The sequence below is a fragment of the Promicromonospora sp. CA-289599 genome (genome assembly GCF_050936155.1).
Lineage (GTDB): Bacteria > Actinomycetota > Actinomycetes > Actinomycetales > Cellulomonadaceae > Promicromonospora.
On the sequence record NZ_JBNJNI010000002.1, the window covers coordinates 1 to 56,242 of the forward strand.

General features: G+C 70.4%; 53 protein-coding genes (1 of these 53 cut by a window edge). 20 read left to right on the forward strand and 33 right to left on the reverse strand.

What is annotated here, in order from left to right; genetic code table 11:
- A partial coding sequence (locus tag ACQEVI_RS27490; RefSeq protein ID WP_432906196.1) for a S8 family serine peptidase occupies positions 1-2,953 on the forward strand: 2,953 nt, incomplete at its 5' end.
- 221 nt (positions 2,954-3,174) lie between these two features.
- On the opposite strand, the gene ACQEVI_RS27495 is transcribed toward ACQEVI_RS27490, so the two are convergent.
- On the reverse strand, positions 3,175-3,390 hold the full coding sequence (locus tag ACQEVI_RS27495) for a hypothetical protein (RefSeq protein ID WP_432905685.1): 216 nt from the start codon (positions 3,388-3,390) through the stop codon (positions 3,175-3,177).
- A gap of 91 nt (positions 3,391-3,481) precedes the next feature.
- Here ACQEVI_RS27495 and ACQEVI_RS27500 point away from each other — a divergent pair, with 91 nt between their 5' ends.
- The 3 genes from ACQEVI_RS27500 (at position 3,482) to ACQEVI_RS27510 (ending at position 6,771) form a co-directional block, all read left to right on the forward strand.
- Positions 3,482-4,753, forward strand: coding sequence for a hemolysin family protein (locus ACQEVI_RS27500; protein ID WP_432905688.1), 1,272 nt, complete (start codon positions 3,482-3,484; stop codon positions 4,751-4,753).
- 69 nt (positions 4,754-4,822) lie between these two features.
- Positions 4,823-5,491: a response regulator transcription factor gene (locus ACQEVI_RS27505; RefSeq protein ID WP_432905691.1), complete on the forward strand. Its 669-nt coding sequence runs from the start codon at positions 4,823-4,825 to the stop codon at positions 5,489-5,491.
- Positions 5,488-6,771, forward strand: coding sequence for an ATP-binding protein (locus ACQEVI_RS27510; RefSeq protein ID WP_432905694.1), 1,284 nt, complete (start codon positions 5,488-5,490; stop codon positions 6,769-6,771). The genes ACQEVI_RS27505 and ACQEVI_RS27510 overlap by 4 nt, the downstream gene beginning before the upstream one ends.
- Here the strand turns inward: ACQEVI_RS27510 and ACQEVI_RS27515 are convergent.
- Entirely contained in the window at positions 6,734-7,264 is a 531-nt protein-coding gene (locus tag ACQEVI_RS27515; protein WP_432905697.1) for an SgcJ/EcaC family oxidoreductase, read from the reverse strand. The two genes, ACQEVI_RS27510 and ACQEVI_RS27515, sit on opposite strands and share 38 nt — an antisense overlap.
- 203 nt (positions 7,265-7,467) lie before the next feature.
- Between ACQEVI_RS27515 and ACQEVI_RS27520 the strand changes: the two genes are divergently transcribed.
- Positions 7,468-8,853, forward strand: coding sequence for an ABC transporter substrate-binding protein (locus ACQEVI_RS27520; protein ID WP_432905700.1), 1,386 nt, complete (start codon positions 7,468-7,470; stop codon positions 8,851-8,853).
- Positions 8,854-8,872: 19 nt separating this feature from the next.
- Here ACQEVI_RS27520 and ACQEVI_RS27525 read toward each other — a convergent pair whose 3' ends face one another.
- A complete protein-coding gene (locus ACQEVI_RS27525; protein ID WP_432905703.1) occupies positions 8,873-9,082 on the reverse strand; it encodes a helix-hairpin-helix domain-containing protein in 210 nt (69 codons plus the stop codon).
- A 9-nt stretch (positions 9,083-9,091) separates the two neighbouring features.
- The gene (locus ACQEVI_RS27530; protein WP_432905706.1) at positions 9,092-9,670 is read right to left on the reverse strand and encodes a TetR/AcrR family transcriptional regulator; all 579 of its coding nucleotides are present in this window, start codon (positions 9,668-9,670) and stop codon (positions 9,092-9,094) included.
- A 140-nt stretch (positions 9,671-9,810) separates the two neighbouring features.
- Between ACQEVI_RS27530 and ACQEVI_RS27535 the strand changes: the two genes are divergently transcribed.
- Together ACQEVI_RS27535 and ACQEVI_RS27540 are read left to right on the forward strand one after the other, a co-directional pair.
- Positions 9,811-10,680, forward strand: a complete 870-nt coding sequence (locus ACQEVI_RS27535; RefSeq protein ID WP_432905709.1) for an alpha/beta hydrolase — start codon at positions 9,811-9,813, stop codon at positions 10,678-10,680.
- 141 nt (positions 10,681-10,821) lie between these two features.
- Complete coding sequence (locus tag ACQEVI_RS27540) at positions 10,822-11,133, forward strand: hypothetical protein (RefSeq protein WP_432905712.1); 312 nt, start codon at positions 10,822-10,824, stop codon at positions 11,131-11,133.
- 66 nt (positions 11,134-11,199) lie between these two features.
- On the opposite strand, the gene ACQEVI_RS27545 is transcribed toward ACQEVI_RS27540, so the two are convergent.
- The 4 genes from ACQEVI_RS27545 to ACQEVI_RS27560 all read right to left on the reverse strand — a co-directional run bounded on the left by ACQEVI_RS27545 (position 11,200) and on the right by ACQEVI_RS27560 (position 16,484).
- Positions 11,200-12,300, reverse strand: coding sequence for a ricin-type beta-trefoil lectin domain protein (locus ACQEVI_RS27545; RefSeq protein ID WP_432905715.1), 1,101 nt, complete (start codon positions 12,298-12,300; stop codon positions 11,200-11,202).
- A 54-nt stretch (positions 12,301-12,354) separates the two neighbouring features.
- On the reverse strand, positions 12,355-13,875 hold the full coding sequence (locus ACQEVI_RS27550; RefSeq protein ID WP_432906199.1) for a non-reducing end alpha-L-arabinofuranosidase family hydrolase: 1,521 nt from the start codon (positions 13,873-13,875) through the stop codon (positions 12,355-12,357).
- Between the two features lie 95 nt (positions 13,876-13,970).
- Entirely contained in the window at positions 13,971-15,491 is a 1,521-nt protein-coding gene (locus tag ACQEVI_RS27555) for a non-reducing end alpha-L-arabinofuranosidase family hydrolase (protein ID WP_432906201.1), read from the reverse strand.
- 285 nt (positions 15,492-15,776) lie between these two features.
- Positions 15,777-16,484: an SDR family NAD(P)-dependent oxidoreductase gene (locus ACQEVI_RS27560; RefSeq protein WP_432906204.1), complete on the reverse strand. Its 708-nt coding sequence runs from the start codon at positions 16,482-16,484 to the stop codon at positions 15,777-15,779.
- Positions 16,485-16,638: 154 nt separating this feature from the next.
- Here ACQEVI_RS27560 and ACQEVI_RS27565 point away from each other — a divergent pair, with 154 nt between their 5' ends.
- Entirely contained in the window at positions 16,639-17,472 is an 834-nt protein-coding gene (locus tag ACQEVI_RS27565) for a helix-turn-helix transcriptional regulator (RefSeq protein ID WP_432906207.1), read from the forward strand.
- A 45-nt stretch (positions 17,473-17,517) separates the two neighbouring features.
- Here ACQEVI_RS27565 and ACQEVI_RS27570 read toward each other — a convergent pair whose 3' ends face one another.
- Together ACQEVI_RS27570 and ACQEVI_RS27575 are read right to left on the reverse strand one after the other, a co-directional pair.
- Complete coding sequence (locus tag ACQEVI_RS27570; RefSeq protein ID WP_432906210.1) at positions 17,518-17,847, reverse strand: L-rhamnose mutarotase; 330 nt, start codon at positions 17,845-17,847, stop codon at positions 17,518-17,520.
- 139 nt (positions 17,848-17,986) lie between these two features.
- A complete protein-coding gene (locus tag ACQEVI_RS27575) occupies positions 17,987-18,715 on the reverse strand; it encodes a FadR/GntR family transcriptional regulator (protein WP_432906212.1) in 729 nt (242 codons plus the stop codon).
- 250 nt (positions 18,716-18,965) lie between these two features.
- Between ACQEVI_RS27575 and ACQEVI_RS27580 the strand changes: the two genes are divergently transcribed.
- A complete protein-coding gene (locus tag ACQEVI_RS27580) occupies positions 18,966-21,596 on the forward strand; it encodes a right-handed parallel beta-helix repeat-containing protein (protein WP_432906215.1) in 2,631 nt (876 codons plus the stop codon).
- Positions 21,597-21,652: 56 nt separating this feature from the next.
- On the opposite strand, the gene ACQEVI_RS27585 is transcribed toward ACQEVI_RS27580, so the two are convergent.
- The 4 genes from ACQEVI_RS27585 to ACQEVI_RS27600 are packed head-to-tail and all read right to left on the reverse strand — an operon-like array spanning position 21,653 to position 26,464.
- Entirely contained in the window at positions 21,653-23,296 is a 1,644-nt protein-coding gene (locus tag ACQEVI_RS27585; protein WP_432906218.1) for a GH39 family glycosyl hydrolase, read from the reverse strand.
- A gap of 46 nt (positions 23,297-23,342) precedes the next feature.
- Entirely contained in the window at positions 23,343-24,254 is a 912-nt protein-coding gene (locus tag ACQEVI_RS27590; RefSeq protein ID WP_432906221.1) for a carbohydrate ABC transporter permease, read from the reverse strand.
- A gap of 16 nt (positions 24,255-24,270) precedes the next feature.
- On the reverse strand, positions 24,271-25,146 hold the full coding sequence (locus tag ACQEVI_RS27595) for a carbohydrate ABC transporter permease (RefSeq protein ID WP_432906223.1): 876 nt from the start codon (positions 25,144-25,146) through the stop codon (positions 24,271-24,273).
- Positions 25,139-26,464 (reverse strand): ABC transporter substrate-binding protein, encoded by a 1,326-nt coding sequence (locus tag ACQEVI_RS27600; protein WP_432906225.1) that lies wholly within the window; start codon positions 26,462-26,464, stop codon positions 25,139-25,141. The genes ACQEVI_RS27595 and ACQEVI_RS27600 overlap by 8 nt, the downstream gene beginning before the upstream one ends.
- A 181-nt stretch (positions 26,465-26,645) precedes the next feature.
- Here ACQEVI_RS27600 and ACQEVI_RS27605 point away from each other — a divergent pair, with 181 nt between their 5' ends.
- On the forward strand, positions 26,646-27,695 hold the full coding sequence (locus ACQEVI_RS27605; RefSeq protein WP_432906228.1) for a LacI family DNA-binding transcriptional regulator: 1,050 nt from the start codon (positions 26,646-26,648) through the stop codon (positions 27,693-27,695).
- Positions 27,696-27,707: 12 nt separating this feature from the next.
- Here ACQEVI_RS27605 and ACQEVI_RS27610 read toward each other — a convergent pair whose 3' ends face one another.
- Positions 27,708-28,643: an expansin EXLX1 family cellulose-binding protein gene (locus tag ACQEVI_RS27610; protein ID WP_432906231.1), complete on the reverse strand. Its 936-nt coding sequence runs from the start codon at positions 28,641-28,643 to the stop codon at positions 27,708-27,710.
- Positions 28,644-28,897: 254 nt separating this feature from the next.
- Here ACQEVI_RS27610 and ACQEVI_RS27615 point away from each other — a divergent pair, with 254 nt between their 5' ends.
- Positions 28,898-29,851: a cold-shock protein gene (locus ACQEVI_RS27615; protein WP_432906234.1), complete on the forward strand. Its 954-nt coding sequence runs from the start codon at positions 28,898-28,900 to the stop codon at positions 29,849-29,851.
- 43 nt (positions 29,852-29,894) lie between these two features.
- On the opposite strand, the gene ACQEVI_RS27620 is transcribed toward ACQEVI_RS27615, so the two are convergent.
- From ACQEVI_RS27620 to ACQEVI_RS27695, 16 genes are all read right to left on the reverse strand, one after another.
- A complete protein-coding gene (locus ACQEVI_RS27620) occupies positions 29,895-30,239 on the reverse strand; it encodes a tudor domain-containing protein (protein WP_432906237.1) in 345 nt (114 codons plus the stop codon).
- Positions 30,240-30,279: 40 nt separating this feature from the next.
- The gene (locus ACQEVI_RS27625; protein ID WP_432906239.1) at positions 30,280-31,446 is read right to left on the reverse strand and encodes an MSMEG_0565 family glycosyltransferase; all 1,167 of its coding nucleotides are present in this window, start codon (positions 31,444-31,446) and stop codon (positions 30,280-30,282) included.
- A 38-nt stretch (positions 31,447-31,484) separates the two neighbouring features.
- Positions 31,485-32,357, reverse strand: a complete 873-nt coding sequence (locus ACQEVI_RS27630; protein ID WP_432906242.1) for a carbon-nitrogen hydrolase family protein — start codon at positions 32,355-32,357, stop codon at positions 31,485-31,487.
- Positions 32,358-32,379: 22 nt separating this feature from the next.
- Positions 32,380-33,714: an MSMEG_0569 family flavin-dependent oxidoreductase gene (locus ACQEVI_RS27635; protein ID WP_432906245.1), complete on the reverse strand. Its 1,335-nt coding sequence runs from the start codon at positions 33,712-33,714 to the stop codon at positions 32,380-32,382.
- Positions 33,711-34,037, reverse strand: a complete 327-nt coding sequence (locus ACQEVI_RS27640; RefSeq protein ID WP_432906248.1) for an MSMEG_0570 family nitrogen starvation response protein — start codon at positions 34,035-34,037, stop codon at positions 33,711-33,713. The genes ACQEVI_RS27635 and ACQEVI_RS27640 overlap by 4 nt, the downstream gene beginning before the upstream one ends.
- Positions 34,030-34,932, reverse strand: coding sequence for a carbon-nitrogen hydrolase family protein (locus ACQEVI_RS27645; protein WP_432906251.1), 903 nt, complete (start codon positions 34,930-34,932; stop codon positions 34,030-34,032). The genes ACQEVI_RS27640 and ACQEVI_RS27645 overlap by 8 nt, the downstream gene beginning before the upstream one ends.
- 47 nt (positions 34,933-34,979) lie before the next feature.
- Positions 34,980-35,501, reverse strand: coding sequence for an MSMEG_0572/Sll0783 family nitrogen starvation response protein (locus ACQEVI_RS27650; protein ID WP_116675504.1), 522 nt, complete (start codon positions 35,499-35,501; stop codon positions 34,980-34,982).
- A gap of 96 nt (positions 35,502-35,597) precedes the next feature.
- Positions 35,598-37,016, reverse strand: coding sequence for an MSMEG_0567/sll0787 family protein (locus ACQEVI_RS27655; protein WP_432906256.1), 1,419 nt, complete (start codon positions 37,014-37,016; stop codon positions 35,598-35,600).
- A gap of 1 nt (position 37,017) precedes the next feature.
- Positions 37,018-38,085: an MSMEG_0568 family radical SAM protein gene (locus ACQEVI_RS27660; RefSeq protein WP_432906259.1), complete on the reverse strand. Its 1,068-nt coding sequence runs from the start codon at positions 38,083-38,085 to the stop codon at positions 37,018-37,020.
- Between the two features lie 224 nt (positions 38,086-38,309).
- On the reverse strand, positions 38,310-39,191 hold the full coding sequence (locus tag ACQEVI_RS27665; protein ID WP_432906262.1) for an amidohydrolase family protein: 882 nt from the start codon (positions 39,189-39,191) through the stop codon (positions 38,310-38,312).
- A complete protein-coding gene (locus ACQEVI_RS27670) occupies positions 39,191-39,643 on the reverse strand; it encodes a VOC family protein (protein WP_432906265.1) in 453 nt (150 codons plus the stop codon). The genes ACQEVI_RS27665 and ACQEVI_RS27670 overlap by 1 nt, the downstream gene beginning before the upstream one ends.
- Positions 39,640-40,713 carry a Gfo/Idh/MocA family protein gene (locus ACQEVI_RS27675; RefSeq protein WP_432906268.1) on the reverse strand — a complete coding sequence of 358 codons (1,074 nt, stop codon included), beginning with the start codon at positions 40,711-40,713 and terminating at the stop codon, positions 39,640-39,642. The genes ACQEVI_RS27670 and ACQEVI_RS27675 overlap by 4 nt, the downstream gene beginning before the upstream one ends.
- Before the next feature lie 58 nt (positions 40,714-40,771).
- Positions 40,772-41,515 carry an SDR family NAD(P)-dependent oxidoreductase gene (locus ACQEVI_RS27680; RefSeq protein WP_432906271.1) on the reverse strand — a complete coding sequence of 248 codons (744 nt, stop codon included), beginning with the start codon at positions 41,513-41,515 and terminating at the stop codon, positions 40,772-40,774.
- A gap of 17 nt (positions 41,516-41,532) precedes the next feature.
- Positions 41,533-42,321, reverse strand: a complete 789-nt coding sequence (locus tag ACQEVI_RS27685) for a carbohydrate ABC transporter permease (RefSeq protein WP_432906274.1) — start codon at positions 42,319-42,321, stop codon at positions 41,533-41,535.
- A 2-nt stretch (positions 42,322-42,323) separates the two neighbouring features.
- On the reverse strand, positions 42,324-43,271 hold the full coding sequence (locus ACQEVI_RS27690; protein ID WP_432906277.1) for a carbohydrate ABC transporter permease: 948 nt from the start codon (positions 43,269-43,271) through the stop codon (positions 42,324-42,326).
- 84 nt (positions 43,272-43,355) lie between these two features.
- Positions 43,356-44,738, reverse strand: a complete 1,383-nt coding sequence (locus ACQEVI_RS27695; RefSeq protein ID WP_432906280.1) for an ABC transporter substrate-binding protein — start codon at positions 44,736-44,738, stop codon at positions 43,356-43,358.
- Between the two features lie 152 nt (positions 44,739-44,890).
- Here ACQEVI_RS27695 and ACQEVI_RS27700 point away from each other — a divergent pair, with 152 nt between their 5' ends.
- Entirely contained in the window at positions 44,891-45,946 is a 1,056-nt protein-coding gene (locus ACQEVI_RS27700) for a LacI family DNA-binding transcriptional regulator (RefSeq protein ID WP_432906283.1), read from the forward strand.
- 35 nt (positions 45,947-45,981) lie between these two features.
- Positions 45,982-47,274, forward strand: coding sequence for an endo-1,4-beta-xylanase (locus ACQEVI_RS27705; protein ID WP_432906286.1), 1,293 nt, complete (start codon positions 45,982-45,984; stop codon positions 47,272-47,274).
- On the opposite strand, the gene ACQEVI_RS27710 is transcribed toward ACQEVI_RS27705, so the two are convergent.
- On the reverse strand, positions 47,249-47,761 hold the full coding sequence (locus ACQEVI_RS27710; protein WP_432906288.1) for a DUF6326 family protein: 513 nt from the start codon (positions 47,759-47,761) through the stop codon (positions 47,249-47,251). The two genes, ACQEVI_RS27705 and ACQEVI_RS27710, sit on opposite strands and share 26 nt — an antisense overlap.
- Positions 47,762-47,933: 172 nt before the next feature.
- Here ACQEVI_RS27710 and ACQEVI_RS27715 point away from each other — a divergent pair, with 172 nt between their 5' ends.
- Positions 47,934-49,073 (forward strand): sensor histidine kinase, encoded by a 1,140-nt coding sequence (locus tag ACQEVI_RS27715; protein WP_432906291.1) that lies wholly within the window; start codon positions 47,934-47,936, stop codon positions 49,071-49,073.
- Positions 49,070-49,726 carry a response regulator gene (locus ACQEVI_RS27720; protein ID WP_432906294.1) on the forward strand — a complete coding sequence of 219 codons (657 nt, stop codon included), beginning with the start codon at positions 49,070-49,072 and terminating at the stop codon, positions 49,724-49,726. The genes ACQEVI_RS27715 and ACQEVI_RS27720 overlap by 4 nt, the downstream gene beginning before the upstream one ends.
- A 197-nt stretch (positions 49,727-49,923) precedes the next feature.
- Here the strand turns inward: ACQEVI_RS27720 and ACQEVI_RS27725 are convergent, their stop codons facing one another.
- Positions 49,924-50,949, reverse strand: coding sequence for a LacI family DNA-binding transcriptional regulator (locus ACQEVI_RS27725; RefSeq protein WP_432906296.1), 1,026 nt, complete (start codon positions 50,947-50,949; stop codon positions 49,924-49,926).
- Positions 50,950-51,047: 98 nt separating this feature from the next.
- Here ACQEVI_RS27725 and ACQEVI_RS27730 point away from each other — a divergent pair, with 98 nt between their 5' ends.
- From ACQEVI_RS27730 to ACQEVI_RS27750, 5 genes are all read left to right on the forward strand, one after another.
- Entirely contained in the window at positions 51,048-51,944 is an 897-nt protein-coding gene (locus ACQEVI_RS27730) for a carbohydrate ABC transporter permease (RefSeq protein WP_432906299.1), read from the forward strand.
- Positions 51,944-52,843: a carbohydrate ABC transporter permease gene (locus tag ACQEVI_RS27735; protein WP_432906302.1), complete on the forward strand. Its 900-nt coding sequence runs from the start codon at positions 51,944-51,946 to the stop codon at positions 52,841-52,843. The genes ACQEVI_RS27730 and ACQEVI_RS27735 overlap by 1 nt, the downstream gene beginning before the upstream one ends.
- Positions 52,844-52,873: 30 nt before the next feature.
- Positions 52,874-54,202 (forward strand): ABC transporter substrate-binding protein, encoded by a 1,329-nt coding sequence (locus ACQEVI_RS27740; RefSeq protein ID WP_432906305.1) that lies wholly within the window; start codon positions 52,874-52,876, stop codon positions 54,200-54,202.
- Between the two features lie 141 nt (positions 54,203-54,343).
- Positions 54,344-55,855: an alpha-N-arabinofuranosidase gene (locus tag ACQEVI_RS27745; protein WP_432906308.1), complete on the forward strand. Its 1,512-nt coding sequence runs from the start codon at positions 54,344-54,346 to the stop codon at positions 55,853-55,855.
- 100 nt (positions 55,856-55,955) lie between these two features.
- On the forward strand, positions 55,956-56,242 hold the 5' portion of the coding sequence (locus tag ACQEVI_RS27750; protein WP_432906311.1) for an alpha/beta hydrolase. The gene runs 1,948 nt beyond the window's last position; 287 of the gene's 2,235 nt are visible here — the first part of the coding sequence; the start codon lies at positions 55,956-55,958; its stop codon lies beyond the right edge, outside the window.

Sequence of the window (56,242 nt, forward strand, 5' to 3'; positions counted from 1 at the left end):
CGACGGCAGCGCCCGGTCGGCGGCGCCGACCGAGCAGGACTGGGCGGCGTCGGGCATCACGCCCGACCGGAGGCTGGAGTCGGTGGGCGCGGTGGCCGACGTCCTGCCGAAGGGCCGCGCGGCGAAGCTGCTCGACGCCCTCGCGCCGGCCGACACCGGCGCATCCGTCAAGAGGGCCGACAGCGGCAGCGTCGGGTACGTCTGGCTGGACCAGCCGGTCCGGGCCTCGGACGCCGACTCCAGCCCGCAGATCGGCGCCCCCGAGGCGTGGGAGGCCGGGTTCACGGGTGAGGGCGTCACGGTCGCCGTGCTCGACTCCGGCATCGACGCGACGCACCCCGACCTGGACGAGGTGGTGGTCGGCGAACGCGACTTCTCCGGCAAGGGCAACGTGGTCGACGGCGACGGCCACGGCACGCACGTCGCGTCGATCCTGGCCGGTTCGGGCGACGCGTCCGACGGCGTGAACAAGGGCGTCGCCCCGGACGCCGACCTGCTGGTCGGCAAGGTGCTGGACGACGACGGCTACGGCGAGCTGTCCGGCGTCATCGAGGGCATGGAGTGGGCGGCCGCGGAGGGCGCCGACGTCGTGAACCTGTCGCTGGGCAGCCTGTTCTTCGACGTCCCGTCCCCGGACGCCGTCGCGGTGGACGAGCTGACCGAGCAGTTCGGCACGCTGTTCGTCGTGGCCGCCGGCAACGACGGCGACCTGGGCGAGGGCACCGTCGGCTCGCCAGGCATCGCCGCGAAGGCCCTCACCGTGGGCGCCGTCGACGACGCGGACGAGGTCACCGTCTACTCCAGCCGTGGCGGCGCTGACGCCGGGCTGCTCAAGCCGGACGTCGTCGCCCCGGGCGACGGGATCGTCGCCGCGCGGGCCGCAGGCACGACGGCGGGCGACGTCGTCGACGACCTGCACGTCGCGCTGAGCGGCACGTCCATGGCCGCCCCACACGTGGCGGGCGCCGCCGCGATGCTCAAGCAGGCCCGGCCGGACCTCTCCGCCACGGCGCTCAAGTCCGCGCTGATGGGTTCGGCGGTGTCGACCGGCGCCGACGTCTGGACCGAGGGCGCCGGGCGGATCACCGTCCCGGGCGCCATCGCACAGCAGGTCACGGCCACGCCGTCGGTCTCGTTCGGCGCCTTCGCCTGGCCGCACGACGGCGAGACGGCCACCGAGACCGTGACCTACACGAACGCGGGGTCCGACGACGTCACGCTCACCGTCGCGAGCGACGTCACCGACTCGGCGGGCACCGACGTGACCGCCGCGCTCACCCTGTCGGCAGGCTCCGTGGTCGTGCCGGCGGGCGGGACCGCGACCGTCGACGTGACCGCTGCCGACGGCCCGGGCGCGATCGGCGCGATCGGCGGCACGCTCGTCGCCACCGGGTCGGACGGCACCACGGTACGCACGCCCGTCGGCTGGGCCAAGGAGCGCGAGTACGTGAACCTCACGGTGCGCGCCGTCGACCGGGCGGGCGAGCCCGTCACGGCCGACACCTGGGGCGCCGCGATCAAGCTGGACCCCGAGAACGGCGGCGTCTTCGGCACCAACCTCTTCTTCGAGGACGGCGTCGCCACGGCACGTGTCATCCCGGGCGTCTACAGCCCGATGGCCTTCGTCGAGACGCTGGACGAGGACGGCGCGGTCACCGACGCACTGTTCCTGTCGAGCGGTGAGGTCGACGCGACGGCCGACGCCGAGGTGCTCCTGGACGGCACGACGGCGCGGGAGGTCACCACATCGACGCACCGGCCGGCCGAGCTGGCGAGCCTGGGCCTCTCCGTGGAGACAGAGGACTCGGCGGAGCTCGCCACCGCGGGGGTCAACGTGATGTACGGGCCAGGGACTGACCTCGCCCTGACCCCGGTGCCCGCGGCGTCGCACGGCGACTACGACACCATCGTCCAGGCGACGCTGCTGCCGCCCACCACCGGGGCCGACAGCAAGGACAAGGCGGCTCCCTACCGCTACGACCTCGCCCACCACAGCGAGGGCGTCGAGGTGCCGGCACTGGTGGGCGACCGCAGCACCACGGTCGCCGTCGACACGAGCTACGGCGCCTCGGTCGGCGACACCCACCTCGCGCGGCGCCACTACTGGGAGCCAGGCACCATCATCGCCGGCGGAGCCGACGAAGCGGTCCCCGTCGGGACGCGGCGCACCGAGTACGTGACGGCCCTGCCGGGCAGGTGGTACCTCGGGTCCGAGATCCAGGAGGACGGCGTGGGCGTGGTGCTCACCGAGGCCGTGCGGCACGTCTGGAGCGAGCCGGGCCGCGCCCGGCAGGGGCTGGCGACGGGTGCGCTCGCGCCGTCGACCACGGCGATCACACCGGTCACGCAGGTGGGCGGGGACATCTGGCTCACGCCGTCGGGCCGGGCCGATGCCGACAACGGCGTCCTGTGGGGTTCCGACATCGTCGAACGCCTGCGTGTCTGGCAGGACGGCGAGCTGATCGACGACGTCCCCGAGCCCTACTCGTTCCCCACCGTGCCCGAGGGCGGGGCCGACTACCGGATGCTGCTGGAGAGCACGCCCGACGACCCCGCGTACCGGCTCGCCACCAGCGTGACCGGTGAGTGGGAGTTCCACGCGCGGCCCGACGACGCCGAGGAGGCCTACCCGCCGCTGCTCGACACCACGTGGGACGTGCGCGGGCTCGACCCGTCGGGCTCCGCACCGGCGACCACACGGGTGCGAGTCGGTGTGGGCTACCAGGACGGCGCGTACGACACGTCGACGGTCGAGGGCGCCCGCCTGTGGTGGTCGTCCGACGACGGCACCACCTGGCACCGGGCCAAGGTGACCCGGACCGGTGACGACACGTTCGTCGCGGCGGTCAGGGCACCGGCCGGCGCCGAGCACGTCTCGCTCAAGGTCAAGGCGTGGGACGCGGCGGGCGCGTCGGTGACCAAGACGGTCGTCAGGGCATACGCCGTCGACTGACACCCCCGTTGAGTGCTGGATATTCGCCCTGTCGTGAGCGATCACGGGGCGAATATCCAGCACTCAACGTTGGGAGCCTCAGCAGCTGCCCTGTCGCGCCGTCGACGTTGACCTCGCCGAAGTGCTGGAAGCCCTCCAGCGGCGAGGTGTTGGCGCGCGGCGGGGAGCTGACGAACTCCCAGAACGGGTCGAACCCCTCGAACGCGGCCCGCTCGGGCGCGTTAGGCGAACTGCCCGCGGTACTCGGCCAGGGTCTCGGCGACCTTGGCCTTCTCCGGGGTGACGACGTTGCGCCAGACCCACGGTGTCGCCGCTGTGCAGGAGGAAGCCGGTCGGCCCGTGTCCACACCACCGCGCCGGAAGACGTCCGGGTAGCCGCGGCCCGACCACCGGGTGAACCGGCAGTGGCACGGCGCGTCAGGACCCCGGTTTGACACACGAGTTCTCGGACCATGTACTCGTCGCCATGGATGACGCACACAGTCCCCGTGCCCACCGCCCGAGCCGGGTGCGCGAGGGCGGCGTCTGATGGACCAGGACACGTGGGTCAACATCGCGCTCGTGCTGCTGTTCATCCTGATCGGAGGCGTCTTCGCCGGCACGGAGCTTGCCCTGGTCTCCCTGCGCGGGAGCCAGATCAGTCGCCTGGAGGCCATGGGCGGGCGTGGTGCCCGGGTGGCCGCGGTCGCGAGGGACCCCAACCGGTTCCTCGCCGCCGTCCAGATCGGTGTGACGGTCGCGGGGTTCTTCTCCGCCGCATACGGTGCCTCGACGCTGGCACCGGACTTCGCACCCGTCCTCATGGGTCTCGGGATGCCCGACGACCTCGCGCAGACCCTCTCGCTGATCGTGCTGACACTGGTGATCGCCTACCTCTCGCTCGTGCTCGGCGAGCTGGTCCCGAAGAGGTTCGCGCTCCAACGCTCCCAGAGCATCGCGCTGGCCGTCGGGCCCCCGCTGGACCGGTTCGCGAGCCTGATGCGTCCGGTGGTGTGGCTGCTGTCGGTGTCCACCAACGCGGTGGTGCGGCTGCTCGGAGGTGACCCGCGGGCCACCTCCGAGGAGATGACCGAGGAGGAGCTGCGGGACGTCGTCGAGACCCACGAAGGGCTGCCCGAGGAGGAGCGCCGCATCCTGCGCGACGTCTTCGACGCCGCCGACCGGTCGGTCAGCGAGGTGATGCGCCCCCGCGGCGAGGTGGCCTTCATCGCCGGCGACATGCCGGTGTCCGAGGTGCTCGAGATCGTCCAGGCGAGCCCGTACTCGCGTTATCCGGTCATCGGCACGGATTTCGACGACGTCGTCGGCGTCCTGCATGTCAAGGACCTGTTCGGGGTTCCGGGCACGACGCCGGTGCGCGCGCTGATGCGCACCATGCTCTTCCTCCCGACCACCACGCAGCTGGTCCCAGCGCTGTCGCAGATGCGGCGCGAGAGGCGTCATCTGGCCGTGGTGGTGGACGAGTACGGCGGTACCTACGGGATCGTCACGCTCGAGGACCTCGTGGAGGAGATGGTCGGTGACATCCGCGACGAGCACGACACGCACGAGGTCGGGCAGCTCGCGTCGAACGACGGGATCACTCGTGTGGAAGCCGGCATCACCATCGAGGAGTTCGCCGAGCGGACCGGTGTCGAGCTGGCCGACGGGCCCTACGAGACCGTGGCGGGCTACGTCATCAGCCGCCTGGGCCGGGTCGCCGAGGTCGGCGACACCGTCGAGGTCGACGGGCTCGACCTGATCGTCACCGCGGTCCGGGGACGGCGCCTGACCCAGCTGGAGGTCGTCCGACGAGCTTGACGCACGTCGCCCGGCCGCCCCGGGCCGCGAGACGTCGGCAGAGGTTCCACCGAGGAATAGTGTTCGTGCGTGCACGTGCTCCTGGTGGAAGACGACGAGTCGCTGGCGATGTCGTTGCAACGTGGGCTGGTCCGGTACGGGTACGAGGTCGAGTGGGTGGCGAGCGGCGCCGCGGCGCTGCGGGCCGACCCGGGCGACGTCGTCCTGCTGGATCTCGGACTGCCGGACGCCGACGGGCTGGACGTGTGCAGGGAGCTGCGAGCACGCGGCGACGTTCCCGTCATCGTCATCAGCGCGCGCAGCGACGAGGTCGACCGGGTGGCGGGCCTGGAGCTCGGGGCTGACGACTACGTCTCCAAACCGTTCGGGGTGCGTGAGGTGATCGCCCGGATCAGGGCGGTGATGCGGCGGGTGAACCCCGGTGGGGGCGCGGCCGGCGTCGGCCACTACGGGCGGGTGACCATCGACCGCAGAGCGGCACGGGCGTTCCTCGACGGGATAGAGGTACCGCTGGCACGCAAGGAGTACGAGCTCCTCGCCTTCCTGACCGAGCAGCCGGGCGCCCTCCTGACCCGGGAACGGATCATGGAGGTGGTCTGGGACGTGAACTGGTTCGGTCCCACGAAGACCCTCGACGTGCACACCTCGGCGCTGCGGCGGAAGTTCGCGGGGGCGCTGACCATCGAGGCCGTACGCGGGGTCGGCTACCGCCTGGTCGTCGAGGGCGCCGAGCCATGACCCGGCGGCTGATCGTCAGCTACGTGATCCTGATCGCGATAGCGCTCCTGGCCTTCAAGCTGCCGGTCTCGGTCCCCGTCGGCAACCACCTGCGGGACGACACCGAGTCCGCCGTCCAGCGAGACGCCATGGCGATGGCGCTGCTGCTGGCGGACGGCGACCGGGACGCGCGCGACGCACTGGCCGAGACGGTGTCGGCGTACGAGCGGGACACACCCGGCGGCGTGGCCGTGCTCGATTCGTGGCACGGCCGCGACGCCACCGCCGAGTGGACCGACGTCGAGCTGGTCGTGACCGTCCCGGCGACACCGAACGGCGCCGTGCGGATCAGCTACCCGACCAGCGCGCTCGACGAACGGGTCCTGGACGTCTGGCAGCTGCGGGCCCTGCTCGCCGTCGGGATCCTCGCGGTGACGGCGCTGCTCGGGGCGCTGGCGGTGCGTCTGCTGACCAAGCCGCTGGGCGACCTGCAGACGATGGCCGGCAGGCTCAGCGACGGCGACCTCGCCGCCCGCACCGCCGTCGCGGGCCCACCGGAGACGCAGACGCTGGCGCTGGCCCTGAACTCCGCCGCCGAGCGCCTGGAGACCCTGGTCGCGGCCCAGCGGGTGTTCGTGGCCGACGCCTCCCACCAGCTCCGGACGCCGCTGACGGTGCTCCAGCTCTCGCTGGAGAACATCGTCGACGGCGTCGACGACGCGAGCGTCCGGGAGGACGTCGACCGGGCGAGCCGGGAGGTGACCCGGATCAACGGCCTGGTCAACGGGCTTCTCGTGCTGGCCCGGGCCGAGGCCCGGACCAGTGGCACACAACCGGTACCCCTGGCGGAGCTGGTCGAGCAGCGGCTCGACCTCTGGCACCTCGAGGGCGACGAACGCGACGTCGCGTTCCGGCTGACCGGAGCCTGGGCCGCCGGGCCGGTGGTCCTGGCGAGCCCCGGGCAGATCGAGCAGGTCCTGGACAACGTGCTCTCGAACGCGCTGAGCGTCTCGCCCGACGGGGCGACGATCACCCTCGACGTGCGGGTCGGTACCGACGACGTCGTGCTCGAGGTCCGCGACGAGGGTCCGGGCATGACCTCCGCCGAGAAGGCCCGCGCGTTCGACCGGTTCTGGCGCGGGCCGGGTCATACGGGCAGGTCCGGCTCCGGGCTCGGTCTGGCGATCGTCAGACAGCTCGTCGCCGACGCCGGTGGGGCCGTCGTGCTCGACGACGCCCCCACCGGCGGCCTGAACGTACGGATCAGCTGGCGGCAGGCAACAGCGACGAGTGGTGGCTGATGATCAGCCACTCGCCGTGCACCTTTTCGTACACGAAGGTGTAGCGCGCGTCCGCGAAGGTCTGCGTACCGTCGTCGGCGGTGAAGGTGAAGGTGTAGAGGCCGGTGTCGATCGCCGTGTTCTTGTCGAGCACCTCGATGACGGACTGGGTCCGCTCCCCGCTCGGGTTCTTGGCGAGGAAGTGCTCGAAGTAGTCCACGAGCCCGGCGCGGTCCGTCCGGACCACGGGCGAGAGCGTGGGCAGCAGCACCGCGTCGGGGGCGTAGAGGTCGGCCACCTTCTCCGGGTCGCCGGTCTCGACAGCGGCGTTCCACCGGTCGAAGAGCGCGTCGATCTCGGCCTTGGTCGGCGTGCCGTGGTGGGTCGCCACCTGCGCGTGGCCGGCGGTCTGCGCGGTCTGCGGCGCAGCGGCCACGGCGGTGGCTACGGCCGGTCCACCAAATGCGGCGGCGGCCAGCACGGCCCCCGCGCCGATGACCCAAAGCTTCTTCATGGATGTCTCCCTGGCATAACGGACGTACCGGAAGCCATCACTGTCGCAAGCCGTGGGTTAGCGGAGAGTGAGCGCCGATCAAGCCGGTGGACAGGGAACGAGAACCCGCGCGGCGCACCCGGCCGGGGCGGCTCCTACGGGTTGCCGCCCCAGCTCACGGGCCGGATGCTTGACCCGCCGACCGAAAGGGGTTACCCCGCCACATGTCCGCACCACCAGCCATCCGCCGCTGGGCCGTGGCAGCGCTCACCAGTGCGTGCGTCCTGGCCCTGGCGCTGACCGCGTGCGGCGCCCCCCGCACGATCGCAGGGGGCAGCGCCGACCGTGCGGGACTGTCCCACGATGCGCACGACGCTGTCCTCCGCGAGGGCGGCGACCTGCTGGTCTGGGCATGGGAGCCCACACTGGACAAGGTCGTCGAGGACTTCGAGGCGAAGTACCCCAACGTGAACGTCGAGATGGCGAACGTCGGCACGGGCAACGACCACTACGTCGCACTGCAGAACGCGATCAGCGCGGGCTCGGGCGTACCCGACGTCACGCAGATGGAGTACTACGCCCTGCCGCAGTTCTCCATCGCCGGCTCGCTGGCAGACCTGAGCGAGTTCGGTGCGGGTGACCTGAGCAGGTCCTTCTCGGCCGGTCCGTGGGGTGCCGTGACCGCTACCGGCAGTGCGACGGGCGACGAGGCCGTGTACGGCCTGCCGATGGACTCCGGCCCGATGGCCCTGTTCTACAACGCGCGGGTCTTCCAGGAGGCCGGCGTGACGGTGCCCACGACGTGGGAGGAGTTCGTCGCGGCCGCGGAGGCCATCCACGCGCACGACCCGGACGCGTACATCACGTCGGACAGCGGCGACGCGGGGTTCACGACGTCGATGATCTGGCAGGCCGGCGGCCACCCGTTCCAGGTGGACGGCACGAACGTCACGGTGGACCTCGCCGACGAGGGTAGCGCGCGGTTCGCGCGCATGTGGCAGCGGCTCATCGACCGTGGCCTGCTGGCCGACGTCCCCGCCTGGTCGGACGTCTGGTTCCAGGCCCTGGGCACCGGTGAGATCGCCGCGCTCGTGACGGGCGCCTGGATGCCCGCGAACCTCGCGACCGGTGCAGGCGCGGCGTCGGGCGACTGGCGCGTCGCGCGGATCCCCCAGTGGACCAAGGGGGCCTACCAGACCGCCGAGAACGGTGGCTCAGCGCTGGCGATCCCGGAAGGGAGCCAGAACAAGGAGCTGGCGTACGCCTTCCTCAAGTACGCGAACATCGGTGACGGCGTCACCACCCGCCTGGAGGCCGGCGCCTTCCCCGCCACCATGCGAGACCTGACCGATCCCGCCTTCCTCGCCGAGGAGCCGGAGTTCTTCGGTGGGCAGCAGATCAACAGGGTCCTCGCCGACTCGGCCGCCCACGTCGCGCCCGGGTGGCAGTACCTGCCCTATCAGGTGCACGCCAACAGCGTCTTCCCCGACACCGTCGGCCAGGCCTACACCGGCTCGCACACCCTCGCGGACGGGCACGAGGCCTGGCAGGAGTCGGTCATCCGTTACGGCAACGAGCAAGGGTTCAGCGTCACCGGCCCGGACGAATAGGTAGCCGCCCCCGACCCCGTCACGGACGCGTGCCACGCGCCTCGGCGAGGAGGCGCACCGCCTTGGGCCCGACGCCGTGGATGGGGAGGAGCACGTCGAGGTTCTCGGGGAGATCTTCCATCGTCCGGTATCCCTCGGCCAGCAGGGCACCCGTCGCCGGCCGCCCGATCTTCACGCCGTCGAACACGGGTCCCATGTCGGTCTGGTCCGGGTCCGCCTGATCCGTCATGAGCCCACGCTACTGCCCGTGACTCTCGCCGGCGGATGCACCCAGCGAGGTGATGAAGTGCTCGGCCGCGGCGTCGATCTCGGCGGTCGGAGTCAGTAGCCGCTGCAGCAGCAGTCCTCGCAGGCACGAGGTGGCGATGATGCTCTGCCGTTCTGCCTGGGTCGGCGTGGCGCCGTCGCGAAGGGCGGCCGCTCCGAGGATGCGCGCCAGGTCGTCGATGTCCGCGACGAACTCGTGGAACACGTCCTGCTCGTAGACGGCGAGTCCGACCAGGTGGAAGAAGGCGCGGATCCGGTCCTCGTGCGCCGGGTCCGAGTAGAAGCTCCAGATGGTCCTGCACAGGGCTTCGAACCCGAGCTCGTCGCCGGCCGCGGCGATGACGAGGTTGTCGCGGCGGCGCGCCTCCGACAGCACGGCACGCAGCAGACCTGGCCGCGAACCGAAATGATAGGTGAGCAGCGTGTGGTGCACACCGAGCCGCTCGGCGACCTGGCGCATCGAGAGGTTCGCACCCGGACCGTTCTCACCGAACTCGTCGAACAGCGCTTCCAGCAGCCGCTCCCGACCTTCTCCGACCGGCGATCTCACGGTACCTCCCGTTGACGAACTCACCACTGTTGAGTAGCGTACCGGACAGTGAATTCACCACTGTTGAGGACGGTGCGCCGGGCCGTGGAGAGGATCGTCCTCGTGGTGAGGGCCGGCGGCACCATGAGAGGAGAAGCTCGATGAGCGAGATACTGCACGGCTGCCTGCCGGACACGGAGTACTTCGAGGCCACCGCACGGTCGGGGCACAGCTACGGCGTCTGGGTGACCACACCGCCTGGCTATGCGGACTCCACAGATCCACTGCCGCTGATCTACGTGGTGGACGGCAACTGGACCGTTGGTCTCACCGCTCCCCTGATCGTCGCCCAGGCGGACCCGTTCCTGACGATCGGCCCCTACATCCAGGTCACCATCGGCTACGCCGGCGCGGAGGCAGCGGCCTGGGAGCATCTGCGCAACCGCGACCTGGTCCCGCCGGGGGAACCTGTCAGCGCGGAGATGGTGGCCACCGTCGAGTGGGCACGTGACACCGGGAAGATGACCACGGCGCAGATGGAGGCCTACCTCGCGGAGCTGTCGGACACGCACGCGGATGTCTTCCTCGACTTCCTCACCGCCGAGCTCCACCCCCGGCTGCGGTCGAAGCTGCGTGTCAGCGACTCCGGGCACGGCCTGTTCGGCTACTCCTACGGGGGCCTCTTCGCCCTCTACGCCTGGCTGCGGGAGGCGGCACCGTTCACGACCTTTGGCGCAGGCAGCCCCGGTGTGGTGAGTGCCGACAGCCGGATCTTCGACCTGGTCGAAGCCCTCCCCGAGCCGGGCGAGGACTCCGCTCCCCCGCGCCTGCACATCACGCTGAACGAGGCCGAAGCGCTCGGAGATATCCCGATCTACCGCGGAATGGCGCGCAACGTCCTCGCGGTACTGGACCAGCTGCACACCAAGGGCCGGTCGGAGCAGGTCTCGAACACGATGCTGCACGAGACACATGTCACGGGGCTTCAGGCATCGTTCCTCAGCTATCTGAAGGCGTGCCACGCGCGGTAGCCGGATCGTTCCGGTGTCGGGCCGGCCGCGCCGGTGACCTGCTGGGCGGCATCGCACCTGCTCCGTCTGGGCACAGTTGCCACGAATTCACCCTGCGATCCACGAGACCCACGCCACCGGCCCGGCGTAGCGTGGCGAGCTGTGGACGATGACGAGCTCGTGGCTGCCATGATGCAACCCCTGGAGATCGACTTCCAGGTCACCGACCATTTCGACGAGTGGGACACAGAGGGCATCGCGCAGTTCCGTCGCTGCGGACGCCGGGCGATCCGGAAGCTCGGCTACAAGGCGCACACGTTCCAGACCGACCCGGCGAAGCGTGACGACCGCCGCGTGATCGTGTACGCCATGATCACGAACCGCACCGAGGACGACGAGGCGCGCCTTGCCGAACGCAGCTGGTTCCTGATCCAGAACATGCCGTCCTCGTTCGAGGAACGGACGGACCCGTAGCGTCCCGGGCCACGCTCACGACGCCGGAGCGTACGACGGCGTCGTGAGCGCGACCGGGTCGGCTGTCTAGCTACCGACCGTCCATCGCTGGTTGGCCTGTCCGGCGCCGCAGGTCCAGAGCTGGACCTTCGTGCCGTTGCTGGTGCCGAAGCCCGAGGCGTCCAGGCACAGGCCGGACTCCACGCCGGTGATGGTGCCGTCGGCGTTGACGTTCCACTGCTGGTTGGCCTGTCCGTTGCAGTCCCAGATGACCACCTGGGTGCCGTTGCTGGTGCCGTGCCCGTAGGCGTCCAGGCACTTGTCGCCGTACACCTTGAGCTCCTTGCCGGCGGTGTCGGTCCACCGCTGGTTGGAGCCTCCCCAGCAGTCCCACAGCTGCACGTCGGTGCCGTTGGTGGTGCCGACCCCGGTGACCTCGAGGCAGCGGTCGGACTGCGCGCCCACGATCTCCGTGCCGCTCGGGGCGCCGATGCTGCCGGGTACTGCTCGCAGTGCGTCGTACCAGACTGCGGCCATCTTGTCGTAGCCTGCGGCGGTCGGGTGGACGCCGTCCTCCAGGTCGGCGGCCGTCAGGGCGCTGTGCATGTCGACCAGGTGCACCTTCTTGCCTGCGTTCACCTTGCTCTGCACGATGCCGGGGATCGCCGCGTTGAACCTGTTGACCGCCGCGTCCCCCTCGCTCCAGCCGAGCGGAATGATCTGCGCGACGAACACCTCGGCGTCCGGCGCCGTCGTGGTGATGCGGTCGATCAGCGCGGACAGCCGGTCCGGTGCGCCGGAGCTGTTGTCCTGGAGGACGTCGTTGGTACCGATGTGCAGCAGCACGGTCTGCGGCTGGTACGTGTTCAGCCAGCCGACGACGTTCGCGTCGATCTGGTCGATGCGCCACCCGGGGTGGCCTTCGTGATCGTGGTCGCCGAGACTCGCCGGTCCGTTGACCTGCGACCCGACGAAGTCCACGGTGTACCCGCCGTTGGCCAGGCGCTGCCAGAGGCCGATCCGGGACCCGCCCGGTGTCTGTGTGCCCTCGGTGATCGAGTCACCCAGCGGCATGACCCGCACCCCGCCGTTGGACTCCGCGCTGGCGGGTCCGGTCGGTGTCGTCACCATGGCCAGGACAACGCCCAGCGCCACGGCCGCTCCGAGCCACCTTGCTCTTGTTCGCATCATCTACTCCTCAGGCTCTGTTCGGGATTGGCTCTGTTCGGGATCGCAATGAGCTCAGTCGCGCCGCAGGGTCAGCAGACCCGGCCGGTAGGGCAGCGTGCCGTACTCCCCGCCGTCGGTGCCGGGGTCACGCCCCTGATAGAGGAACTGCAGGTTGCAGGGATCGATGGTCTTGGTCTGGTCGGGGTTGGTGCGCAACAGGTCGCCGTGGCTGATGTCCCTGGTCCAGGTCGCGCCGCTGTTGGCGCTGCCCGCGAAGGGGCTGTTCACGGTCTCGGCCCCGGCCTGCGGTGTCCATGTGCCGTCGAGGCTGGTGGCCGTGAACGAGCGGAAGTAACGGCCGAAGCCCGTGTAGTTCTGGGCCTCGACGATCATGAGGTACTGGTTCTGCCCCTGGACCTTGTAGACCTCGACCGCCTCGAACAGGTTGAGCGGCGTGTCGCTCATGATCTTCGTGAACGAACCGAAGGTGCCCGGGAACCCGCCGATGGGCATGCTGGCGCGGTAGATGCCGCCTTCGTCGTCGGCGAAGAACATGTACATGTTGGTGTCGTCGCCGATGAGCGTGACGTCGAGGGGGCCTCCCTTCGGGAGGGTGGCCGTGAACAGGTCCTGCTGCGCGGACCAGCCATCGGGGTCGGTCGGGTCGCTCGAGGTGCGGTAGGAGAAGCTGTACGGCCAGCCCCCGTTGTAGGCGAGCACCCAGATGTTCTTCGGGGCGAAGTAGAACAGCGTCGGTGCGATGGCATCGAAGGGCACCGCGTTCTGGCCGGCCGTGGCCATGTCGGACCAGTTCGTGAAGGGGCTGAAGGTCATCAGTCCCCAGTTGCCGTCGGGATAGGGCAGCGCGCCGTGCGTCGTGGCATAGACGATCTTCTGGCCGTCGTGCTCGACGGCGGTGAAGTCCTTGAGGGCGGCCCACCCCGCCTTCGGCTGTGCCAGGGGGCCCGTCGAGCTCCAGCGGTACGTCGACGGAAGCGTGCACTGGCTGCCCCCGCCGTCGACGCGGACGAGCTGCCACTGCTGGTTGGTCCCGCCCCAGTCGCCGTACTGCACGACGTTCGCGCCGTCGTTCGTCGCCGCGTTCTGGACCTCGACCGCCTTGTCGCTGTTCCGGTTGACCAACCGCACGTAGCCGCCGTCGGAGTCGGCCAGCCGGAACTGCTGGTTCGCGCCGCCGTGGTCGGCCCACTGGTGGATCGCGGCGCCGTCGGCCGTGGACCAGTCGGACACGTCGAGCACCTTGCCCGAGTGCCGCGCCTTGATCCGGTAGTAGCCGTCCCCGGCGTCCACGAACTGGAACTGCTGGTTCTCGGCGTTCGTACGGGTCCACTGGTGGAGCAGGGCTCCGTCAGCGGTCGACACACCACTGACGTCCAGGGCCTTGCCGCTGGCGCGGTTCACCAGCACGTACCAGGCGCCGGGGTCGACAGTGGCGGCGGCGGCCGTCTCGGTGACCGCGAAGATGCCGCCACCGGTCAGCACCGCCGCCACGGTGGCGGCGAGGAACCGCTTCAACCACCGTCGCGGCCGCGGCGGCGGCGCGATAGTTCGAGTACTGGAAAGCGCAGACATGGTCCTCCTTGACCAAAGTGCCGGACTGTTCACCTGAGAAGCGATCCGGGCGGGCTCGGCCTTGCGCCGAGCCCGCCCGGATCACTGTGTGTCGCTCAGTCGCGCTGCAGGGTCAGCAGACCCGGCCGGTAAGGCAGGCGGCCGTAGTCCCCGCCGTCAGAGCTGGGGTCGCGCCCCTGGTAGAGGAACTGCAGGTTGCAGGGGTCGATGGTCTTGGTCTGGTCGGGGTTGTTACGCACCAGATCGCCGTGGCTGATGTCCCGGGTCCAGGACGTCGCGCCGCTGTTGGCGCTCCCGGCGAACGGGCTGCTCTGGGTCTCGGCCTGGGGCTGTGGCGTCCACTCGCCGTCGAGGCTGGTGGCCGTGAACGAGCGGAAGAAGCGACCGTTCGACCCCATGGCCTCGACGATCATGAGGTACTGGTTCTGACCCTGGACCTTGTAGACCTCGACCGCCTCGAACAGGTTGTCCCTCGTGTCGGTCATGATCCGGGTGTAGTTCGAGCCGAAGCTGCCCGGGAAGTCATCGAGGGCCATGCTGGACCGGTAGATGTTGCCCTCGTCGTCGGCGAAGAACATGTACATGTTCTCGTCGTCGGCGATGAGCGTCTGGTCGATAGGCGCCCCGACGGGAAGGGTCGCCGTGAAGAGCTCGTGGTGCTCGCCCCAGCCGTTGGGGTCGGTCGGGTCGCTCGAGGTGCGGTAGGAGAAGCTGTACGGCCAGCCCCACTGGTAGGCGAGCACCCAGGTGTTCTTCGGGGCGAAGTAGAGCAGCGTCGGCGCGACGGCGTTGAAGGGCAGTGCGCGCTGGGTGGCGGCGCCCATGTCGGACCAGTTCGTGAAGGGGCTGAAGACCGTAGAGCCCCAGCTGCCGTTGGGAGGCGCTACCGCGTTGTGCGTGGTCCCGTAGACGAGGTACTGGCCGTTGTGGCGAACGGCGGTGAAGTCCTTGAGCGAGACCTGCCCGTTCTGCGGTTGTGCCAGCGGGCCCGTCGAGGTCCAGCGGTACGTCGACGGAAGCGTGCACTGGCCGCTCCCGCCGTCGACGCGGACGAGCTGCCACTGCTGGTTGCTGCCGCCCCAGTCGCTGTACTGCACGACGGCGCCGCCGTCGTTCGTCGCCGCGTTCTGGACCTCGACGGCCTTGTCGCTGTTGCGGTTGATCAACCGGACGTAGCCGCCGTCGGAGTCGGCCAGCCGGAACTGCTGGTTGACGCCGCCGTGGTCGGTCCACTGGTGGATCGCGGCGCCGTCGGCCGTGGACCAGTCGGACACGTCGAGCACCTTGCCCGAGTGCCGCGCCTTGATCCGGTAGTAGCCGTCGCCGGCGTCCACGAACTGGAACTGCTGGTTGTTCGCGTTCGTGCGGGTCCACTGGTGGAGCTGGGCTCCGTCGGCGGTGGACACACCGCTGACGTCCAGGGCCTTGCCGCTGGTGCGGTTCAGCAGCACGTACCAGGCGGTGGGGTCGACGGTGGCGGCAGCAGCCGGGCCGGTGACGGCGACGACGCCCGCACCCGCCAGCACAGCGGCCACACCAGCGGCGACGACCCGCACCAACCAGCGACGTAGCCGCGACGGCGGCACGACCGTTCGAGAACTGGAAACAGCAGACATGATCCTCCTTGACCAAGACCTGGCGGCTCACCGAAACATGAACCGCGACGCATACCCGGGCGCATGCGGTGGGATGTTAGCGCTCACAACTGAGATGACACGGCCGCGTGTGATCCAAGCACCGACGAAGAGGCTTGCCCGTAAAGCCTGGTTTCGACGGCTTGACCAAATGTGAGCGATAACACGTCATACGTCAAGTGTCAGATGTCTTTCGCGGCCACGTGTCGGCAGGCCCACCCGGCCACAGCTCCACCAGTCCCACCCGGCCGGTGGCGAGTGCCCGACCTACCAGGCGATCGGCCCGTGGGCGGACAGGAACGCACCGGTCGGGCCGTCGGGGCCGACCTGCGCCATCCGCACGATGATCTCGGCGCCCTCCTCGACGGTCTGCGTACCGGTGCGGCCGTTGAGGTCGGTGGCGGTGAAGCCGGGCTCGACCATGTTGATCCGCATCTGCGGGAACGCCTTCGCGAACTGGATCATCATGGCGTTGACGGTCGTCTTCGAGGCGGGGTACGCGACACCCGGGTACCCCCAGCTGGGCTGGCCAGGGTCGGCGAGCCCTGCCAGCGAGCCGAGTCCGCTGCTCACGGTCACGATGACCGGGGCCGGCGACCGCTCCAGCAGGGGCAGGAACGCGTGCGTGACGCGCAGGGTCCCGAACACGTTGGTGTCGAAGATGCGACGCAGGCTGTCGGCGGTCTCGTCGGCCGGGCGCGGCACGCCGTTGTCGGCGGTGCGCGCCTCGACACCCGCGTTGTTGACGAGCACGTCGAGCCCGCCTTCGGCGGCGATCTGCGCGGCTGCCGCCTCGACCGAGGCGTCGTCGGTCACGTCGATGACGACGAGGCGCGCGCCCAGCTCTTCGGCGGCGCGGCGTCCGCGCTCCTTGTCCCGTGCGCCCACGTAGACGGTGTGGCCCGCGGCGACGAGCTGACGGGCGGCCTCATAGCCGAGGCCCTTGTTGGCCCCTGTGATCAGTGTGGTGGTCATGTCTCGACCGTGCGCCTCTCCGGAGCGCGCAACCAGCCGTCTCGTTTTCCTGGGACCGCCAGGGCCAGCCTGGCGGCATCGTCACGCCGGCCTGGCCCACCGACCTGGCCCACCGACCTGGCCCGCCGCGACGGACGGGCGCAGACTTGTCCCCATGACCGAGACCGAGTTCGGTGCGGCGGTACGACGCTGGCGCAACCGGGCCGCCCCCGACACCGCGGGGCTGCCACCAGGATCCCGCCGTCGCACCCCGGGCCTGCGCCGCGAGGAGGTCGCTCAGCTCGCCGGGATCTCGGCCGACTACCTGACCCGCCTGGAACAGGGCCGGGCGGCGTCCCCCTCGGTGCAGGTCGTCGAGACGCTCGCCCGCGCGCTCCGCCTCACCTCCGCGGAACGGGCCCACCTCTTCCGGCTCGCCGGCTACCTCCCACCCGGCTCCGGGACGGTGCCCGCGTACCTCACCCCGGGTGTACGCCGGATGCTCGACCGGCTCGCCGACGTCCCGGTCGCGGTCTACGACGCCGCATGGACGCTGATCACGGCGAACGCGCCCTACGACGCCCTCATGGGAGACACCTCGGGATGGCGCGACAACGAGCGCAACGGCGTCTGGCGCAACTTCACCGGCCTGCCCAGCCGTGCCCTGCACACGCCCGAGGAGCAGATCGTCTTCGAGGAGACGCTGGTCGCCGACCTCCACCTCGTGGCCGGGCGCTATCCGGACGACCCGGCGCTGCTCCGCCTGATCGAGGACCTCCGCGTGGCGAGCCCGCGATTCGCGGAGCTCTGGCAGCGTGGCGACGTCGAACCGCAGCGGGGCACGACCAAGGTCATCGACCACCCGCAGGCCGGCCGCCTCACCCTGGACTGCGACGTGCTGTCCGTCGCCGGCGCCGACCTGCACCTCATGGTCTACACCGCCGAACCAGGTACGCCCGACGCCGACCGGCTCGCGCTCGCGCTCGGCACGCGATCGCTCGTCAGCTGAAGCCGTCGTCAGGACCGACCAGCGCGTTCGTCGACGCAGACCGCGTCATGGCAGGTGCCACACCTCCTGCATGTCCCGCCACCGCTCGCCCGGCGCCGCGTCCCGGCCGAACGCCGTCTGGCACGGGTCGGTGTGCCTCCACCACTCCTGGGTCACCGGGTCCTGCGCGATCCGGGCCATGTCGGCCTCGTGGTCGGCGCCGGTGTACTCGTAGTAGGCGAACAGCGTGTTCTCCAGCACGAAGATCGTGTAGTTGTGCACGTTGCACGCCTGGAGGGTCGCCTCGACCTGCGACCAGACGTCGGCGTGCAGGCGCAGGTACTCCTCCCGCAGCTCCGGGACGATGTTCACGACGAGGCCGTGTCTCTCCACCATGTTCGTACTCACTCCTTTGGTCCCGCCGGCGGTCATGCCCGCCACCAGGAATCGTTGCGAGAAGAGGAAGATCAGCAGCGGTGAGCAGGCTCCGGCCACCCGTGATCTTCATGAGCGCAACTCATCATACGAATCATGTCTATCCCTTGGGGCGGCGGCGGGCCCAGCTCCGTGAGATGTGCGCGCGCATCAGCTCCGCGGACGCGTCCGCGTCACCGCTCAGGAGCGCCTCGAAGATGTGGCGGTGCTCCTCGTGCGTCAGCTCGTTGTGACCCGTCGGCGGCGCGCCGGTGTACTGGGCCACGAGGCGAGCCTTGCCCTGGATGCTGGAGATGATCGCCCGCGCGAACTCGTTGCCGGAGATCCGGTGCACCAGGGAGTGGAAGGCGATGTCCTCCTCGGCGTACTTCTCGGGGTCGTCGAGCGCGGCGTTCAGCGCGTCGAACTGGCGGGACAGTACCGCGCGGGCGTCGTCGTCGATCTGACGGGCCGCCGAGGACGCCATCAGGCCCTCCAGCACGGTCCGGATCCCGATGAGCTGGTCCATGAACAGCAGGCTGTCGTCGCGCTGGAAGATCGCCTCCAGGACCATGGTGTCGAGCAGCGACCAGGACTCCCGGTCGAGCACTACCGTGCCCCAGCCCTGACGCACGGCGACCAGCCCCTTCTCCGCCAGCGCCGTGAGCGCCTCGCGGATCACGGTGCGGCTCACCGTGAACGTCTCGCACAGCACCGCGGCGGAAGGCAGCGCGGTTCCCGGCGCGTACTTCTCGGTGACGACGTCGTGCACCAGTGCCCGGATCACTGCCTCGGCGAGCGCCGGCCGGTTTCGGGTCACCTGCGTACTGGTCGATGCCTGCCGAACCACGTGCGCCTCCTCCTCCGACGCGCGATCTGGGGGGCCGCACGATCGCTCATCCGATCGCCCATCGTATCGCCCGGGCATCTCTCCGGGGCATCCCACCCGGCCCGGTCGACCATTGCGCATACATCATATGTGTGACTAATCTCGCGGCGGGTAACGAAGCCTGGTCGTCTCAGCAGAAAGCGATGGAACGATGACACCGAAGTCACGCACAGTTCCGGGATCCCGGGATCGATCGAGGAGAGCGGGAGCCATGGCCGCCCTGAGCGCCGTAGCGGTGATCGTCTCCGCGCTGGTTCCCGCCTCCGCGGCGCAGGCCGCACCCCAGGTCGCACAGCAGGGCAGAGACCGCACGTACTTCGCCGCGGCGGACGGCCTGGACCGCGGTCGGTGCGACGTACGGCACGCCTGCTCGCTCGAGCACGCGCAGGAGGTGGTCCGGCATGAGGCCCGCAAGGGCAGGGACGTCACCGTCCTGCTCGAGGACGGGACCTACCGGGTCTCCGAGCCCCTCGTGTTCGGCGCGCGGGACGGCGGCCGCGACGGTCACACCGTGCGGTGGACGGCGACGCCCGGCGCCCGGCCGGTGATCTCCGGCGCCGCCCCGATCTCCGGGTGGTCGGTCCACGACGAGGAGGCCGGCGTCTACGTCGCGGACACGCCGCCCGGCGTCGACAGCCGCCAGCTCTACGTGAACGGGATCATCGCGCAGCGCGCCTCCCTGCCGCTGGCCAACTCCGATGTGACGCCCACCCCGACCGGCCTGACCATCGACAACCAGCAGCTCGGCTACCTCAGCGGCCTGCCGGACCAGGGGCGGATCGAGTTCCAGTCCCTCGGCGACTTCACCAACCGCTACTCCCCCGTCGAGACGATCGACGGCTCGACGATCACCATGGCGCAGCCCGCGTGGGACAACAACACCTGGGGCTGGGACACCGTCCAGAACTCGTTCCTGGCGGGGCCGACGTGGTCGCTGGAGAACTCCCTCGCGTTCCTCGACCAGGTCGGCGAGTGGTACCTCGACCCGTCCGCGGGGAAGCTGTACTACAAGCCCGGTGACGGCGTCGACCCCGACGACCTGGACGTCGAGCTCCCGCAGGTGGAGTCGCTGGTGAGCATCAGCGGCACGTACGACGAGCCGGTGACGGGCCTCGCCTTCGACGGCATCGAGTTCACCGGCACCTCGTGGCTGGGCCCGTCCACCCACGGCTACGCGACCCAGCAGAACGGCGCGTTCATCAAGGACGCCTACGACTACCGCCCGGACGATGCCTTCACGAGCTGTTCCCGCGGCTGCGAGATGTTCGAACGAGCCCGCTTCGACGCCTGGTACCAGGAGCCGGCGGCGGTGCAGGTCTCCGCGGCCCAGGACGTCTCCCTGACCAACAACCGCTTCACGAACCTCGGGCAGACGGCGCTCGGCATCGGCAACGACGCCAACGCGATGCTCTCCGGCGTCGGCCTCGGCGCGAGCGGCATCGACGTGCTCGGTAACGTCTTCAACGAGGTCGGCGGCCACGGGATCGCCGTCGGCGGGGTGCGGGAGGACGCGCACCACCCGAGCGACCCGCGGATGATCAACAAGGACATCCGCATCGAGAACAACACGGTCAACCGGGTAGCCGTCGAGTACAAGGACAACTCGGGCATCCTCAGCACGTACGCGACGAACGTCCAGATCGTGCACAACGAGGTCGCCAACGTCGCCTACGACGGCATCGACACCGGCTACGGCTGGGGCATCAACGACGCGGGCGGCTCCGCGGAGTACGTCCGCCGCGGCTACTACAACTGGCATCCCCTGTACACGACCCCGACGACGCTCAAGGACAACCTCGTCGCGGGCAACCTCGTGCACCACACCAAGGCGCGGTTCGCCGACGGCGGGTCGCTGTACAACCTCTCGGCCAGCCCGGGCACCGTGGTGGAACGCAACTACCTGTTCAACGTCTCCGGCGTCGGCCTCTACCTCGACGAGGGGACGCGCTACACCACCTACCGGCAGAACGTGCTCCAGGGCACCAACCCGTGGATCTTCACCAACGCCTACAGCGACGGCAACAACACGAGCGACAACATGATCCGCGAGAACTGGCTGAACTCGGGCGGGGCCCAGATCCCGAACGCCGAGGAACGGAACAACCAGCTCGTCGACAACGTCACGGTCGCGGGCACGAACTGGCCGCAGGGGGCGCTGGACGTCATGTGCGAGGCCGGCGTCGCGCCGCAGTACCGCACGACGCTGAACGCCAACCTGTTCGGCCTCGCGCAGTGCCCGGTGGAGGCGCCGGTCGGTGACGCGTACCGAACGACGGCGGTGTCCGCGGCCGAGAGCTACTTCGGGCAGCAGTCCGGGCAGCAGGGCGCCGCCTTCGGCGTCGCGGCGGCGGGCGCGGACGTATGGGGCGGGGGTGGCCAGCGGGACGACGCGTTCGGAGCGCTCTACCGGACGGGCTCCTTCACTGCCGGGTCTAGCGTGTCCGTCCGCGTGGACACGATCAACGACACCGACGCCTGGGCCAAGAGCGGGGTCATGGTCCGCAACGACATGACCGCGCCCGGGGCGTCGTCCGGGTACGCGATAGCGGCCGTGACGCCGCGCAACGGCGTCGTCTTCCAGTGGGACGCGAACGGCGACGGCTACCTCGACAGCGCGAGCCAGGTACGGGTCGACACGCACCGCGCGGTGTGGGTCAGGCTGGACCGCGTGGACGGTCAGGTGTCGGCGTCCTACTCCTACGACGGCGTCAGCTACCGGCATGTCGGGTCGCCGGTGACGCTCCCGGGCGCGGCCGAGATCCAGGACGGCGGCGTCTTCTCGACGTCGCACGACGCGACCACGGCGGCGATCAACGTGTTCAGCGCCCTGACCCAGCCATAGCGTCCTGCCGAGGTAGAGCGCATGTCCGGACAGGCGCTCTACCTCGGCAGCAGGGGTCAGCTGGGGGGTTGGGTTATTGAGAGGACCGCCCACGGCGGCAGGTTCAGGTCGATGTCCAGCACGCCGGCCGCCGAGACCGTGAGGGTCGTCGTGCGCAGCGCGTCGGCAGTGGTGCGCAGCTCGGCCGTCTGGGCCGGGGTGAGGTTGAGCGGCTCCCCCATGCGGTGCCAGGCCTCCGCGACGTTGCCGTGCTCCCAGTCGACCGACTCGACCCGGAAGACCGTGCCCGGGGCGAGGCCCTCGACGGTATGGCGGATCCTGCGGCCCGGCCCCATCTGGGCGAGCCTGCGCGTGGCCTCGTAGGTGGTCTCGGAGCCGACCGCCCTGGTGCCCATGTCGTCGGGGTAGTTGAGGAAGACCGCGGACACGGCGCCCGTCGTCGTGTCCCGGGTGATCACCCCGTGCGGAGTGGACGCCAGCACCGTGTCGCCGAGCCGGGACAGCATCGAGAAGGCGTGGAACGTCGGCTTGTGCAGACCCTGCTCGTTGACCAGGCCGAACCCGCCGTGGAACGGGCCGATGCCGGCGCCGCCCTCCTCGAACACGTCGGTGAAGGTCCAGTAGGCGATCGAGTCGGCCAGCGCGGCGCACCGCAGGTAGGCCCGGGTGATGTAGGTGGCGGCGAACAGCGTGTCGTGGATGGTGTCACGGCTCGACGGCGAGCTCGACCACTCCGTGATGTGCAGCTCGGCCCCGGGGAAAGGGCTGCCTGCGATGATCTTGCGGAGCGCGACCAGGTCGTCGTAGGTCGCGTCCACGTGGCGCCGGATGTGGCGCGCCTGCCCGGAGGCGCCGAACGCCACGTCCGTCGGGTACAGGTGGGTGGACAGGAAGTCGAGCGGGACGTCGCGGCGCGCGCACCAGTCGATGAACTCCTCGATCCACACGGGACGCCAGTCGAGCGCGTCGACGTCGTCCGCCTCCGCCGCCACGTGCTCGACGGAGCGGTCCTCCCACTCCCCCTTGTAGCGCTCGTCGGGGACGAACACGCTCGTGGACGGCCCGCCCACCTTGAGCTCCCCGTCGATCGCCTTGATCGCCAGGGCCGTGGCCTCGTACAGCTCGAAGTACTGCGTCCGGGTGCCCGTCCAGAAGTACGGCACCAGGTTCGGTTCGTTCCACACCTCGAACCGCCACCGGCGCACCTCGTCCAGGCCGTAGCGCTCGACCCAGTGCGTCACCGTGGAGGTGACCAGGTCGACCCAGCGCGCCATGTCCTTGGGCGGGCTGCAGTGCGCCTTCCACCAGAACAGCGTCTCGGTCTCCGTGGCCAACTCGCGCGGCATGAAGCCCAGCTCCACGAACGGGCGCGCGCCCGTCTCGAGGATGAAGTCGAACACCTTGTCGACGTAGGCGAACGTCAGCACCGGCTCGTCGAGCGGGGTCTGCGGGCCGAAACCCCCGCCGTCGCTGGCGCGGTAGACGAACATGTCGTCGTGGAACAGCCCGTGGAAGCGCACGAACCGCGCCCCGAGCTCCGTGACGGCCTCGCGGAAGTGCCCCTGCCAGTCCGCTCGGAGCGCCTCGTTCGCGCGGCCGGCGCCGACGCACTCGTTCCATACGTGTCGCAGCGGTACCTCGGCCGGCGCCGCGCCGTCGACCCGCAGCTCCGTCAGTTCCGTCGGTTCCGTCCAAGTCATCTGGTTCTCCACCATGTTCTCTCTGTCCTCTCTCACGGGTGTCGGGTCAGCCCTTGACGGCGCCGAGGCTCAGCCCGGACTGCCAGAAGCGCTGCAGGCAGATGAACGCCACGATCAGCGGGATGATCGTAAGCAGCGACGACGTCAGGACCAGGTTCTGGAGCAGCTCCCCGTTGCCCGCGGTGGAGGCCAGCTTGTTCCACTGGTTGATGCCCACGGTCAGCGGGTACCAGTCGGGGTCCTTGAGCATGATCAACGGCAGGAAGTAGTTGTTCCAGATCGACACGAACGAGAAGAGCAGCACCGTCACCGTCGCCGGGACGAGCATCGGCAGGGCGATCTGCCAGAACGTCCGGAACTCGCCCGCGCCGTCGATCTTCGCCGCCTCCAGCAGGCCGGTGGGTACCGCCTCCGCGGCGAACACCCACATGAGGTAGAGCCCGAACGGGTTGAGGAACGACGGGATCAGCACCGCCCACGGCGTGTTGGTGAGGCCGAGCTGCGCGAAGAGCAGGAACTGCGGGATGGCCAGCGCGATGCCCGGGACCGAGATGGCGCCCAGCACCACGAACAGGAAGACCCGCTTGCCCGTGAACTCCAGCTTCGCGAGCGCGTAGCCGCCGAGCGCGGCAAGGAACGTCGAGACCAGTGCCCCGGCGACGACGTACAGGAGGGTGTTGAGCAGCCAGCGCCCGAAGATGCCGCCGTCATAGGTGAAGACCTCGGCGATGTTGTCGAACAGCGCGAACCGCGTGCCGAACGAGAAGCCGAAGCTGGTGACGAAGTCCGCCTGCGACTTGGTGGAGTTGATCGCCAGCCAGACCAGCGGCACCAGGCAGTAGAGGGTGAACAGCCCCGTCAGGAAGGTCAGGGTGCCGCTCTTGCGGGGGTTGGTGAGGGTGTACAGCTGTCGGCGTGCCGTGCGGCCGGGACGCCGGACGTCAGCGGTGGTCGTCATGGGAGGTCTCCGGCTGCTACTGGTCGAGGGCATCTCTCATCCCCCGGATCTGGACCGCGTACGCGATGGCGATGGTGAACGCGGCCATCACCAGGGCGAGAGCGGCGGCGTAACCCTGCTGCGAGCCCGTGAACGCGAGGTTGAACGCGTAGAGGTTGGGCGTGTAGTAGCTGGTGATGCCGCTGTTGGCGACCATCGACGGGAGGATCTGGGGCTCGTTGAAGATCTGGAACGTGCCGATGATCGAGAAGATGATCGTGATCACGAGCGAGCCACGCAGCGCGGGCAGCTTGATCGCCCGGATCACCCGGAACTCCCCCGCGCCGTCGATCGCCGCCGCCTCGTACAGCTCGTGCGGGACCGCCTTGAGCACGCTGTCGAAGATCAGCATGTTGTACCCGGTGAAGGCCCAGGTGACCATGATCCCGATGGCGATGAGCGTCGTACTCGGCCGGAACGGGTCGAGGTCGGTACCGAGCCAGCCGTTGATGCTGCCGAACAGCCCGTAGCGGACGCCGAGCATGAAGCCCCACATCAGCGTCGAGACGATGGCCGGCACGGCGTAGGGCAGGAAGATCGCCACCCGCATGAACCGCATGCCCCGAAGGCGCATCGAGTCCATCGCCAGCGCCAGCAGCAGGGCGAGCACCAGCATGATCGGCACCTGGATCAGCGTGAACCAGACGACGCGGGAGACGCCGTCCCAGAACTGCGGGTCCACGAACAGCTTGCTGTAGTTGTCCAGGCCGACGAAGGACCTGCCGCCCACCATCTGGTCCTGGAAGAGGCTGAGGTACGCGGCGTAGGTGATCGGCACGATGAACACCAGGGCGAACAGGATGCCGAACGGGGCGACGAACGCCCAGCCGATCTGCCGCCTGCGACTAGTCAACGGTGAACCCCTGCTCGTTGCCGTACTCGATGGATCGCTCCTGCCAGGTCTGCAGGACCTCCGTGAGCGAGCCCTCGCCCGAGGTGTAGAACGGCGTGGCGATGTCGGCGTAGGCGCTGCGGGCCCACTCGAAGAACGGCGGGTACTGCCAGCCGACGGCGGCGATGTTCGAGGCCTCCGCGAGGACCTCACCGGTCTTCTGGTCGCCGAAGTAGGGGTTCTCCACGTCCTGGAACTCCGGGCTGTCCAGCACGGACTTGTTGGGGACGAACGCACCGGCGTCGACCCGGGGCTGCAGGCCCTCACCGTGCGTGAAGTACTCGAGGAAGGTGAAGGCCGCCTCCTTGTTGGCCGCTGCCTCCGGGATGCCGAAGGCCGAGCCGCCGTTCTCGGCGCCGACCTTCTCGCCCTCCTCCCACTGGGGCATGAGGGAGACCCGGAAGTCGCCCTTGGCGTCCGGAGCCCGCTCGGGCAGGGTCGAGGTGAGCCAGCCGCCCATGTTCTGCGAGGCGAGCGTGCCGTCGTTGAGCGCGCGGTTCCAGTCGTCGGACCAGGCGCTGATCTTGGTGTTGACCAGGTCCTCGTCGAGCATCTTCTGCCAGAAGGCGACCGCCTTCTGGGTGCCGTCGTCGGAGAAGTCGATGTGCACGGTGGTGCCGTCGACCTCGAACGGGCGTCCGCCGGCCTGCCAGATCAGGGAGAGCAGGAAGAACAGGTCGTTCGTGTCCTGGGTGATGTAGTAGTCGTCGCCCAGCGCGCGGATCTTCTTGGCGGCCTCGTAGTACTCGTCCCAGGTCGCGGGCGCCTCCTTGATCCCCGCCTCGGCGAAGGTCGCCTCGTTCCAGAACATGACGGCGGGGCCGTAGTCCGAGGGCAGGGCGTAGACACCGTCGTCGATGGTGACGTTGTTCCAGGCCGAGGGCACGTAGTCGGCCTCCAGCTCGGTCGCGCCCAGCGGGCCCAGGTCGGCGAGCTTGCCGGGGATCGCGAAGTACGGGACCGCGAAGTACTCGAACATCACCAGGTCGGGGACGCCCGACCCGGCCTGGATCGCGTTGTCGAGCGCCTGGTACTCGTCGGAGGACGAGCCGGCGTTCACGACCTCGACCTTGATGCCGGGGTTGGCCTTCTCGAACTCCGGGACCGCGAGCTCGACCGTGCCGTCCCAGCTCCACACCGTCAGCGTCACCGGGTCGTCAGCGGTGCCACCGCCGCCGTCGGCCCCGCTCGACGTGCCTGCCGCCCCTGAGCACGCGGCGAGCGCACCGGCCGTCACGAGCGCGACGCCGACCGCCCATGCCTTGGTAAGAAGCCTCATCACCCTGTCCCTCCTCGTTGAGAGTGCCGCGAAATACTTTCGCAACTTTATCGATCAAGCAGGGACTGTAGCGACGGTCCTCCGGACGCGTCAACAGTCGAGGACATGTGCGTTGCTGAGCAGATTGACGCCACGCCCGACTGTCGGTAGGGTTCGAAACAGTTTCGAGAAAGGGAACATCATGGTCGGCAGGCCTTCGACCGGGCGCCCGACGCTCGCCGACGTCGCGCGAGAGGCGGGCGTCTCCCCCGGCACCGCGTCCAAGGCGCTCAACGGTCGCCTCGACATCGCCGAGGACACCCGCAAGCGGGTGCTGGAGGCGGTCGCCGCGCTCGGCTACCGGCCCACCACCGCGCAGTGGGAACCGACGCGCACCCGCACCATCGCGGCGGTGACCGACGTGGTGACCTCGCCGTACATCTCGAACGTGCTCCAGGGCCTCCTCGCGGCGGCCGCGGGTGCCAGGACCGACGTCCTGGTGCGGCTGGCGCCCGACCGCGCGGTGCGTGCCACCAAGGCCGCCGCCCGGGCGTGGGTGGCCGAGCAGAAGGAGTCCGGGGTCGTGGGCATCGTCGGCATCACGCTGGCGGAGCCCAATGCCGTGCTCCAGGCCGCGAAAGAGGTGTACATGCCGTTCGTGATGATCGATCCGGTCAGCCTGGACGACCCGCGGATCGTCAGCGTCGGGTCGGCCAACTGGGCCGGCGCGCGCACCGCCACGGAGCATCTCCTGGAGCTGGGCCACCAGCGCATCGGATGGATCGGCGGACCCACCGCCTCGGCGGCCGCCCGCGAACGCTTCCACGGCTACCGGGCGGCGCTGGACTCCGCGGGGATCAGCCTGGACCGGTCCCTGGTACGCAGCGACCCCTTCTCGATCGAGACCGGGCTCGAGCACGGCCGCGAGCTGCTCTCGCTGCCCCAGCCCCCGACGGCGGTCGTCACCGGTGACGACGAGATCGCCGTCGGTGTGCTCGCTGCGGCGCGCGAGCTGCGGGTCGCCGTGCCTGAGCAGCTCAGCGTCGTCGGCTTCGACGACACGCCACAGGCCAGCTGGACGACGCCGCAGCTCACCTCGGTGCACCAGCCGCTGGCGGGGATGGGTCAGATGGCCGTCGAGACGGTGCTCGCCATGGCGGACGGCGTCCAGCCCGCGTCACGCCACATCCAGCTCGCCACCAGCCTCACCGTCCGCGACTCGACCGCCCCGCCCCCGGGGACGACGAGGTAGTGGCAGCCGGACTCAGTGCTGGGCGAACTGGACCCCAGTCGGCTGCACGACGTCCGCGCGCACCGGGAGCCCTCTGACGGTCAGCTGTTCGCCGTAGATGTCCGTGATCCTGATGTCACCGCCGCACCCGCTGCCGTTCTCGGAGAGGAAGTAGTTGTACCCGGTACGGGGCAACGCCCGCCAGCCGTCCCCGGCGTCAACCTCCAGCTTCGCGACCGGGTTCCGGTGGTCGATCGCCTGGATGCCGCACCACCACTGGCTCGACCCGTCCTTGTACCGGATGGAGATCGTGTCCGCCGTATCAGGGCTCAGCAGGCTCCAGGTGACCGGGATCCGGCCGAGCTGTGGATCGGCGAGCTCGGCGAAGGCCTGCTTGCTGAGGTCGAGCTGCCCGGGCGCGCAGGGCAGGGGGCACACGTTGGTGACGCGCGCCGTGACGGCGTTGCCGTTCGCCGCGCGGACGAGCACGGTGGCGCCGCACGCCCTGGAGTTCTCGTAGTCGGTCTCGTTCATCGCCACGACCATCATGTCGTCGCTCGGGCCGAAGCTGCAGGCGCCGTTGCCGTCCGCGGCCTCGTAGTGGGTGGCGTCGCCCTCGTACGTGGTCCCGGGATTGATCCGTCCTGCGGACGCGGCGGTGGTCGACGGCGGCGGCGGGGTCGCGCTGGGCGATGCCCGATGCGTCCGGGCGAAGGCACCGGACCTCGGACTCGGGGACGCGGTCGGAGTCGGGCTGACCGAGGGGGTCGGGGTGGCGGTGGGGGTGCTCACCGGCGAGCCGCCGGCGGCTGCGACGGCCGCGGTCCGCGCGACGTCGGCCGCACCGCCGGAGAGCGACCCGATGACCGGGTAGGCGAGAACGGCCACGACAGCCACCGCCGCCACGGCGCCCCACATGAACCAAGATCTGCGCCCGCCCTGCCGCGCGCCGTGCCTCGCTGTCTTCATGGTTGTCCGTTCGAAGGATCGAGGCAGTGATACGCAGGTCGGTGACCACAAGCCGCGCAAAGGTTACCAACGCCACAACCCTTCCGAAAGGCCCAATGTGAGCGCTAACGCGACGCGATCGTGCCCGCTGGCATCGGTGTCGAGGGCGCCTCACCGTCGAGCCCCACACCGTGTCGGAGCCAGGGACGAGAGCCCGACCGAGTTCCGTCAGGGACACTGGAGCACAGCAATGTCTGCCAAGTTGAGGAGTCTTAGTGCCCCAGGGAACTGTCCGATGGTTCGACGCCGACCGAGGGTTCGGCTTCATCGACCTCGGGAACGAGGCCGAGGACCTGTTCGTCCACGCGTCCGAGATCGTCGGCGACGACGGACCGAAGCTTCTCCGCGAGGGGCAGGCCGTCGAGTTCGAGGTGGGCGAGGGTGAGCGTGGCCCGCAGGCACGCCGCGTCCGCGTCACGGGTGACCAGGCCGCCGACGCGCCCGTGGGCGTGCTGGGCACCGTCAGCTGGTACGAGCCGGCCAAGGGATACGGCTTCGTCACGCCCGACGACGGCCGCGGCGAGATCTTCGTGCACAGCTCGGCCATCGTCGGGGGCGGTGTGATCTCGGAGGGGCAGCGGGTGGCGTTCCTCGTCGTCGACGGGGAGAAGGGGCCGCAGGCCGACCACCTGCTGCCGCTCGGGGCGCAGGCCGCACAGGCCGCGCAGGCTGCGAGGCCGGTGTCCGACGGCGCGGACGGCACGGTGTCCTGGTACGACGACGCCAAGGGCTTCGGGTTCATCGCTCCCGACTCGGGCGACGAGGACGTCTTCGTCCACGTCCGTGCGCTCGGCCCGGGAATGACCGAGCTCGCCGAGGGTGCCCGCGTGACGTTCGACGTCGTCGACGGCGACAAGGGGCCGAACGCCCGCAACGTGCGGCTCGTACGCGGCTCCGGCAACGGCAACGCACGAACGGCCACGGACCGCGGTCGGCCGAGCCGGACCGCGGCGTCGGGCGGGCCCGTACGCGGCGGTGAGGGCACCGTCGCGCGCTACGACGCCGACCGCGGTTTCGGCTTCATCACACCCGACGCCGGGGGCGCGGACCTGTTCGTGCACGTGTCGGTCGTGCGGGGCGACGAGGTCCTGGAAGAGGGTGACCGGGTCCGGTTCAAGGTACGTCAGAGCGACCGTGGGCCGCAGGCCGACAGCGTCGAGCTGCTGTGAGCTGAGGCCGCCCGACCTGCTTGCTCGCACGGAGCAAGCAGGTCTACCCGGCTGACCAGAGAGCGGGAACCAGCTCGGCGTGGTCCCGGAAGACGATCTCCCAGTGGTCGAGGTACTCCACGGCCCACTCGTCGTCGTCGACGCGCGCGGTGATCATGCCGATGCCCCACCGCCCCGGCCGCCAGCGTGCGGCGAACACCGCGGTTCCGGCCGGGTACGGATCCTCGTGCTGCAGGAAGTCCTGCACCAGCTCCTCGGGGAGCCGCGGACGGCCGGGCGCGGCGTCGACCCACCGTTGCGTGGGCTCGAGCATGGCCCACGCGCGGGCGAGCTCGCCGACGTAGTTCACGCCGGCACTTTCGGAGGCCGACCAGGGTGGGAGCGTCATGGTGCAACGGTTCCACCGCGCCTGCCGGCTCGCCTCTTATCTAGCCCCGATGAGCGGGTGAAGAGCGCCGGCGAGCTCGCTCACGATCCGTGAGATCGATCTGCTGGCCATCGTCACCCCCGGCACGTACGACGTGCTCGTAGAACCGTTCGTGTGCCGCCGCGGCGGCCGTCCAGCTGTGCCGGGCGGCGAGCTCGCGGCCCGCGGCCCCGTCCTGGCCTGCGCCGTCGAGGGCAGCGGCGAGCGCCGCGGCGATCTGCGGCACGTCGGACGCGTAGACGACGGCGTCGCCGAAGACCTCGCGGGTGACGGGCAGGTCGCGGGCCACCACGGGCACGCCCGCCGCGAGTGCCTCCATGGCGGCGAGTCCGAATCCTTCCTTGGTGGACACGAAGCCGAGGACGGCGGCCGCGGCGACGAGGGCGGGGACGTCGTCGTCGGCGAGGGTGCCCAGCACGATGGGGTCGATGCCGAGCTCGGCGCACCGCTGGTCGAAGCGGGCGCGGTAGGGGCGGTAGTCGAAGAGGGTCTCGCCGCCGCCGAGGACGAGGCGCAGGTCCGGGTGGTCGGCGCACAGCAGGGCGAAGGCTTCGAGGAGGTCGATGCTGCCCTTGCGGGGTTCGATGCCGCCGAGGGCGAGCACGTAGTCGCCCAGCTCGGTGCGCCAGCGGGTACGGGCATCGGCTCCGTCGGGTCCGGCGGCGCGGGCGAAGCGGGCGGAGTCGACGCCGTTCGGGATGACGGTGGGGCGCAGGCCGTAGCCGTCGTGCACCTCCTGCGCGACGGCGCGCGAGACGCACAGCCGGGCGATCGGGTCGGTGATCGCCCGCTCGTGGCACTCGACCAGGCGGGGCGTCGTGAACTCGTCGAGATGGTGGACCGTGCGTACGCAGGGGCCGACGGCGTTGGCGGAGATGCAGTCCTGCGCGTGGACCACGTCGTAGCCGGAGGGGTCGAACGCGGCGGTCATGGTCTGGATCGAGCGCTCGATGCGGTCGCCGACGCTCTCGTCGTCGCGGGCGGCGAACGGCACGACACGCACCTCGACCGCTGGGTCGACCGGCCGGAAGAACGCGTCGTCGCCGCCCCGGCCCAGCGTCCAGACCGTGACCTGGTGGCCGCGGGCGGCGAGCGCCTCGGCGAGGGCGAGGGTGTGCACGACCCCGCCGCGCGGTTTGGTCGAGTAGGTGGTCTGGGCGATGCGCACGGTCTTCCGTCCTCCTGGGTTCGGCCGACCGGGTCGGGTCAGCCGGGGCTTCGGCTCGGCGTCGGGCGCGCGGTGAGGGTGTAGGCGCTCTCGACGCGGTCGCGCAGGTGGTTCATGGTGCGGCGGGCGCGGGCGACGTCGGCCGCCACGTCGGCGGTGGCGATCGCCAGCCCGCCCTTGGCCCAGGTCTTGGCGACGATCTCGCCGGCCGGGTCGACGACCTTGGCCTGGCCGAGGAACCGCAGCCCGCCGAGCACCCCGGTCTGGTTGGCGGAGACGAGGTAGATCTGGTTCTCCGCCGCCCGGGCACAGTCGTACAGGTCGAAGAGGTGGGCCTGACGGTCGTTGCGCAGCCGGTCGGAGCGGTCGGTGACGCTCGCGGGCCAGGCGCTGAGGCAGGCGATGATCTCCGCGCCGTCGAGCGCGAGCGAGCGCGCCGACTCGGGGAAGGTCTTGTCGAAGTCGATGAGCATGCCGAGGCGGCCCACGGGGGTGTCGAAGGCGTCGAACCCGGTTCCCGGCCGGTATGCCTCGGACTCGCCGAGCGGCAGGTGCACCTTGCGGTGCACCCCGAGCACTCCGTCGCCGTGCACGCAGACGGCGGTGTTGTACCGGACCTCGGCGCCGTCGGCGTGCGCCCGCTCGGCGATGCCGAAGCAGACGACCATGTCGCCCGCCATCTGCTGGACGGCCGCGACCTCCGGCCCGTCGAGGTCCACGGCCGCCGGCAGGCCCTGGTCGGTGGGGTGGTACATGTCGTGCAGGTACCCGCCGATCGTGGCGTCCGGGAGCACGAGCAGGTCGACGCCGCGTTCGCGGGCCTGGTCGATGATGCCGGGCAGCTTGGCGAGAGTGCGGTCGATGTCGCGTCCGAAGTGCGCCGCGACCGCACCCATGGTGGTCGTAGACATGCGCTACAGCGTAGGTTGTCCGTCATCCCGCTGCGGCCGACGACGACGCGGGCGCGGGCTCGGTGAGCGTGTGGGCGGCGGGCCCGTCCCACGAGCCGCCGGCCCGCCAGTCCCGTACCGCGGCGGCCACGTGCCCCGTGTCCTGCGCGATGCCGAGGAACCGGCCCGATCCCCAGGTGTGCAGCCAGGGCAGTCCGACGAACGACAGCCCGGGCACGGGGCTCAGTCCGCGCACGTGCCGGGGGTGCCCCTCGGGGTCGAGCACCGCGGGTGCGAGGTCGCCGAGCCAGGTCCAGTCGGCTCGGAACCCGACCGACCACACCACCGCGGCGAGGCCCGCGAGGTCGAGCCGTTCGAGCTCGGCGCCGGGGCGCCACACCGGGACGTATCGCTCCTCGGGCGGGGCGTCTATCCCCTGGGTCTCGATCCACCGGTCGATGTCGTCCTTGATGGACTCGGCCACCGAGTCGGCGTGGTCGAGGTCGCGGGCGAGCGTCGGGGAGAACGTCAGCGCGCGGCCGGAGCCGTCGTCGACCACTCCGGTGGCGCGGCCGTACAGCCGCATGCCCCGGCGGGCGAAGTCGCGCAGGTCGAGGTCCCGGCCGCCGTCACGCCCGGTGACGTAGTGGTTGGTCGACTCGCGCTTGGCCAGGCCGCGGGCAGCGACGGGCACGTCGTACACGCCCATCTCGGCCAGCCACGTCATGCAGTCCTTGCCCCGGTAGCGGCGGGCCACACGGGGTGCCCGCCCCGCCGCCAGGTGTACCTCGCGCCCCGCGAGGAGGAGGTCCTCGGCGATCTGCGTCCCGGACTGGCCGGTGCCGACCACGAGCACCGGACCGGGCGGGAGCTCGTCCGCGCTGCGGTAGTCGTACGACTGCACCTGCACGACGTGCTCGGGCAGGGCGGCCGCCCAGGACGGCACCACGGGGACGTGGTAGCCGCCGACGGCCGCCGTGACCGCGTTCGCCGTCACGGTTCCCGCCGTCGTGGTGACGACGAAGCCGCCGCCCGGCCGCGGGGCGAGGCCTGTGACCGTGACGCCCTCGGCGACCGGCGCGTCGAAGGTGTCCGCGTACCGGCGCACCCATTCGTACACCTCGTCGCGGCGCATGAATCCGTCCGGGTCGGGGCCGTCGTAGGGGTAACCGGGCAGCCGGCAGTGCCAGTTGGGTGTGACCAGGGTGAACGCGTCCCAGCGCCCGTCGCGCCACTCGTGCGCGACGCTGTCGCGCTCGACCACGAGGTGGTCGACGCCGGCGGCGACCAGGTGGTGGCTCACCGAGAGCCCCGCCTGGCCGCCGCCGACGACGAGCACCTCGTGGTGGGCGCCGTCCACGACCCGCGCCGCCCTCATGCCGTGCCTCCCGGCCGGGCGGCGCCGTCCGGCAGCGGCAGGGGCGGCTCCATGCTGAGCACCTCCACCTCACCGTCGGCGTCGAAGAACCTCGCCGCCTGCCGGATCTCGGCCTCCTGCTGCAGGGCCGACGCGCACCCCATGCCGTACCGGGCCCGCACGCGGTCGCTCGCCTGCTGGAGCGCGCGGCTGGAGCGGTCCACGAAGTCGGCCACGCGGTAGCGGCCCCCGACCTCGAGGTGGTCGTGCATCACGAGGCTCGGTGAGTAGCAGCTCGCCGTGGACCCGTCGGGCCAGCGCACGTCGAACGTCATCTCAGGCATGAGCTGCCGCCTTCCAGGCCGAGGACTCGGGGGTGTCCTGCGCCGTGACGGCCGCGTAGACGTCCGGTCGCCGGTCGCGCAGGTGGAACATGCCGCCCCGCATCGCGCGGAACGTGCTCTCGACGTCGATCTGCGCGACGGCGAGACCCGCGTCCAGCAGGGTCGTGGCCAGCACGTTCCCGCCCGGGTCGACGACCTTGGCGTTGCCGACGTAGCGCAGCGACCCGAAGGTGCCTGCCTGGTTGGACGCGATCCAGAACACCTGATTGTCGAGCGCGCGAGCGGCGTCGAACAGGTTGAACCGGTAGGTCCACCGGTCCTGCTGCAGGTCCTCGGCGGTCGCGGTGCGAGCCGCCGGCCAGGCCGACAGGCTCACCACGATCTCCGCGCCGTCCAGGGCGAGCGCCCGCGCGGCCTCCGGGAAGGCCTTGTCGTAGCAGATCTGCAGGCCGACGCGCCCCACCGGGGTGTCGAACGCCCGGTAGGTGTCCCCGGCGGCGTACGACATGTTCTCGCCCAGCGGCTGGTGCACCTTGCGGTAGGACCCGTAGATCCGCTCGCCGTCCAGGCAGACGGCCGCGTTGTAGCGGGTCTCGCCGTCGTCGTCGAGCTCGCAGAAGCCGATGCACACCACCGTCTTCCCCGCGAGCTCCTGGACCCGCCGGATCTCCGGCCCGTCCAGCTGGACCGCCGGCGGCAGCGAGCGCTGCGTGGTCCGCACCGTGTCCCCGTGGTTGCCCAGCGAGGACAGGTAGCCCCCGATGGACGCCTCGGGGAACACGACGAGCTGCGCGCCGGCGGCACGGGCCTCGCCCAGGAGCTTCTCGATGAGCGCGTAGTTCTGCTCGAGGTCGCGAGTGAAGTTCGCCGACACGGCGGCGACGGTGATGGTCACGGCTGCTGCTCCTCCTGTTGCTGGTTGGCCGCTGACAGGTGGGTCGGTTACAAGTTGTAGGTGGAGTTGATGATCGCGCCCTTGCGCGCGTAGTGGATCACCGCGTCCTGCACGTCCAGCGGGTGGGCCGGGATCACCCCCGCGATGAGGTCCTCCTCGCGCGCACCGTGCAGCGACAGGCCGAACCGGCAGCAGAACACCGTGCCGCCCTCGGCGATGAACGTCTTGAGCGCCTCGTTGATGTTCTGCTCGCCCGGGAACGCGCTGTCGCCCGTGGTCGGGAACCCGCGGGTGTCCAGGGCGTTGATCGCGCCGGGCCCGTAGAAGTAGACGGCGGACTCGAAGCCCTTCCGCAGCGCGCGGGTGGCCTGGAGGATCGCGACGAAGCTCACCGACGACTCGTGCGCGATGCCGTGCACCAGCGTCAGGTACGACTGACCCGGCTCGGCCTGGTAGTCGGGGAAGATCTTGGTCGAGCCGTACAGGTTGCTGCCCTTCGGCAGCGACGGGTGCGGGATCTCCGCGAGCGACGCGTCGATGTTGGCCTGGATCTGCTCGTCGTACGACATGGTCCTTGCTCCTTGGATAGTGGATGGTGCGCTCGTTCGGCACTGCGGGTGGTGCGGTCTGGGGGCGCGGGCGCAGGTCCCGCGCGGGTGTTCCGGTCAGGCGTGCCCGAGGCCGGTCGCGGCGCCGGGCACCGCGACGGTGGTCACGCCGTCGGGCCAGCGCAGTCGGACGCCGGGCTCGGTGGTCAGCTCGCCGCACTCGGCGGTGGTCGCCAGGGGCGTCGTCATGCGCCCGGTTCCGGGTGGGTCGGCGGTGAGCATCGCGAACCCCGGGAAGCAAGTCAGCCACTCCCCCGTCACCGCGCCGGACGGCGTGGGCACGGCGGCGACGTCGATGGTCGCGCCGGTGCCCGACGCCTCGGCGAGCATCGCCGTCGTGCCGACCATCCCGGCCATGCTCACGTCCTTGGCCGCGGCCGGGCGGGCCGCCCAGACCGTGCCCGCCAGGTGCCGCAGCTCGGCCGCGGACCGGGACGACGTGGAGTCCCACTGCCTGCCCTCGAACCCCCGGCGCCAGCGCCCCGAGAGATCGGCGGTCAGGGACAGGGCATGCCCGGGACGCCCGCCGCCACCGGGCACGGGGTGGCCGGTGCGCCCGAGCGCCGTCACCGACAGGGAGGCGGGCACCCCGAGCTGGGTGTGCCCGCCGAGCACCGGCACGCCCCAGGCCTGCGACCCGCTGTGCAGGCCGTTGAGGATCCGGCGCGCGAACGACGCCGTCGGCGCGCCGACCGCGTCGGTCAGCCCGATGGGGAGGGCGCCCATCGCGGTCAGGTCGTTGATGTTCACCAGCACCGCGCACCAGCCGGCCCACTCGGGGTCGCGCTCGACGAGGCCGGGCAGGATGGCGTCGCACGCGGCGACCAGGTCCGTGCCCGGCACGGGAGCGCCGTCGTCACCCACGAACCCGGCGCCACCCAGCGCGGCAGGACCCGTGTGCTCGCGCAGCGGTCCGACGAGGCCGGCTAGCGCGGACTTGGTCGCCGTGACGAGGTCGGCGACCCGGTTCATCGGCCGGCGCATGAGCACGTGCGGCTCGCCGTGGACGTCCTCGGTACCCCAGGCCTGCCAGCCGAGGCGCTCGAACAGCACCTGGTTGCGGCGCTGGACCGTGGCCTCGAAGCGCAGCACGCCCAGCTCCGCCACCCGGTCGCACGCCGCCCGGACCAGCGCGGCGCCGATCCCGCCGGCCCTGCGCGCCCCGGGGGCGACGACGAGCCGGCTACCGGTCCACCAGCCGATGTCCCGGCCGACGGCGTCGAGCGCCGCGAGCGCCGGCGCGATCCGCACGCCGCCGAGCACGCGGTCCTCGGCGTCGACCGCGACGAGCACCTCCGTGCGCTCGTCGTCGTCGAGCCGGTCGAGGTCGTGGCCGGTGAACAGGCCCTGCTCCACGACGAACGCGTCCCGGCGCAGTGCTCGGTAGGCGGTCAGGTGGCGCCGCTCGGCCGGGCGTACGGTCCAGGGCGCCACGGACGGCAGCGACCTGCCGGTGAGGGTGGGGACGTCGAGCATGTCAGCCTCCCACCGTCGCGAGCGCGCTGCAGGCGCCGCACGCCGCGCAGCCCGCGGCCTGGTCGGATCCCCGCATCCCCGCGGCGGCGAGCAGCCGCCCGACCCGCCGGGTGACGTCCGCGACCACCGCGCGGTGCGGTGCCGGGACGTGGTCGACGTCGGTCGCCAGCGTGCCGGCGAGCGGCCGGAACGGGACGACGAACGGATAGACGCCCATGTCGATGAGCTCACCGGCGGACTCGACCAGCTCGTCCGGGTCCTCGCCGAGGCCCACGAGCAGGTAGGTCGATACCTGGTTCCGGCCGAACACGCGCACCGCCTCACGCCAGGCCGCGCGGTACTCGTCGAGCGAGACGGTCGCCTTGCCCGGCATCCAGCGCCGGCGTACGGCGTCGTCCATCGACTCGACGTGGATCCCGATGGACCGCGCGCCCGCCTCGTACAGGTCGGTGATGGCCCGCAGGTCCGCGGGGGGCTCGCACTGCACCTGGACCTGCAGCTCGGGTACCGCGTCCTTCACCGCGCGGACGCAGCGCGCCAGGTGCTTCGCACCCCGGTCCCAGCCGTTGGAGGTACCGGTGGTCATGACCATCTGGGAGACGCCGTCCAGCTCCCGCGCCGCCCGGGCGACCTCGGCGAGCACGGCCGGCGTCTTGACGGCGATCGTGGTGCCGGAGCGCAGGGACGACTCGATGGAGCAGAACCGGCAGCGCTCGCTCTCGTCGTAGCGGACGCACGTCTGGACCACGGTCGTGGCCAGCACGTCCTTCCCGTGCAGCTTGGCGATCTTGTCGTAGGGGGTGCCGTCCGCGGTGGTCCGGTCATAGAATCGCGGGCGGACGACCGGTTCGACATCCATCCCGAGGTCGGCGCCGTCGAGGGTCAGCCGACCCTGCGAGACGACGTACGGGCTGTCGGGGTTGAGCGGGATCGCGGCGCCCGCACCACCGATGACGAAGTGTCCGTCGTCGCTCGGCCCGGCACCGCCTGCGCGGCGGACCGGAGCGTCGCTGCGTACCCCGAGCAGCGAGATGCTCACCCGGGTCGAGAGGTTGTCCGTCGGCGTCATGGCCACTAGTAGATGGGCCTGTCTTTACCGACTGGTTTCAACCGGAATACGAACGTGTGACTTGTTGTTACAACTTCGTGCCATTACGGGGCAGTCATGACGGCGAGGAGCTGCGCGCGCTGTGCAGGGACTCGAACCCGCCGCTGTCCGCCTGACCACCGCCGCGGAGCCCGCTCGTCTCGTGCCGCCGGTCCGCTCGGCGGCACGAGTGCACGCGGGACACGCTAGATCCCGAAGACGCGCTCCGCCGTGCCGGCAATGACCGCCTGCCGCTCGCCGGCCGTCAGGTCCGCGATCGCGTACCGGAACGCCTGGACCACATCGGTGTAGCTGGAGTACAGCCGCTCGACCGGCCAGTTCGACCCGAGGAAGACCCGGTCGGCGCCGAACGCCTCGATCGGCGCCAGCACCCACGGGCGCCGGGACGCCGGCGTCCAGCCGGGCTCGACCATGCCGAGCGACGACACCTTGCAGAACGTGTTGGGCTCCGCCGCGAGCGCTCGCAGCATGGTCCGCCAGGCCTCGAACGTCTCCGGGGTGCGGTCCGGCGGCATGCCGGCCTGGTCGAGCACGAAGCCCGTCCCGGGGTGGGAACGCACGAGGTCGAGCGCCGCCGCGACGTTCTCCGGCCCGACGGTGTGGAAGAACAGCCCGCCGGTCCGACCGAGCTCGGCGTACCCGCGGCGGAACGCGGGATCGGCGAACCGGGCGGCCGGCCCCATCTCCCGCACGCCCCGGAAGACGCGGTGGGCGCGGTGCCGGGCGAGCTGCTCGGCGGCGTCAGGTGCGGTGAGATCACAGGTGACGACGGCGGCGTCGGGCCAGCCGGTCTCGTCGGCGAGCCGCTGGAGCCAGGCCGTCTCGGTGACGGGGTCGCGGGCACCGAACGCCGCGCTCATGTGCACCACCTTGGTCAGCCCCGCGAGCCGTCCCTCTGCCCGCAGCTCGGGTACGGAGAAGCGGGCCGTGCGGACGGCGACGAGGTCCCCGAAGGGGAACTCGTCGCCGTCCAGCCAGCCGTACCCGAGGTCGTGGTCGCGCCGGTCCCACAGGTGCACGTGGGTGTCGACGAACGGGGTGTCGTCGTCCGCGGGGCTGCCGACCATCAGGCGTGCGGCTTGATGTTGAGGTTGACCCCCAGCGCGGCCTCGGTGTCCAGCACCGTCCAGGAGCCGCCCGGGTAGTACGCCTCGACGCGTTTGGCGAACCCTGCCGCCTCCAGGTCGCCGACGACGGCGTCGCGCGCGTCGCCGACCGCGAACCCGAGGTGGTGCACACCCTCGCCGTGCGCCGTGAGGAACTCGCGGAACGTGGACGGGTTGGCGTCGGGCTCGTTGAGCTCGATGACCACCTGGCCGCCGGGGACCGTGATGACGGCGAGCCGCAGCCGGTACCCGGCCGGCTGCCCGCGGTAGGTCTCGTCGGGGTTGGGCTCCAGCGTCACCACCTCCGGCCGCTCGATGTCGAACAGGGCGCACCACCGGTCGAGCGAGGCCTCGATGTCCTCGACCGCGAGCGCCACCTGGATCAGCCCGCCGACGGGCACCGGCGCGCTCATGCCCACGGCTCGTCCGCGACGACGACGTCCCGGTGGATACGCGCCGACTCCTCGATCGCGAGGCCGAGGGCGTGGTCCTGGCAGGCCGCGGCGAGCGAGTAGGGCCCTTCGGCCTCCCCGCGGGCCCAGGCGCCGACGGCGACCAGGTTGTCGGCGACCGCCAGGTCGTCCTCGGACAGGCGGGTGCCCACCCAGGCGTTGCGCCAGACGACCTTGCCGTTGAAGGACGCGTGGACGACCTCGTTGCCCTCGAGGTTCATGTCGATGCCGGTGCGGCGGTACTCGATGCGGGAGGTGACCGGGTCGTGGCCGTCCCACGAGGTCACGGTGTCGTCGACCAGCTCGCCGAGCTTGCCGCGCACGACGACGCGGCGCGCCAGCAGCGGGTTCCACCACTGCATGTTCATGAAGTCGTAGACGCCGACCCTGCCGTCGCCGAAGTCGAGCGTCGCGTAGGTGGAGGTCTGCACCTCGGGCTGCGGGTCGGTGTTCCACCCGTCGAAACCGAGCGGCAGCGCCATCCGGGTCTCGAAGGTGCGCCCGGACACGACGGCCCGCTCGGTGCCGACGTCGAGGAACGCGCGGATGAGCGACGTCGCGTGGTAGAGATGCGTCGAGGCGATCTCGACGGCCTGCGGCGTACCGATGACGCCGTCGGCGATGACCGCCAGGCGGGCGGCGTGTCCGGGCATGAGCACGTACTGCTCGGCCACCTGGACGAGGGACTCGTCCTTGATGGTGGTCCACAGGTCGCGCAGGCCGGCCAGGTCCGGCGCGGGCGGGGTCTCGGCGAGCACGCGCACGCCGCGGGCGGTCAGCTCCTTGAGGATGCCGGGCATGGCGGGCCAGGAGACGTCGGCGATCACGAACTCCGGCTCGTGGGCGAGGAGCTCGTCCAGCGAGGTGACGCCGGGTACGCCGTACCGGGCCTGGATCGTGTCGGCCTTGGCCTGGTCGCGTGCCAGGACGGCGACCGGCTGGAGCCGGGCGGGGTCGGCGGCGGCGACACGCAGGTGGAACTGCGCGCGCCACCCCGTGCCGATGACGGCGAGACGTACGGGGTTGCTCATGGGTGCTGTCCTCTCGGTCATACGTCAGTACTTGTGGTTCCGGCGGTGTCAGGCGGGGTCAGACCTGGCTCATGCCGCCGTCGACGGTGAGCTCGATCCCGGCGACGTAGCTGGACTCGTCGCTCGCCAGGAAGCACACCGCGGCGGCGACCTCCTCGGGGAGCCCGACCCGGCGCAGCGGGATCTGCGCGACGACGGCCGCCTCGACGTCGTCCGACCCGCCGGTGAACGCGTCGAACCCGGCCGTACGGGTGGGTCCGGGGCTCACCGCGTTCGCGCGGATCCCCCGGTGGCCGAGCTCGGCCGTGAGGGTGCGCGCCAGGGAGCGCACCGCGGCCTTGCTCGCGTTGTAGACGGCGTGGCCGGGACCGCCGTTGGTGCCCGCGATCGACGACGTGAGCACGATCGACGCGCCGTCCGCCAGGTGCGCGGCCAGTGCCTGCACCGTCAGGACCGTGCCGCGGAACGTCAGCCCCGCGACGGCGTCGAACTTCTCGGGCGTCAGCCCGCTCACCGGCGTCGCCTCGACGTCGCGGCCCGCGTTGACGTGCAGCACGTCGATCTTGCGCCCGAGCCGGGCGACGGCGTCCGCCAGCCGGGCGAGGTCCTCGACGCTGCCCGCGTCGCCGACCACGCCGACGGCTCGCGGCCCCAGCCGGGCCACCGCGGCCTCGACCGAGGCGGCCGAGCGCGACGTGACGACGACCGTCGCGCCCTCGGCGACGAAGCGGGTCGCGACCGCCAGGCCGATGCCCGCCGTCCCCGCCGTGACGACGGCGAGCCGTCCTTCGAGCAAGCCCACGGGACTCTCCTTGGTGATCACTTGAGCGCGCCCGCCGCGAGGCCGCGCTCGAAGTACTTCTGCAGCGCGAGGTAGGCGACGAGCATGGGGACGGCGGCGATGACCGCCGCGGCGAGCACCCCGGTCTGGTCGTTCGTGTACTGGCTGACGAAGTACGACGGGAGCAGCGTCAGGACCTGCCGGCCGGGGTCGTTGAGCATGAGCATCGGCAGCAGGTACGCGTTCCACGCCGCGATGAGCGTGAGCACCACGATGGCGGCGGCGATGGGCCGGGTGAGCGGCAGGACGACGCGCCAGAAGACCTGCCAGATGTTGGCGCCGTCGACGCGGGCGGCGTCCATGATCTCGGACGGGATGCCGTCGTAGAAGTTGCGGGCCAGCAGCGTCGTGAACGGGATCTGCAGCGCGGCGACGGGCAGGATGACCGCGACGAGCTGGTTGTACATGTCGAAGGTCGAGGCCGTGACGAACAGCGGGGTGAGCAGCACGGCCTCGGGCATGGTCAGCGCCAGGAGCAGCGCCCAGAACCAGATCTCCTTGCCCGCGATGCGCAGCTTGGAGAACCCGAACGCCGCGAGCATCGTGCAGGCGTAGACGATCAGGATCGCGAACACCGAGATGAGCACCGAGTTGAGCAGGTAGGTGGGCAGGACGCCGGTCTCCCAGACCTTGACGTAGTTGCCGAGGCCCCGGCCGCCGAGCGACCCCTGGACCATCGCCACCAGCGGGAGCAGGAACGGCAGCGCCATCAGCGTCACGACGAGCTGGATGACGATCTTCGAGGTGAGCGAACGTGTCACGAGCATGGTCAGGCCTTTCCCTCGTGCCGGTTGCGCAGCGACATGAAGACGCCGCAGGCGAGTGCGAGGACGAGGAGCGCGACGGAGATCGCGGCGGCGTAGCCGAACCGCTTCTCGGACAGCATCGTGTGGTAGATGTACGTGCCCAGGAACTCGGTCGCGTAGTTGGGGCCGCCCTTGGTGATGAGGTACGGCCAGTCGAACGTCTTGAGCGCCCCGATCAGACCGAGGGTCGCGAGGGCCACCGTGGTGCCCTTGCACATGGGCCACACGACCGACCACAGGGTGCGCAGGTTCCCGGCGCCGTCCATGCGGGCCGCCTCGAGGATCTCGGTGTCGATCTGGCTCATGGCGGCGTAGAAGAGGATGAAGGTCAGGCCGGTCCACTGCCAGATCGTGGCGATCATGACGACGCCCATCGCGGTCGTGCCGCCGGCCAGCCAGGTCTGCGTGAGGCCGTCGAGCCCGACGGCCCGCAGGAGGGTGTTGAGCTGGCCGTCCGCGTCGAAGATCTGGCGGAAGACGGGCGCCATGGTCGCGGGCGCCAGGACGGTCGGCACGAAGACGACGACCTTGTACACCCCGCGCAGATACACCTGGGAGTGCATGAGCGCCGCGAACGTGAAGCCGAGCGCCGTCTGCACGGTGAAGGTGACGACGTAGAAGACGGCGGTGTGCGTCAGGGCCTTCCAGAAGACGGGGTCGCCGAACATCTCCGCGAAGTTCGCGAGCCCCAGGAACGTGGGCTCCGTGAGGATGAAGCCGTTCCAGTCCAGGGCGGAGACGTAGCCGGTGTAGCCGATCGAGAAGTAGATCAGGCCGACCACGACGACGATCGCGGGCAGGATCCACGGCAGGCCGTTCGCCGTCGGTCTCAGCCCCCGGCGTCGCCGCGCCACCGCGGGCGCACCTCCGGTGGGTGTCGCGGCGTCAGGCAGCGTTGCACTGATGCTCATTGCTTGTCCTTCGGGTCTTGGGTGGCTCGTGCCTGATGAAGGGGTGGACCGGCCGCAAGGGGTCGACCGGCCCACCCCGGTCGGTCACTCCGCGGCGGCGACGCCCTGGAGGGTCTGCAGGGCGTCCGGGATCGACGTGTCCCCGCCGGCGACGCCCACCAGGGCGTCACGGAAGGCGGTGTTGAGCTCGGCGCTGACGGTGGCGAAGCGCGGCTGTGTCGAGGCGGCGGCCGTCTCGGTGTACGCCGACAGGACGTCGGCCTGCGCCTCCGGGTCCACGAGGTCGATCTGGTCCCAGTCGGGCGTGATGCCCGCCAGCGCGGGGATGTTGTTCAGCGTGTCCGCGACCGACTGCTGACCTGTCTGCGACGTCGCGAGCCAGGTGACGAACGTGGTCGCCGCCGCCTGGTTGTCCGAGCGACCGGAGACCGCCAGGCCGTAGTCGGCGTCGCCGAACATGTTGCCGACGTTGCCGGTGCCCGCGAGGTCGGGGAAGTCGACGGGGACGAGGGTGATCGGCTCCGGGTCCGACACACCCGCTGCCTCCATGGCCGTGACCATCGAGTCCTTGACGGCGTACTGCGTGTACCAGGAGCCCATCATGATCATGGCGTACTTGCCCTGCATGAACTCGTTGTTCGCGTCGGGGTACTGCTGCAGGCCGACGGCGCCCTCCTGCATGATCCCCTCGTCGAACAGCGACTTCCAGGCCTCCATCGCCCGCGTGAACTTCTGGCCGGAGTCGCCCTCGGTGAACGACGCCTCCCCCACCGTCGCCTTCTGATAGAGCCCGGGCTCGATGTTCTCGACGATGGCCTCGAACGTGTCCATGTCGAACGCCCACTGGCCGGCGCCCTGGACGAAGCAGCCCTCGCCCGCCGCCTCGAGCGTGTCGCACACCTGCTTCCAGCTGGCGAGGTCCGTCGGGGGCTCGAGGTCGTACTTCTCGAAGATGCCCTGGTTGATCCAGAGGTTCCCGGAGTAGACGGCGCCGGCGGAGAGCCCTACCAGCTTGTCGTCGACGGTGAGGCCGCTGACGCCCAGCTCGGAGACCTTGCTGGACCAGTCCGGCCCCAGCGCCTCCTCGACGGCGGGCTTGAGGTCGATCGCCCCCGGCCCGAAGGTGTCGACGCCGCCGTTCGCCGAACCCGGGGCGACGTTGAACACGTCCGGCCCGTCCGACGACGTGATGGCCGGCGAGAGCACCGAGTCGTAGCTGTCGATCGGCTTCGAGACGAACTCGACCTCGATGTCGGGGTACTCTTCGTTGAACGCCGCGATGAGCTTCTCGGCGTTGATGGCGTCCGGGGTCCAGCCCCACCAGGTGATGCTGCCCGCGGTCGCGTCCCCGGTCGTCGCGCCGCCCTGGCTGCCCGGAGCGCACGCCGCCAGGAGCAGGCTCGCCGTGGCCACCGCTGCGACAGCCCCGACCCTGCGGGCCGACAACGTCTTCTTCGACGTCTGCATCTCTGCGTCCTTTCCTCGTCCTCGGGACCGATGCGGCACTTCCGAGGTGCGAAAGTTTCTTTAATGCTTTCGCTTTCCGGTACGATAGGGTGCGGTCACGACGACGTCAACACCCGTCGTCAGCACGGTTCGGCGACGAGGAGGGGCGCGAGATGACAGGGACGGCCACGAGGCCCGAGGCCGGCGCGGGACGCAGGGAGCGCCGCGGCGGAGTCACCATCGCCGAGGTCGCCGAGGCGGCCGGGGTCTCCACCCCCACCGTCTCCAAGGTGCTCAACGGCCGCCCGGGGGTGTCCGCGGCCACCCGCCGCCAGGTCGAGCAGGTGCTCGCCGAGCGCGGCTACGAGCAGCGCCGCCCGCACCCGGGCGCCGGCAGCGGCCTGGTCGACTTCGTGATCGAGACCCTCGACACCCAGTGGGCCACGACCCTGCTGCGCGGCGCGCAGACCGAGGCCGCCCGGCTCGGCCTCGACCTGGTGCTCACGACCAGCAGCGGCGACTCGTTCGGTACCGCGGCATGGGTGAACCACCTCGCGGAGCGCGGCTCGGAGGGCGTGGTCCTCGTGGCGGCGCACGTGCACGACTCCGTCGAGGCCGAGCTCTCCCGCCTGCGCATGCCCGTCGTCCTGGTCGACCCGGTCGGGGCCGCCGCCCCGGCGCTGCCCACGGTGGCCGCCACGAACTGGGCCGGCGGGCGGGACGCCACGGAGCACCTCATCGCGCTGGGCCACACGCGCATCGCGGTGATCACCGGGCCGATGGACGAGGAGTCGCACCGCGACCGCCTCGACGGCTACCGCAGCGCGCTGCAGCGGCACGGGCTCCCCGTCGACGACTCGCTGATCCGCCACGGCGACTCGCTGGTCACCGGCGGCCGCACGCACGGGCGGGACCTGCTGGACCGCCCGGACCGCCCCACCGCCGTCGTCTCCGGCTCGGACGAGCAGGCCTACGGCGTCTACCTCGCCGCCGAGGAGCTGGGGCTCACGGTCCCGGAGGACCTGTCCGTGGTCGGGTTCGACGACGTCGAGCTGTGCCAGTGGATCACGCCCCACCTGACGACGGTGCGCCAGCCGCTGCTCGAGATGGGCCGCGAGGCAGCCCGGATCGTGATCGAGATGTCCCGCAACGAGCTGCGGCCCGCCCCGCGCACCGAGCTCGCGACCTCGCTCGTCGAACGCCACTCCACGGCCGCCCCGCGGCGCTGACGCATTCGGCGCTGAAACACCCAAGGAAAGTTTCCATGTCCCAGACCGTCGAGATCTCCGCCGATCCCCGCTTCGCGCACCGGCACACCCACGCCACCGTCACGGTCCTGGACGCCGCGGGACAGCCGCTGACCGGCCGCGACGTCCAGGTCGAGCAGACCCGGCACGCGTTCCTGTTCGGCAACATCGGCTTCGACTTCGTCGGCCTGGCCAACGGCCTGGACACGACGCCGCTCTACTCCCCGTTCGGCGGCGCCTCGGTCGAGACCGCGCGCACGCTCGCGCCGCTGTGGTTCGACCTGTTCAACCAGGTGACGCTGCCGTTCTACTGGCGCGGGTTCGAGCCGGAACGCGGCGCGCCCGATACCGACCGGCTGCGGCGCACCGCCGCCTGGTTCGCCGAGCGCGGCGTCGCCGTCAAGGGGCATCCCCTCCTCTGGCACACGATGGCGCCCGCCTGGCTCCTCGATCTCGACGACGACGACGTCGAGCGCGAGATCCGCCTCAGGATCGGCCGTGAGGTCTCCGGGCTCGGTGACACCGTGCCCACGTGGGACGCCATCAACGAGACCGTGATCATGCCGGTCTTCGACCGCGAGGAGAACGCGGTCACCCGCCTGGCGCAGCGCCTCGGCCGGGTCGGCATGGTGCGGCTCGCCGTCGACGCCGCCCGCGAGGCCGACCCGTCCGTCACGCTCCTCCTCAACGACTTCAACCTGTCGGCCGACTACGAACGGCTCGTCGAGGAGGTGCTCGACGCCGGGGTGCGGATCGACGCGCTGGGGCTCCAGTCGCACATGCACCAGGGCTACCGCGGCGAGGAGTACTTCGCCGACGCGCTCGACCGGTTCGCCCGGTTCGGGCTGCCCCTCCACCTCACGGAGAACACGCTGCTGTCGGGTGATCTCATGCCGGCCGACGTCACCGACCTGAACGACCACGTGGTGGACTCCTGGCCCTCGATGTCCGAGGGCGAGTCCCGGCAGGCCGACGAGATCGTGCGCCACTACGGCCAGCTCGTGGCGCACCCCGCCGTCCACGCCGTGAACTACTGGGGGCTCACCGACGAGGGTGCGTGGCTTGGCGCACCGTGCGGGCTGGTGCGCGCCGACGGTACGCCCAAACCCGCCTACGACGCCCTGCGCGGCCTGATCAAGGATGCGTGGTGGCTGCACCCGACCACGACCCGCACCGACGAGCACGGACGGATCCGGGTGGACGCCTTCGCCGGCGATTTCCGGCTCACCGCCGGCGGCGACACCGGCGAGCTCACGCTGCCCGCCGGCGCGCAGGCCGGGTCGGTCACCCTCGCCCGGGGTGAGCGCTGACCCGACGGGCACCGGGCTGACCAAGCTCCCGGTCCGGGCCGGTCGCCATGCTCGCCGCCGGGACGGTGCGCGGCCACGTCCAGGCGTACCGCACCACGAGGGCGAGAAGGATCAGCTCCAGTACGACGCCGAGGCCGTAGAAGAACAACCAGGACTCGCCCGCCAGGTTGAATACCGTGACGGGGACGTAGAGCAGGGCCACGACGAGGTTCGCCATGCGGCTCACCCGGGCGGGCAGCGTCGTCGACAGCACGACCATGAGGATCGGGACGGCCATGAGGGTCAGCGCCGCGGTCGAGAAGGTCTGGGAGAGGTCGAACTCGAAGACCTTGCCACCGAGGATCTCCTCGATGACACCGGGCGTGAAGAAGTTGAGGATGTCCACGTAGGCGTACAGGAACATCAGGCTCGTCCAGGCTGCGGCGAGCTTGACCCTGACCGGGATCGGCTGGTCCGCCAGCGTGCCGGCGGGTTGACGTGTTCTCATCATGGGCTCCGTTGTCGTGGTTGTCGTGGTGCGGATCGGTGCGACCACGATCGCCGAGCCCCGTCGGCGGGCGCATCGGCCAGGAGGCCGGAGCTCCCCCGGCCGATGTGCTGGCCTCTCTCTCGTCCTTTCGGCGGGTACGCCGAGGCGCGCCGATCCCTAGGCTGGGGTCGTGAACACTGTCGGGCGTTCCATCTGGCACGAGCCGCGGCCTGCTGACGCCCCATCCATCGGTCGTCTCGACTGGCTGCTGGTGGGCGTGTTCGCGGCCGCCGCGCTGGTCGAGGGCACCGTCCGGCCGGACGTGGCCTGGCGACCCCTGGTGACGGTGCTCGCCGTGGCTCTGATGCCTGCCCTGCTCTGGCGGCGGAGCCATCCTTTGGTCGCCGCCCTCGCCGGGTGGAGCGGCGCCGGGCTGCTCTCGGTCCTCCAGCTGACGACGCACTCCGGGGACCTCGGCCTCTACTCCATGATGGTCGTCCTGGTCCTGCTCTACTCCGTGGTGCGGTGGGGCTCGGGACGGGAGATGGTCCTGGGTGCGGCGTTCGTGGCAGCCGTCGTCACGCTGGGGATGTACGCCTCCGCCGGGGGCTGGACCGACGTCTTCGGCGGGAGCGTCCTCCTGCTCTCGCTCGTCGCCCTCGCGGCGGTGTTCCGCTACCGCGCGGACCTCTGGCACCGCCGACAGCACGAGATCCGCAATCAGGAGCGGGTGGCGCTGGCGCGCGAGCTGCACGACACCGTGGCCCACCACGTCTCGGCCATCGCGGTCCAGGCGCAGGCCGGTGGCGTTGTCGCAGGGCTCCAGCCCGAGAAGGCTGCCGAGGTCCTGGCCGCGATCGAGTCCGAGGCGTCGTTGACCCTGACGGAGATGAGATCCATGGTGCGCGTGCTGCGCGAGGAGGAAGCCGTTGCCTACTCGCCGCAGCCGGGCGTCGCGGACCTGCCGGCTCTCGCCCGGGCCGACGCGACACCCACCGTCGAGGTCTCGCTGGACGGCTCGTCGGCCCGGCTGGCCGGACCCGTGGACGCCGCGCTCTACCGGCTCGCGCAGGAGTCCCTGACCAACGCCTTGCGGCACGCCCGGGGCGCGACCCGCGTCGGGATCGACGTCCGCCGCGAGGGCGACGCCGTCAGGCTCCGGGTCAGCGACGACGGACGGACCGAGCCGGGGCCGGTCCCGGAGCCCGGGTTCGGCCTGCTGGGCATGACCGAACGCGCCCATCTTCTCGGCGGATCGCTCTCCGCAGGGCCGGTTCCCGCGGGTGGCTGGGTCGTCGAGGCCGTGCTGCCGGTGGAGGCGCTGCCATGAGCATCCGTGTGGTCGTGGCCGACGACCAGGACCTGGTCCGGGCGGGGCTGGTGATGATCCTCGGCGCGCAACCCGACCTCGAGGTCGTGGGAGAAGCAGCGGACGGGCTCGCAGCGCTCGACCTGGCGACCCGGTTGCGTCCCGACGTCGTCCTCGTCGACATCCGGATGCCCGGGCTCGACGGCGTCGAGGTGACACGGCGCCTGGCCGGGCCAGAGGTGGCGGACCCGTTGGCGGTCGTCGTGATCACCACCTTCGACCTCGACGAGTACGTGCTCGGCGCCCTGCGTGCCGGCGCCCGCGGCTTCCTGCTCAAGGACGCCGGGCCGGAGCTCCTCGTGCAGGCCGTTCACGCGGCGGCGGACGGGGACGCGCTGATCGCCCCCAACGTCACCCGCCGGCTGCTGGCGACCCTCGCCGACCAGGCGCCGGCAGTACCGGTCCAGCCCACCGACCCCCTCACCGAGCGCGAGGAGGAGGTGCTCGCGCTGGTCGCACGGGGACGGACCAACGCGGAGATCGCCACCGAGCTCTTCGTCGGCCTGAGCACGGTCAAGACCCACGTCGCGTCGTTGCTGACCAAGCTCGGCGCCCGCAACCGCGTCGAGATCGCGATCTGGGCCTACGACACCAGACGCATGAGGGTCGGCTAGCGGGCCCGACCGCAGGTCTCGCTTTACCGGTAAAGCCAGCCTCGGGCAGGCGCACCCACGGTGTGTCGCCAGCCGATCTCACCCGCACAAATCCGGGCGGAAACCGTTGACACCTTCCGGCATGGCATCTACTTTATCGATAAACGTCACGCCAGTGACGGGCTACTCGAGGAAGAGAAGCTGTGACCGATCTGCGTCTACCTGGACACGTGAGCGAGCGTCGACTCACGGACCACGATCCGAGCCGACATCACCGACTCCACCGCGTCCTCCATCTCCCCCGCGTCCGACGTGGCGGCCTCGACACGGCGCAGGAGCAGCTCCATGACGCGCTCGGCCATCGAGTCGTTGCCGGGGTCCATGGTGGTCAGCCGAGGGACGAGGTACTGGCTCTCCGCGTCGTTGTCGAAGCCGACGACCTGGACGTCGTCCGGGACGCGCAGTCCGATGTCGGCCAGCGCGCGCAGGACCCCCATCGCCGCGGCGTCGGTCAGGGCGAAGGCACCGTCGAACGAGACGCCGTCGCGATGGAGCCGCATGACCGCCTCGTAGCCGTCCTTCGTGGTGAACGACGCACCGTCGACGACGAGCCGTTCGTCGACCGGCACGCCGGCCTTGGCGTGCGCGCCGCGGTAGCCACGGCTGCGCAGGGTCGGCATGCTGTCGACGCCGGTCTCCGGTCGGCCACCGATCAGGGCGATGCGCCGCGCGCCGCGCTCGAGCATGTACGACGTGGCGAGCTCGGCGCCGCCCACGTTGTCCATCATCACGTGGTCGAACTCGCCGCCGAGCCGCCGCTCGCCGAGCAGGACCACGGGAACCTCGATGCCGGCGCGGCGCACGTCCGCCGCATCGATCTGGACCGGGCTGAGCACGACGCCGCTGTAGGGCCGCACACGCTCCGCGGAGAGGGCCGCGAGCTCGCCCTCCCTGCTCGCGCCGGTGCGCTCGATGATGACGTGGTAGCCCCTCAGCTGCGCGAGCGTGTCCAGGCGCGCCGCGAGGTGGGGGTAGTAGGGACCGTCGAGGTGCGGAACCAGCAGGCCGATCGCACCGCTGCGGCCGGCCCGGAGCTGGCGCGCGGTCGCGTTCACCCGGTAGCCCAGGCGGGCCACCGCCTCGAGCACGCGGGCACGGGTGTCCTCGCTCGCTCCCGGTCGGCCGTTGATGACGTTCGAGACCGTCATCTTCGAGACACCGGCTTCGAGTGCCACATCGCTCATCTTCACCACGTTGCCCATCATGACACCCCTCGAGCGACGGCCTGGCTCCGTCGCGCAGGTATCACCCAAGGCTCTGATCAAGGAGGATCCAGAACGCCGTGAAGCAGCTCCTGTACTCGAAGAAACTTGCGCCCTACCTGTTCATCCTGCCGTTCCTCGTGACCCTCGCGGTCTTCTGGGTCATCCCACTGGGCCGGTCGTTCGTGATGAGCACCCAGGAGGTGCTCTACGGGCAGGCGACGTTCATCGGGCTCGACAACTACGACCGGCTCTGGCGGGACCGCATCTTCTGGCAGGCGCTGTTCAACAGCCTGCGCTACATGGTGCTGACCCTGGTGCTGCTCATCCCGATCCCGCTGGCCCTGGCCGCCCTGATCAACTCGAACATCGGCAGCGCGCGCATCAAGGCGTTCTTCAAGGCCTCGATGTTCGTGCCCGCGCTCACCTCCGTCGTGGTGGCCGGCATCGTCTTCCGGCTCATCTTCGCGGAGTCCGACGCCGCGATCATGAACCAGGTCGCCGACTTCTTCGGGTTCGGCCCGGTCCGCTGGCTGCGTGGCGACGTCACCGGCCTGGTGGCCCTGCTGGCCATCGCGCTGTGGCGGTGGACCGGCGTCAACATGATGTATTTCCTCGCCGGCATGCAGGCGATCCCGACCGAGTACTACGAGGCGGCCTCGATCGACGGCGCGAGCAAGTTCCGCCAGTTCATCCACATCACGATCCCGAACATCCGGCCGACCATCGTCTACGTCGTCACGATCAGCGTCTACGGCGGCCTCTCGATGTTCCTCGAGAGCTTCATGCTCTACGCCGGCAACAACTCCCCCAACAACCAGGGCCTCACCGTCGTGGGCTACCTCTACCGCAAGGGCATCGAGGAGAACGACCTCGGCTTCGCCTCGGCCGTCGGCGTCGTCCTGCTCGCCGTCATCATGACGATCAACATCTCGTACCTCGTCGCCAGCGGCACCTTCAAGAAGGAGGCCGTCTGATGGCCGTTCAGCCGACCACCCTCAGCCCATCGACAGAGACGCGTCGGCGGACCCCCGCCCGCCGGTCCTTCGCGCCCTCCACGGCGGCCTGGATCCAGGGCATCTTCCTCGTCGTGATGGCGCTGATCTCCCTGGTGCCGCTCCTGGCGATCTTCGTGGGCACGTTCCAGGACGGCAACGAGGTGATCCGGCGGGGCATGACGTTCGACGTCGACCTCGGCTCGCTCAGCCTGGACAACTACGTCCTGCTGTTCACGGACTCCGGGCCGTACTTCCGGTGGTTCGCCAACACGCTGCTCCTGACGATCGCGCAGGTCGCCGGCACGCTCCTGGTGAGCTCGTTCGTCGCCTACGGCTTCGCGATGTACGAGTTCCGGACCAAGACCCTGTGGTTCATCATGGTGCTGCTCGTCATGACCGTGCCGTTCGAGATGCTCATGCTCCCCCTGTACGTGCAGATCAACGACATGGGCCTCGCCGACACCTACACGGTGATCGTGCTGCCCTTCCTGGCCGCGGCCGTGACCATCTTCTTCTTCCGCCAGTACTTCCTGGGGATACCGAAGGAGATCATCGAGGCCGGGCGGGTCGACGGCGTCAGCGAGTTCGGCATCTTCTTCCGCCTGGTGCTGCCCATCACCAAGCCGGCGATGGCCGCCATGGCGATCCTCAACGGGATGCTCTGCTGGAACAACTTCCTCTGGCCGCTGCTGGTGCTGCGCAGCCCTGAGAAGTTCACGCTCCCGATCGGCCTCAACACGCTGCTGACGCCGTACGGCAACAACTACGAGCTGCTCATCATCGGGGCCTTCTTCTCGCTGATCCCGATCCTCATTCTCTTCCTCGCATTCCAGCGGTTCTTCATAGAAGGAATCACCGCGGGAGCGGTCAAAGGCTGACCCTCCCCCGACCGAACGAACGGAGCAATCATGACAAGACTCAGGACGATGGCGTCCACACTGGTCGCCGCACTGGCGGTGACGGCGCTCACCGCATGCGGCGGCGGCCAGCCGGAAGCACCCAGCACGAACGCCGACGGTTCCACCACGCTCCAGATGTGGACGTTCGCCGACGTGCACGCCACGTACTACGAGGAGATGGCCGAGCAGTGGAACGAGGCCAACCCCGACAAGGAGATCCAGCTCGAGGTCACCGTCTACCCCTACGACGACATGCACAACAAGCTGCAGCTCGCCGTGAACTCCGGTGAGGGCCTGCCGGACGTCGTCGACATCGAGGTCAACAAGTTCGCCAACTTCGTCAAGGGCGACAACCCCCCGCTGCTCGACCTGACCGAGGCCGCGGCCCCGTACCAGGACGACGTCGTCCAGGCGCGCCTCGACCTGTACAGCAAGGACGGCAAGGTCTACGGGTTCCCGACCCACGTGGGCGCGTTCACCACGTTCTACAACACGGAGGCGCTCGAGGGCGCCGGCATCGACTACACGACCATCAAGACCTGGGACGACTTCAAGGAGGCCGGGGTCAAGTACAACGAGGAGACCGGCAAGGCGTTCGGCGTCGCCAGCACCAGCGTCATGTTCCTGGAGCCGCTCATCGCGGCCCAGCTCGGCGGGCAGTTCTTCGACGACGCCGGCAACGTGCAGGTGAACAGCCCCGAGGTCGTCGAGACCCTCTCGATGATGAAGGACATGCAGGACGCCGGCGCGATCTCCACGATCCCGGGCGGGAGCCCCGACTCCGAGGAGGCGTACGGCGCCATCAACGACGGCGACTACGCCGCGGTCGTCTACCCGGCCTGGTACACGTCCCGGTTCGTCGACTACATGCCCGACCTCGCCGGCAAGGTGGCCATCGCCCCGGCGCCGGTCACGGACGACGCCGTCGTGCAGACCATCGGTGGCGGCGGCACCGGCGCGTCGGTCCCCGCCGTCTCGCCGAACAAGGACCTGGCCGCCGAGTGGCTGGCGTTCGCCAAGCTCTCCCCCGAGGCGAACGTCGCCGTCTGGGAGGTGCTCGGCTTCGACCCCGTGAACATGGCGGTCTGGGAGGACGAGGAAGTCACCAAGAACCCGGAGAACAAGTTCAACAAGTACTTCCAGACCAACCTGTTCGACGTCCTGGGCGGGGTGAAGGACGGCATCGGGCACTTCCAGTCGTTCAGCGACCCGAACTGGCCCACCGTCGACGACACGTTCCGCACGGTCACGCTCAACGAGATCTACGAGAACGGCACGTCGGCCCAGGAGGCGCTGGACCAGACACAGTCCGACCTGCAGAACCAGCTGGGGCAGTAAGGGCTCTGCCGCTCTGAGCCTGACCCACTGAGCGCACAGGCGGGGCGGTCGCGGCATCCACTGCCACGGCGGCCGCCCCGCCTGCGCGCGCCGGGCCCGCACGACCGCACCACGAACCAACCACCGAGGAGTACATCGCTCATGCTGTCTGCTTCCGTCACCATCGACCCGGCGTTCGTCGTCGGACCGGTGCGCCCCCGCACGTTCGGCTCGTTCGTCGAGCACCTCGGCCGCAGCGTGTACACGGGTATCCACGACCCCGGCCACCCCACCGCCGACGCCGACGGCTTCCGGGGCGACGTCGTCGAGCTCACCCGCGAGCTCGGTGTCTCGACGGTGCGCTACCCCGGCGGCAACTTCGTCTCGGGGTACCGCTGGGAGGACGGCATCGGCCCGGTCGAGGAGCGTCCCCGGCGGCTCGACCTCGCGTGGCACTCGACCGACCCCAACCTCGTGGGCGTCGACGAGTTCATGCGCTGGTGCGCCCGGACCGGCGTCGAGCCCATGATGGCCGTCAACCTCGGCACCCGCGGCGTACAGGAGGCGCTCGACCTGCTCGAGTACTGCAACGTGCCCGGCGGCACCAGGTGGAGCGACCTCCGCCGGGCGAACGGCGCGGAGGAGCCGTACCGCATCAAGATGTGGTGCCTGGGCAACGAGATGGACGGCCCCTGGCAGATCGGCCACAAGACCGCCCACGAGTACGGGCGGCTCGCGGCCGAGACCGCTCGCGCCATGCGGATGATCGACCCGGACATCGAGCTCGTGGCGTGCGGCTCGTCGGGGTCCCAGATGCCCACCTTCGGCGAGTGGGAGCGGGTGGTCCTCACCGAGGCCTACGAGCACGTCGACCACATCTCGGCGCACGCCTACTACTACGAGGAGGACGGCGACCTCGCGTCGTTCCTGGCCTCCGCGGTGAACATGGACCACTTCGTCGACTCGGTGTCCGCGACGGCCGACGCCGTGCGCGCGGCGGGCAAGCACACCAAGCGGATCCACGTCTCGTTCGACGAGTGGAACGTCTGGTACCAGAAGCGGGCCGAGTCGCGGCCGCCGTCGGGCGACGACTGGCCGGTAGCGCCCGTGCTCCTGGAGGACCGCTACAACGTGGCGGACGCCGTCGTGGTCGGCAACCTGCTGATCTCGCTGCTGCGCCACACCGACCGCGTGCACGCGGCCTCGCTCGCGCAGCTCGTCAACGTGATCGCGCCGATCATGACGGAGCCGGGCGGGCGGTCCTGGCGGCAGACGACGTTCCACCCGTTCGCGCTCACCGCAGGGCACGCCGCCGGCGAGGTGCTGCGCCTTGCGGTGGACGCGCCCGTGCAGGAGACGGCCAAGTTCGGTCCGGTCCCGGTGATCGACGCCGTCGCCACGCACGACCCCGAGACGGGTGGCGTCGTGGTGTTCGCGGTGAACCGGTCGCTCACCGACGACGTGGCGCTCGGGGTGGACCTGCGCGGCTTCCCGGGGCTCCGGGTGGCGGACGCGGTCACGCTCTCCAACCCCGACCACACCTGGTCGGCCACGGCCGACGACGCGACCTCGGTGCTGCCGCGCACCAACACGTCCGCGAAGGTCGCCGACGAGCACGCCCACGTGGACCTGCCGCCCGTGTCCTGGTCGATGCTCCGGCTGGAACGCGTCTGACCCCGGCACCCGCACGGGTGCCGGTCATGCGCGAGGCACGGCGTGGAGCCGTTCCTCGTGTCGCCGATATCGATTTCGAATGAGAGGCAAGTCAATGACGATGGAATCTCAGCCAACGCCTGCCCACCCGGTCCGGCGAGGACGACGAACGCTCGCGGCGGCCGCCGCGAGCGCGGTGGCCGCCGGGGCGTTGCTCGTGGCGCCGTCCGCCGCCGCGCAGGCGGTGAGCGCCGACCCGTGGGTGAGCGAGGTGCCGAACAACCCGATCTCGGACGTCTACCGGTTCACGGTGCCCCGCGCGGCGGTGACCGAGGCGACCGGCATCGGGGACGGCCCCGTCGCCATGCAGGGCAACTTCGGCCCGGGCAAGGCGTGGACCGACCTCAA

Bases quoted from the DNA above. Each gene is read 5' to 3' on its own strand.
- ACQEVI_RS27640 (WP_432906248.1), bottom strand. From the start codon at position 34,037: ATGCCTGAGATGACGTTCGACGTGCGCTGGCCCGACGGGTCCACGGCG.
- ACQEVI_RS27720 (WP_432906294.1), top strand. From the start codon at position 49,070: ATGAGCATCCGTGTGGTCGTGGCCGACGACCAGGACCTGGTCCGGGCG.
- ACQEVI_RS27700 (WP_432906283.1), top strand. From the start codon at position 44,891: ATGACAGGGACGGCCACGAGGCCCGAGGCCGGCGCGGGACGCAGGGAG.
- ACQEVI_RS27675 (WP_432906268.1), bottom strand. From the start codon at position 40,713: ATGAGCAACCCCGTACGTCTCGCCGTCATCGGCACGGGGTGGCGCGCG.
- ACQEVI_RS27695 (WP_432906280.1), bottom strand. From the start codon at position 44,738: ATGCAGACGTCGAAGAAGACGTTGTCGGCCCGCAGGGTCGGGGCTGTC.
- ACQEVI_RS27745 (WP_432906308.1), top strand. From the start codon at position 54,344: ATGCTGTCTGCTTCCGTCACCATCGACCCGGCGTTCGTCGTCGGACCG.
- ACQEVI_RS27725 (WP_432906296.1), bottom strand. From the start codon at position 50,949: ATGAGCGATGTGGCACTCGAAGCCGGTGTCTCGAAGATGACGGTCTCG.
- ACQEVI_RS27605 (WP_432906228.1), top strand. From the start codon at position 26,646: ATGGTCGGCAGGCCTTCGACCGGGCGCCCGACGCTCGCCGACGTCGCG.
- ACQEVI_RS27550 (WP_432906199.1), bottom strand. From the start codon at position 13,875: ATGTCTGCGCTTTCCAGTACTCGAACTATCGCGCCGCCGCCGCGGCCG.
- ACQEVI_RS27525 (WP_432905703.1), bottom strand. From the start codon at position 9,082: ATGACGGATCAGGCGGACCCGGACCAGACCGACATGGGACCCGTGTTC.
- ACQEVI_RS27735 (WP_432906302.1), top strand. From the start codon at position 51,944: ATGGCCGTTCAGCCGACCACCCTCAGCCCATCGACAGAGACGCGTCGG.
- ACQEVI_RS27655 (WP_432906256.1), bottom strand. From the start codon at position 37,016: ATGCTCGACGTCCCCACCCTCACCGGCAGGTCGCTGCCGTCCGTGGCG.
- ACQEVI_RS27710 (WP_432906288.1), bottom strand. From the start codon at position 47,761: ATGAGAACACGTCAACCCGCCGGCACGCTGGCGGACCAGCCGATCCCG.
- ACQEVI_RS27510 (WP_432905694.1), top strand. From the start codon at position 5,488: ATGACCCGGCGGCTGATCGTCAGCTACGTGATCCTGATCGCGATAGCG.
- ACQEVI_RS27600 (WP_432906225.1), bottom strand. From the start codon at position 26,464: ATGAGGCTTCTTACCAAGGCATGGGCGGTCGGCGTCGCGCTCGTGACG.
- ACQEVI_RS27565 (WP_432906207.1), top strand. From the start codon at position 16,639: ATGACCGAGACCGAGTTCGGTGCGGCGGTACGACGCTGGCGCAACCGG.
- ACQEVI_RS27670 (WP_432906265.1), bottom strand. From the start codon at position 39,643: ATGAGCGCGCCGGTGCCCGTCGGCGGGCTGATCCAGGTGGCGCTCGCG.
- ACQEVI_RS27690 (WP_432906277.1), bottom strand. From the start codon at position 43,271: ATGAGCATCAGTGCAACGCTGCCTGACGCCGCGACACCCACCGGAGGT.
- ACQEVI_RS27590 (WP_432906221.1), bottom strand. From the start codon at position 24,254: ATGACGACCACCGCTGACGTCCGGCGTCCCGGCCGCACGGCACGCCGA.
- ACQEVI_RS27740 (WP_432906305.1), top strand. From the start codon at position 52,874: ATGACAAGACTCAGGACGATGGCGTCCACACTGGTCGCCGCACTGGCG.
- ACQEVI_RS27610 (WP_432906231.1), bottom strand. From the start codon at position 28,643: ATGAAGACAGCGAGGCACGGCGCGCGGCAGGGCGGGCGCAGATCTTGG.
- ACQEVI_RS27685 (WP_432906274.1), bottom strand. From the start codon at position 42,321: ATGCTCGTGACACGTTCGCTCACCTCGAAGATCGTCATCCAGCTCGTC.
- ACQEVI_RS27580 (WP_432906215.1), top strand. From the start codon at position 18,966: ATGGCCGCCCTGAGCGCCGTAGCGGTGATCGTCTCCGCGCTGGTTCCC.
- ACQEVI_RS27635 (WP_432906245.1), bottom strand. From the start codon at position 33,714: ATGAGGGCGGCGCGGGTCGTGGACGGCGCCCACCACGAGGTGCTCGTC.
- ACQEVI_RS27705 (WP_432906286.1), top strand. From the start codon at position 45,982: ATGTCCCAGACCGTCGAGATCTCCGCCGATCCCCGCTTCGCGCACCGG.
- ACQEVI_RS27545 (WP_432905715.1), bottom strand. From the start codon at position 12,300: ATGCGAACAAGAGCAAGGTGGCTCGGAGCGGCCGTGGCGCTGGGCGTT.
- ACQEVI_RS27570 (WP_432906210.1), bottom strand. From the start codon at position 17,847: ATGGTGGAGAGACACGGCCTCGTCGTGAACATCGTCCCGGAGCTGCGG.
- ACQEVI_RS27535 (WP_432905709.1), top strand. From the start codon at position 9,811: ATGAGCGAGATACTGCACGGCTGCCTGCCGGACACGGAGTACTTCGAG.
- ACQEVI_RS27650 (WP_116675504.1), bottom strand. From the start codon at position 35,501: ATGTCGTACGACGAGCAGATCCAGGCCAACATCGACGCGTCGCTCGCG.
- ACQEVI_RS27620 (WP_432906237.1), bottom strand. From the start codon at position 30,239: ATGACGCTCCCACCCTGGTCGGCCTCCGAAAGTGCCGGCGTGAACTAC.
- ACQEVI_RS27660 (WP_432906259.1), bottom strand. From the start codon at position 38,085: ATGACGCCGACGGACAACCTCTCGACCCGGGTGAGCATCTCGCTGCTC.
- ACQEVI_RS27555 (WP_432906201.1), bottom strand. From the start codon at position 15,491: ATGTCTGCTGTTTCCAGTTCTCGAACGGTCGTGCCGCCGTCGCGGCTA.
- ACQEVI_RS27665 (WP_432906262.1), bottom strand. From the start codon at position 39,191: ATGGTCGGCAGCCCCGCGGACGACGACACCCCGTTCGTCGACACCCAC.
- ACQEVI_RS27630 (WP_432906242.1), bottom strand. From the start codon at position 32,357: ATGTCTACGACCACCATGGGTGCGGTCGCGGCGCACTTCGGACGCGAC.
- ACQEVI_RS27500 (WP_432905688.1), top strand. From the start codon at position 3,482: ATGGACCAGGACACGTGGGTCAACATCGCGCTCGTGCTGCTGTTCATC.
- ACQEVI_RS27515 (WP_432905697.1), bottom strand. From the start codon at position 7,264: ATGAAGAAGCTTTGGGTCATCGGCGCGGGGGCCGTGCTGGCCGCCGCC.
- ACQEVI_RS27560 (WP_432906204.1), bottom strand. From the start codon at position 16,484: ATGACCACCACACTGATCACAGGGGCCAACAAGGGCCTCGGCTATGAG.
- ACQEVI_RS27585 (WP_432906218.1), bottom strand. From the start codon at position 23,296: ATGACTTGGACGGAACCGACGGAACTGACGGAGCTGCGGGTCGACGGC.
- ACQEVI_RS27520 (WP_432905700.1), top strand. From the start codon at position 7,468: ATGTCCGCACCACCAGCCATCCGCCGCTGGGCCGTGGCAGCGCTCACC.